The sequence below is a fragment of the Thermodesulfobacteriota bacterium genome, assembly GCA_035325995.1.
Classification (GTDB): Bacteria; Desulfobacterota_D; UBA1144; order Nemesobacterales; family UBA2774; genus JADLGH01.
Genome location: DAOKYU010000001.1, coordinates 230,687 through 288,357, shown reverse-complemented (window position 1 = coordinate 288,357; position 57,671 = coordinate 230,687). Strand labels below are relative to the sequence as shown.

Below are 57,671 nucleotides of genomic sequence, written 5' to 3'. Positions count from 1 at the left end.
GAAGTACTTCTTGAGGTCGGAAAGAAGCGTCAGCCCGTCGGCGCCGGGGAGCTGAACGTCCGTCACCACCACGTCCACGTCGCTTCTGCCAAGGGTTCTTAGGGCCGACGCGCCGTCGTCCGCAAAGACGAAAGCGAGCTCGTTCTCCCTTATCTCCCTTCTGAATTTCTGGCTGACGAGTAATTTAAGCCCGGGATCGCCGGCAACGACCAGAACTGTCGCCCGTGGCGCGCCGGTCTCTGGGCCATCGGTTTCGGGTACGCTGGTTTCCATGTCCGCCGCATCCCCGTCAGGCCAGTCCCCTGAGAGCTTCGCGGGCGCTTTCGAGGTCGTGCTCGATGGGCATCACCTTGTCGAACCCGGCCGTCCTGAGGACGTCCTCGACGTCCGGATGAGGGTTTAAAAGCACCATTTTCGCGCCGAACTTGTCGAGGGCCTTCGCGGCAGTGATAAGCATCCTGAGGCCGATGGACGCCATGTAATCGACGTCCGACATATCGACGACGGCGTCCTTCCTCCGCGTGACGGTTTGCCTCGTGAATTCGCAGTCGAGGTCGCCTATGGTATCGAGATCCACCCTCCCCCGCAGCTTTATGTGCGTGAGCTCGTCGTCGGCGTTTATGACGATCATGTCCATCTTTAAGCCTCCGGGCGGGGCGGGGTGGAACCCTGCCTGCCGCGCTCTCATGGTTATAAACCGAAAGCGGACGCCAGTCAAAAAAGTTAACCCCGGCTTAACACTACAGGCTTTAAATGGACTCCGCCCGTTGCCCGGACATTTCGGAGATGCTCGCCCCCTAAGAGAATCCCCCCCGGGGCCGTTATTCGGATTCCCGGGCGCAGACGACGCAGCGGTCGGTATACGGCAGGGCTTCGAGCCTGCCTATGGGTATGGGGTCGCCGCACATGACGCAGACGCCGTACTCGCCCCTGTCCACCATCGAAAGCGCGGCGTTGATCTGGTCGAGCTCGGTCCTTATGTTCTCGTCGAGGAACTCAACGACCTCTTCGCCCTCACGCTCCAGGGCCTGCTCGTCCCAGTCCCTGTCGTGGGTCTTTCTGAGAGAGGTTTCTATCCTCCCGAGCCTGTTTTCGAGCTCGATTTTCTTGGCCTTGAGATTTTCGATTATTTCAGTGTAAGCGTCCATGTCCAATACTCCGCAAGCGGGTATATCGCAAGCGTCAAACCCCCTTGAATTCTGATTCTAGAATAACAAATCGTCCCGGCAAAGTAAAATCTGCAAACCCGTATCCGCGTGCCGGGCCGTCACATCCAAAACACAATAAAAATCCCTCCGCCCGACGTCGGCGGTGTATAACTGCTTCTTCGATTGTTTCGTTTACCGTATCAGAAAACTTCCAGAATTGTCTTTCTGAAGAGCGGGTTGAGGTCGTCCATGGAGGTATCTCTTATCATCCAGCAGTCGATCTCGTCGCTGTCGCGGGTGAGCACAAGATTGTATCCGTTCTCCTTTCCCCACTTCATCTGCCGGGAAAGGCTCGTATACTGCTCCTGCTCCTTTTCACTCAGGTCGTCTACAGGCTTGTCGAGAGTGGTTTTCTTGATCTGCCCGAGGTAGATGCTGCGCGAGAACTTCGTTCCCGTATGGCTAAGATTTTCAGTGTTGATCATAAAAAATTCACCCCATGCCTTAAACGTTTATCACAAATAGCATAAGCACTAATTCCCGCTTTTCAAGGGCCGATCCGGCGATTTTGAATTTTTATCTCAAAATTCAGCCGGTTTTAAAGGGCAGGCTCGTAAAAAGCGCCGGAGACTCGCTTACGCCTGCATTAATAGATCATCTCCCGAGATATTGCTCCAGCCGCGCCGCGCACCTCTCCACCTCGCTGACGAACCCCTGGAGCGTCACCGGATACACCGTCTCCGGGCTTCCGGGCCGGTTCCCGTCCAGCTGCGGGTCGAGCGGGGAATATATATAGCCCAGGTGGCTTTCCTCGAAGTACGCCCCCGCGAGAGGGAGGCTCCTCCCGTTCGGCGAGACGAGGCTCATCTCGCTCCCGGGCTTCTGGTAACCGGTCCCGGGCGAGTAATCGAAAGAGATTCCTATCGACATGCCGCCCCCTGTGTGGACGCCGGCCTGTGTGTTGTAGTGATACCCGCTTTCAGAGCCTATGCAGTCGAAAACGAGCCCTCCGGCCCGCGGCTCGCTGCGCCCGCTAACGACCTTCCTGAACGCCTCCCTGAACCTCCTCTCCCCGGCCGTCATCCCGCGCGGTAAAGATCCCGTGACAGGCTCGCCGGTCTCCATCTCTTTTAAGACGCGCGACACCGCACGCTGACTCCCTATCCAGTACATGTCCAGGCCGTAATGGATCTCGCCCCCCGCTATCTTGTAAAGCTTGGGAATGGATATGTGCGAAGAGAGGATGAAGTCCACGCCCTCGCCCTCGTTCTTCGTGAACTCGGTGAGCGATTCCAGGACCTCCTCGAAGTACACCCTTTTCGCAAGGTCCTGCCTCATCTCGCGTATCTTTCCGACAGCCTTTTCGGCAGGGCCCGAATAGGAGACGGCAAGCTCTTTGTTGAGGACGACCGTCTTGAGCTGCCCGGGGATTACTTCGTCATCGATCGAGGCTGAATCGGAGATCATCGAATCCGAAAGGATACAAATACGACCTCCGAACTGCATTGCCATAACTAAAGACATAAAAACCCGCTAATATTGCGACTGAAAACTGCCTATGCCATGGTTCGGTCACGCGGAGCGGCTTTAACAGGGGCTTCCGCGTTTGCACGACTCGACGCAATTGCCGCTCGTGTTGGTCCTGCAGCACTGCGCTCCGGTCTCGGTGTTGAGGCAACAGCACTGGTCGGCGGAACAGGTATCGTTCCCGCAGCTCGACTGCGCGATCTCGATGACGGAGCCCGCCGTGAAATCGGAGAATGGGTAGATGTCCTGTCCGAGTTCGGATGTTATGTAGGAAAATTCCTGCGGCTGCTGCGATTCCGCCTGCTCACCGCCTGCAAAAAAGATTCCGACTGCTATCAGGATTGCGAGTAAAGCCATTAAGGAAAGCGTTCTCATGCGTCTCATCGTTTTGCCCCCCGCTGTATTTTAAAAGGATTAACCAAAACGGTTTCGTTTTCAAGCGCTATTTTGAGTTGGTAATTGATTGCACACACATAGCGTGCTTTTACCGGCGTGGCGGACGACGAGATACTGTCTCCGGCGGTGCGAACGGCGGGTGTAAGGGGCCTCGTGCCGAATAGTGTGAGAATGCCGCGTACAGCCGGGACGATACAAACATTCCATTAAGCGATCCGGGAGAATTTGACGTGGAGACCCACGTCAGCGATCGAAGCAGCCCGGCTGCTCCGCCCCGCACCCGGCGGCGCCTAGTTGTAAACCTGCACTTCGTTATAAAGGGCGTCGCGCTCGACGGGAATGAAGCCCGCGTTCTTTATCATGTTCACCATGAAGTCGCGCGTGTGCCCGAGCTCGGAAGGCGCGCCCGCGTCGTGGATTATCTTCTCTTTCATGATGGTGCCGTCCGCGTCCGAGCACCCGTAATGGAGCGCGACCTGCGCCATCTTCTCCCCGAGCGTGATCCAGTAGGACTTTATGTGCGGGAAGTTGTCGAGGTATAGCCTCGCAAGGGCGTGGACCTTAAGGTCGTAAGAAGCCGGGAAGAACTTCACCTGCTTCTTTAGCCCGGTGTTTTCGGGCTGGAAGAGCACGGGAATGAATGCGAAGAATCCCGGGGAATCGTCTTCTATGTTCCTCAGCCTGTCCAGGTGATCGACGACGTGAAACGGCTCTTCGATGTGGCCGTAAAGAATCGTCGCGTTCGTCGGAATACCCATGGCGTGGGCGAGCCTGTGTATCTCCTCCCACCGGGTGGCTATAGTCTTCGGCGCGCATATCTTCTTCCTGACGTCGGGGTGGAGTATCTCCGCGCCGCCGCCGGTGAGCGCGTCGACCCCGGCCTCCCTCAGGGTTTCGAGGACGTACTCGAGCCCCTTGCCCGTGATCTCGGTGAACCAGTCTATCTCCACCGCCGTGAACGCCTTCACGTGCGTCTTCGGGTAATTGTTCTTCACGAGTCTAATAATGTCGAGGTAATGATCGAAGTTCCAGTCGGGATGGAGCCCGCCTACTATGTGCACTTCCCTGATGTCGTCGTTAAGGAGGGAAAGAATCTGCTCGTGGCTCATCTCGTAGGCGCTGGCCGATTTCTTGGTCGTGCCGAACGCGCAGAACCTGCACGAAATGGCGCATATGTTCGACGGGTTTACGTGCCTGTTTACGACGAAGTAAACCTTGTCCCCCACCCTCTTCCGCTTGACGTAATCTGCAAGCATCCCGACAGTGTTGATGTCGAGGCTGTCCATCACGGTAAGCCCGTCGCCGAAGCTCAGGCGCTCCCCGTTCGCCACCTTTTCGATTATTGGGAGAAGGTTCTTGTCGAAACAGAGTTTTTCTACATCTTCCAGTATTCTTTCCATCTTTCGGTTACCGCCTCTTTAACGTCCTCTGACATTTCTATCACAGCAGGATACCAGTTTTTTATAGTCGCATCTATACCCATACGGCCGCCATAAACGACAGCCGGCCCCCTGAGCTCGGTCCTCTCGAACACGAGGTCCAGATACGGGTCGAACCGCGTGAAAATCCCCCATATAAGCTCAGTGTTATCGTGCACGTCGATGTCCGGGCTGACGGCGGCGATTATACGCACATCCTCGTACCCCGGCGTCTCGAAGAGCTTTTTTAACATCTCCTTGGGGCTCCTGTCAATCTTTACAGCTAAAATGCCGCCCTTTAGCAGCCTCCAGTCGAGGATCTCGGGATGCTTCGCCCTCGGATCGGGCGCCTTGTCCGGCAGCTTCCGGGGCTTCCTTCCGGGCGCCTTCCTTACGGCGTTTATGCCCATCTTGCTCCCGACGTTCAGCTTCCCGCTGGTAAAATCCAGCGTATCGAGCGGGGCCCAGGGGATTACGAGGACGTCCTCCTCCGGCTCGTAGTTAAGCCCTATCTCCGTAAGCACTGCGTCCCAGTCGCGCGGGTCCACGTCGCTCGAAACGGTGATCATCACCTTCGTCAAAAGGAGCTGCCCCGTCCCCCAAAGGGACAGCATCGCCTTTATGCCGTTTTTCGGATAGCGCTCGTCCACCGAAACGACCAGGAGATTATGGAACCCGGCCTCCGGATAGGCCCACATGTCCTTCACCTCCGGGTGGATGATGCGCGTAAGGGGCGAGAACATATCCCCCGCCGCCATGCCGAGGAAGACGTCCTCCTTCGGCGGCTTGCCTACGATAGTTGCAGGGTAGATCGCGTTCGCCCTGTGAGTGATCCTGTTAAGGTGAAAGACCGGGAACTCGGCCTCCATCGAATAGTGCCCGAAATGATCGCCGAACGGGCCCTCTACCCTTAGCTCGCTCTGCGGCACGACGCCCTCTATCACGAACTCCGCGTTCGCCGGCACGGTGAGCGACACGCTCTTCCCCTTCACCATCGGTATGGGCTTCCCGCGGAGATAGCTTGCGAACGCTATCTCGTCCATGCCCTCCGGGAGCGGCGCTATCGCGGTGAATATCATCTTCGGATCGCCGCCCAGCACGACAGCGACCTCGAGGTCCCGCCCGAGCTTTCCGGCCTCGTGGTAGTGCGCGGCCCCGCCCTTGTGCGGGTGCCAGTGCATCCCCGTAGTCTTCTCGTCGTAGACCTGCATCCTGTATATGCCGAGATTCCGCTTGTTCGTAACGGGGTCCTGCGTCAGGACGAGCCCGAGGGTTACGAACTTCCCGCCGTCGAGCGGCCAGCACTTTATAACCGGCAGCTTCCCGAGGTTTGGCTCCTCCTCTATCTCCTGCACCGCTCCGCTGCCAACGGACTTCGTCCTCATCGACAGCAGGCTGTACGCCTTCGGGAGTATAGAGAAGAACGACTTAAGCGACGGCGGGTTCACCTTGTGAAAGAGCTCCACCAATTCCTCCCCCACGTCCCTCGGCCTTCTACCGAGGGCGAGCTCGACGCGCTCCTCCGTGCCGAAGAGATTCATCGCCAGCGGGAACGAAGCCCCCCTCACATTTTCGAACAGGAGAGCCGGCCCCTTCTCCTTTATCACCCTGTCGGCGATTTCCGAAGCCTCGAGGTCCGAATCGACCTCGGCCCTGACGCGCTTCAGGTCGCCTATAGCGTCGAGGTAGCTTATAAACTCCTGGAGGTCGAGAAACTGTTTTTTAGCCATTTTAGACACCGATCCGTTACAGCCTGATTAATTATCGCGAAAAATCTGACTTGCCGGAGAGAAACGATACTGCGGAACGGATAAAATACCCGCGAAACTGCGCCCTAGTCGAGCTCCCCCTGCTTCCAGCCGTTGCCCGTCGGGACGCCTATGATGTTAAGCACCTTGTCCACGTACCCCTCGATTAGGCCGCTCACTGTCTCCGCCTTAAGATAATGCGGCGGGCTTATCGGCATTATGATCGCCCCCTCGCGCGACAGCTTGAGCGCGTTTTCGAGCGCTATGGAGCTGAGCGGCGTTTCCCTCAAGGCGATTACGAGCCGCCTCCTCTCCTTCAAGGCCACCTGCGCTATGCGGGTAATGAGCGAATCCCCTATGCCGTTCGCCATCTTGGCGAGCGTTGAAACCGAGCACGGTATGACCACCAGCGAATCGAAGTGGTTACTTCCGGACGAAAACGGGGCCGCGAGGTCCGAATCGCTGTATATGTCCTTCACCCAGGGGCGGAGCTCTTCTATCTTGAGCCCGAGCTCCTCGTTTAAAACGTGCCTCCCCCACTTGCTCGAAATAAGGAACTTGTCGTCGGGGCATCTCCTTAAAAATTCGACCCCGTATGCGACGCCGGATGCGCCGGTAATGCCTACGATTGTTCTCATAATCTAGGGTAAGTATATCCCGGCGAGGACGAAAAGAAAAACGGAAAACCCGACCAGGATGTTGATTTTAAAGAACGCGAGGTCTACGTTCGACGACTTCCTCTGCTCCAGGAAAAGAAGAATCCCGATAGCCGCTACCATGATTCCTGCGGCTATGGTCCTGAACATGAGGAAGTATAAAAAGGCTATCGAGAAGAACGCCGCCTGGTGGAGAAGCCCCGAAATATAAAGGGCCGTCCCCCTTCCGAAGCGCGCCACCATCGAATATATCCCCTGCTCCCTGTCGAATGCCTCGTCCATCGTCGCGTATATGACGTCGAACCCAGAAACCCAGAAAAAAGTAAACAGGGCGAGCAACACGCCCGGATAAATGCTGTGAAACGAGCAGGTTACGGCAATCCATCCCCCGAGAGGGGCCAGAGCCAGCCCGAGCCCCACGCCGAAGTGGCAAAGCCACGTAAAGCGCTTCATGAGCGGATATATAATGAAAACCACGAGCGGTACCGGCGACAGATAAAGGACGAGGTCGCATATCTTATAGGCCGCGGCGAAATAAAGGACGAGCCCCGCGGTCGTGACGACATACGCCTTCCCGAGGCTGAGCTTCCCCGACGGGAGCTCCCTCTCCTTCGTCCGGGGATTCAGGGCGTCTATCCTACGGTCGAGTATCCTGTTTATCGCCAGCGCCGCGGTCCGCGCGCCGGTCCCCGCGAGTATTATGAGCACCAGGAGCTTCAGGTCCGGAAGCCCTCCCCACGCGAGAAAAGCCCCGGCCAGGATCATCGGCAGCGAAAACAGCGTATGCTCGAATTTCACGAAATTGCTGTAATTTCTTATGCTCTTCATATTCTTACGCTATTCATATTAAGGGAACCGGCCCTCCGGTTCGGGCCTAGAGTCTACTTTACTTTTAAGGTTCCTTCTATACACTAAGGCGGTATTCCCGCAGGCAGAGAGAAATTATGCCGAATCCCGAGCTCGCCGAAAGAATAACCAACGACCTCCTCGAAGGAAATATGCAGGATATAAGGGACGTCCTGACGGATGTCCATCCGTCCGAAATAGCCGGGATACTGACGGTGTTCCCGCCCGAGGACTACCAGCGCATACTCGAAGCGCTCGACGCCGAAACGGCCTCCGAAGTCATCCTGGAGCTCGATCCCGAGCACAGGGAGGAGATACTCGGCGAGCTCGACGCCGAGAAGATAGCCGAGATAGTCGAAGAGATGGAATCCGACGACGCAGCCGACCTTATCGGCGAGCTCCCGGAGCAGACGGCCACCTCGGTTCTCTCGAAGATGGACCCCGAGGGCCTCCGGGACGTCGAGCCGCTCCTCAAATACCCCGAAGACTCCGCGGGCGGTATCATGCAGACCGAGCTCGTCAAGGTCGGCAACAATTTCACGGTCCGCGACGCCATAAACTGGATAAGGCTGATAGCCGACGAAATTCCGGACTTTTACCAGATTTTCGTTACGGACGAAAACGACAGGCTCCTCGGCGACATATCCCTCCAGACACTCATTCTGGCGACCCCGGGCTCCGGGGTAACGGACGTCATGGAGCCGCTCGAAGTTACGGTCACACCCTACATGGACCAGGAGGACGTTGCGAATATATTCCAGAAGTTCGACATACTGTCGGTCCCCGTCGTGGACGACGACGGCGTTCTTCTGGGCAGGATCACGGCCGACGACATCCTCGACGTCATAGCCGAAGAGGCCTCCGAGGACATAATGCAGATGGCCGGTGTCGGCGACACCCTTCACCCCATCTACACCCCTATGCGGACGCGCATAAAGCTGAGAATCCCCTGGCTCCTCATGACCCTCGTGGGCGAGCTCTTCATCGCGTTCATAATCGTCCACGCCTTCGAGCCGACGCTCCAGAAGGTGGCCATACTGGCCGCGTTCATGCCCGCGATCATGGCCACGGGGGGCAACGTGGGGCTCCAGACGACGACCATCGTGATCAGGAGCCTCGGGATGGGGACAATCAACATAAAGCAGATACTGAGGATTATTTTTCTGGAGGTAAGAGTCGGAATCACGCTCGGCGTTATATGCGGCGTGCTGGCGGCGGGCATAGGGGCGCTCATAAGCTACCACGAGCCCGAGGTTCTTAAAATCGCTATAGCGGTATTCACGGCGATGCTGTCGGCCACCATGGCCACGTCGTTCATAGGCGTCGCCGGGCCGCTCGTGCTTCACAAGCTCAATTTCGACCCGGCGGCGGCGTCCGGGCCGTTCCTCACGATGTTCAACGACATCTTCGGCTCGGTCTTCTACCTCTTCATAGCGATGCTGATTTTCCACTGACCGAAGCCGCTACCGGGGCGCCCCCGTGTCAGCGCACCTTGGAGACGCGGCGCGGCCCTACTTCGCAAGCTGCGTGCACGCTTCGAGCCCCTTCTGACTACAGAAGAACTGCGTACACGATACGACCATTTCGTAATTATAGGTCATGCCCTCTTTCCAGTCCGCCCTGCACTTTTCGACTATCTCCCTTTCGGGCGTGCCGTCCTCGAAAGACGAGACGAGCACCTCGGCCTTGTCCCTCGCTGCGGTCCTCTTTTCGACGCAGGACTCACGCTCGAAATCGGTCTGGTACCTGCCGCTGCACCAGGAATTGATCTCGTCCTCGGGAAGAGCCTCCTCTTTCAGCTCTTCCGGCGTGAGCGCGGCGGTGTCCATCGACTTCTCGCCCACGGCTTCAGACGCCGCTTCGCCGGGGCCCGGAGGCTGCAGGCCGACTTCTTCGGCTTCTTCGGCAGCCCGAACGGCTTCCTCGACGGCCGCCTGCTCCGCGGGACTCACCGCCCGGCCTGCGGGAGGAACGGCTTCTTCAGCCGCGGCCGGGGCCGGAGCGGCGGCCTCAGGGGACGGGACCGGTTCGGTTTTAGCCGCTTCAGGTTTTTCAGGTGCGGGCGGGGCCTTTGTCGCAACCGGCTCGGGTTCCACGACCGGGGCCGGGGGTACCGTGGGCGGCACCGGCTTTACGGGCTCGGGCGCTTTCACGGCCGGCGGGGCCGCCTCGGGCGCTTCGGCGACGGGAGCGGCCGGGGCTTCGGGTTCCGGCTGCAGGGCCTGTGGCCGAGCGCCCGTGTCCGCTGTCCCCGAAAGCTCCTCGAGAATTTCCTCCCTCGTCTTTTGCGCGGGAGCCGCCGCCCGGGTTCCCTCTTCTACGTACTGCTCCTCCATTTGGGCAGACTCTTCGGAAGGCGCGGTCTCGATAGCCGACTCCGAGAGTTTTTCGGGGGCCGTGCTTCCGGCGGCGGGCTGTGCGGCGGCAACCGCGCCGAGGTCCTCTATATCCTTATAAACCTCGTTTATCTTTGCCACGGACCTGTTCACGCCCGCCCCTGCACGGCTTACGAGCTCTCCCTTCGTACCGAAGTCTTCCTGGGTGCATGCGGCGCTATAGAGGTTAAGTGCGGTCTCGTAATCCGATATGGCCGAAGCCGAATCGGCCTGGACCGACTTGAACCTCGCGGGGGGCGTAATCGTCCCGAGCTGCTTCCCGAGAGAGCTCATTATAGCGAAATAACCCGAAAACTCGCCCGAGCATTTCTCGGGCGGCGCGGACTGAAGCGGGAGAACGTTCGCGCTCACCTGCGAGGCCACCTGTGAATATTCGTATAATATCGGCGTCACGTTCTTAAGATATATCTTTTCCTCCGCGCTGTAACCGTCGGCCGCGCGGGCGGGTGCGCCATATGCCTGCATAAAGATTACGGCGAGCAGCGCCGCCGACAGTATAGAAATAACCTGCCTCTCGAAGAGTATTTTTATTCCGTTCATAGTTCACTCCGGTCCGCCGTATTCCATCATCCCCCAATGATGAACCGACGCACCCAAAACCCGGTACCCGGCTTTATTATAAAATATCGGCCCCTTTTCCACCAGACCGGCGAAAGGATACATTCCCCAAGCCCTCGCGGAGAGGGCGTTCTTTGGTAATAATAACAGTATGATAAACGGGCAGGAGGCATATCTCCTGAGAAAAGCCCCCTACGGCGAAAGAGACTACGTCCTCACGCTTTTCACTAGGGACTCGGGGAAGATAAGCGGGTTTGCGAAGAACGCCCGGACGAGCGGGAAGCGCTTCGGCGGGAGGATAGAGCCGTTCGTCCTCTTCCGCGCGAGGTACAAGGAAAGAAGCGGCGGCCTCAGGTTTGTCGACGACGCCGAAACGGTCAGGGTCTTCCGCCGCCTGATGGAAGACGTCGGGCTCTTCCTCTGGGGCAGCCTCGCCCTCGAAATCGTGGACGTCCTCACGCCTAAAGACGCCCCCAACGAAGAGATGTTCGAGGCGCTTACGGGGCTCTTCACAGAGCTCGACGAGGGCAAAAGCGCTCTCCCGGCCATCCTGGAATTTCAGCTCCGGACGCTCGCCCTTTCGGGGTACGAGCCCAATCTCGAAACCTGCGCCGAGTGCGGGAACGACGCCGGCGACAGGGCTCATTTCAGCATAAGAAGGGGCGGTGTAGTCTGCACGGCGTGCGGCAGCCGGGCCGGGAACGGCGGCCTCGTATCGAGAGAATTTCTCCGCCGTAGGGATTTGATGGAGCTTCACCTTGAGAATGTTGTAAAATACGTAAAACTGTTTCTCAGATTCACCGAATACCACACAGAGAAAAGATTGAATTCGTCCAGGTTCATAGAGGAGCTGACAGTATGATAAAGATTCCCGGTTTCCTGGGGAGCGGTATATCCTGCGGAATCAAAAAAAGGGGCAAGAAGGACCTCGCCCTTTTATTCTCGGAAACCCCCGCGAAAGCGGCGGGAGTATTTACGACGAACGTCGTCAAGGCCCCGCCCGTCGTCCTCGGAATGGAGAGGATAAAGGGCGGATACTGTCAGGCCGTGCTGATAAACAGCGGCATCGCTAACGCGTTCACCGGCCCTGCGGGCATGAAGGCGGCGGTACTCACATCGCGCTACCTCGCCCGGGGTCTCGGCATCGCCGAAGACCTCGTCATACCGTCCTCTACGGGGCTCATCGGCGGCCCGCTCCCGACGGACAAGATCAAGAATGCCGTGCCCCAGCTCGTCTCCGGGCTAAGGGAGGACGGCATGCTCGACGCCGCCGAGGCCATCATGACGACGGACGCGTTCCCGAAATATGCGTCCGTGAATGTCATCATCGGCGGCGGCAAGGGCACGGTCGCCGTCATAGGCAAAGGCGCGGGGATGATAATGCCGAACATGGCGACGATGCTCGCCTACATCATGACGGACGTCAACGTAGGCAAAAGGGCGCTTTCCAGGCTACTCTTCGACTCGAACGGCAGCTCGTTCAACAAGATCATAGTAGACGGCGATACGTCCACGAACGACACGGTGCTCCTGCTCGCCAACGGCAAGCTCGGCAACAGGGCCGTAGACGGCGGCAAGGATTACAAGAAGCTCCTGGACGCAGTCACGGAAGCCGCATCCGAGGTCGCCCACATGATAGTCAAGGACGGCGAAGGGGCGACCAAGGTAGTGAAGATAATCGTCAAGGGCGCGAAGACGGAAAAGGACGCCGAGGCCGTCGCGCGGACTATCGGGACTTCGCTCCTCGTTAAGAGCGCACTCTTCGGCGAAGACCCGAACTGGGGGAGGATAGTCGCCGCGGCGGGACGCGCGGGCGTGGATTTCAACCCGGACAGGCTCGACCTCTTCTTCGCCGGGCACAAGGTCTTAAGCAACTCGAAGGCGGTCATGGACGAGGAAAAGGCCCTCGAAGTCATGAAGCTGCCGACCTTCTCCATAACCCTCGACCTTAAATCGGGCAAGAAAAGCTCCTTCGTCGTAACGAGCGACATCACGTTCGACTACCTCAAGATCAACGCACACTATAGGACTTGAAGAGCTCTGATTTTGGTAGAATAAATTTGGATAGCCCATACCGAAAGTATATATATCATATATAGCATATTATCATTTCTAACGATTCCGAGCGAGCGAGGAATCACCACATTTCTGTCATTCCTGTGCAGACAGGAACCTATTCAGTTAATCCTTTGTCTTATCTTATTCTTTTCTTCCCTCCTTAGGAAAAGGGGGGAGCAAGGGGGGATTTATCTTTTTCGAGTGAGCGAGAAATCACCCCGCTTCTGTCATTCCTGCGGAGGCAGGAACCCATTCAGTTTTCCGTCAGCAATACATCAAGCATCTTTTTTTGTCATCTCGAACTAATGTGAGAGATCTATCTATAATTAGTCATTGCGAGCGAAGCGAAGCAATCTCTCTTCTCTTCCCCTCTTAGAAAAAGGCTCGTCGCGGCAGAGGCCGAGCCGTCCTCGCCCCCAATGTCGGCACCGGACCACTATCGGGATGCCTTCAGTGTAGTTTTGGGATACTCCCCTTCGAACGCGGGTTACAACTGGACTTCACCTCCCCGCATCCACACCCACAATCTCCCCCAAAGACCTCATCCCTTCCCTCTCCATGAACTCCACGAGCCCCTTGTTAATCTTCCCCGCAACGGCAGTCCCCTCCCCCCTTATAGCCGTCACGATCTGCAGCGCCTTCGCCCCGGCCCTTATCTTTTCGAGCGCCGTCTCCGCGTCTTTCACGCCGCCGACGCCGATAATATCCAGCTTGTCCCCCGCCTGCCTGTATATGTAGGCGACCTTCTCCGTCGCCATGCGCCTGTAGTCCGGATCGTCCCCGCTGAGCCCGCCGGGCTGCGTCCTCCACCTCTCCCCGTACTTCGCCTTCATCTCCGGCACGTCCGCCGTGTTCGTCGCGATTATCCCCGTCACCCCGTGGTCTATCGCGACTTCGAGTATATCGTCTATCGCCTTCCAGCCGAGCTCCGGCGCGACCTTCACGAATAGCGGCTTCCGCCCGCCCTTCCCCTCCATGGCCGCTATCACTGCCTTGACGATGTTCGCCGTCCGCCCCTTCTCGTGGAGCTTTCTCAGGCCGGGGGTATTGGGCGAGCTCACGTTTATCGCGAAGTAATCGGCGTATCCGTAAAGCCTCTCCGCGACGACTGCGTGCGCGCGGGGCGAATCGTCGTGCGGGACGTCTTTGTTCATCCCGATGCTGATCCCCAGCTTAAACGGCGGGTTCTTGTAGCGGCTGAGATTCTTCGCGACGACGTCCATCCCCGGGCTGTTGAATCCGAGCCAGTTTATCGCCGTCCCCGGAGCGACCATGAACTGCCTCGGCTTCGGATTACCCGGCTGGCGGTACTCCAGCACCGAGCCCACCTCCACCGCCGCAAATCCGAGCTGCCATAGGGCCATCACGGCCCTCCCCGCCTTGTCCCATCCCGCGCCGACGATGAGCGGATTTTCTAGCTCGACCCCGCCGAGATTTACACGCAGCCTCTCGTCCGTAAAGCGTCTGCCGCCGTCGGCGAATAGTTCTACGAGCTTTAATGTTAGGGGGGTCAGTTCGGCGAGGTGAAGGGATTCCCTCGCCAGGTCGTGAAACGTTTCGGAATCTAGCCTGTCCAGCACAGGCCTTATTATCTCTTTATACATTGAACCTGAAGAGCATTATGTCCCCGTCCCTGACGACGTACTCCTTGCCCTCGGAGCGCATCTTGCCGGCTTCCTTTAGTGCAGCCTCCGAGCCCGCCGCGATGAAGTCGTCGTACGACGCCGTCTCGGCGCGAATGAACCCCCGCTCGAAGTCCGTATGTATGACGCCCGCCGCCTGCGGGGCCTTCCACCCCTTTCTTATCGTCCACGCCCTGACCTCCTTCGGCCCCTGCGTGAAATACGTGATTATTCCCAGCTTATCATATGCAATCCTGACGAGCCTGTCGAGCCCGGAATCCTCGAGCCCGAGCTCGTCCAGAAAGAGCTTCTTCTCGTCGTACGGCAGCTCGGCGATCTCGGCCTCTATCTTCGCCGAAAGGACTATAACCTCCGAGCCCTCCTTCTCCGCGTACTCCCTCACCTTCCCGACCTCTTCGTTCCCGGCGGCGTCCGGTATGTCGTCCTCGCTCACGTTGCAGACGTATATCATCGGGATGTCGGTAAGGAGATACATCTCCTTTACGACCTTCGCCGACTCCTCGTCCAGCGGGAAATTCCGGGCCTTGTTCCCGTTCTCGACGAACTCCTTAAGGCGCGTCACCACTTCGAGCGCATCCTTGATCTTCCTGTCCCCGCCCTTTGCCTGCGACTGGAGCTTCTCCTGCCGCTTTTCGAGGGTTTCGAGGTCCTTCAGCAACAGCTCGTCCTCTATGATATGTATGTCGCGCATCGCGTCCGGGAAGCCCTCGACGTGCACCACGTTATCGTTCTCGAAGCATCGGACCGTGTGGAGAATAAGGTCCACTTCCCTTATGCTGGCGAGAAAGGCGTTCCCCCTGCCCTTCCCCTCGGACGCGCCTTTGACCAGGCCCGCGATGTCTACCACTTCGAGGTATGTCGGCGTAAGCTTCTGCGGCTTCACAAGCTCGGCCAGCTTGTGGAGCCTGTCGTCCGCGACGGCCACGACGCCGACGTTGTCGTCTATCGTGGTGAACGGGAAATTCCCGACTTCCGCCCCTGCGCTCGTAAGGGCATTAAAAAGAGTAGACTTCCCCACGTTGGGAAGCCCTACCAGTCCGCATCTGAGTCCCATAATCCCTTTTTATACCTGTAATGTTGAATTTCTGTCTGCAAGAAAAGTCAGGAGATAACGTACCTCAATGGAAAAAGCAGTCAAGGAACGCACCCGGCGTGCAACGAGGCCCCCCGGGCACGGGGAAATTTGCAAGCGACCACTGTAAAAGTATAATACTTTTCCCGTGTAATTACATTCAACGCAGTCACGGGTTCGAACAAATCGCATTTAGAGACAGGCGGATGACGGGATTTAAAAAGATACTCCTGGTTTACAGCGGAAAGGAGAACGGCCGGGACGCCCTGGAGCGCGCCTTTTCCATAGCCAAACACAACAAATCTGGGCTGACGATCGTCTGGGTGGTAGAAAGAATACCCGAAAGAATGGATGATTTTCTGGAAATGGTTTCTGTCAAAGAGCTCGAAAAGGCCCTCGTCGACGAAAGGCTCTCCGAAATCAAAAACGCGATAAAAAAGTACGAAAGCCGTACGAAGATAAAGGCCGAGGTCAAAGTCCTCACCGGAAAGCCTCAGATAGAAATAATAAGAGAGGTGCTCAGGAACAAGCACGACCTCGTGATAAAAACCGCCGGGGGCAAGGGCAGGGCGAAGGATCCCCTCCTCGGAAGCGTCGATATCGGCCTGCTTCGGAAATGCCCCTCCCCGGTATGGATGCTGAAACCGTCAAGGTCCCGGAAATATTCCCGCATTCTCGCCGCCATCGACCCCGACCCGACGGACCAAAAAACCAACGAGCTGAACGGCTCCATTCTCGAGCTCGCCCTCTCGGTTTCGAAACACGAAAAAAGCGAGCTTCACATAGTCCACGCGTGGAGCCTCTTCGGCGAAAAAGCGCTCAGGGGGCCGCGTTTCGGAAAGAGCGAAGCACAGATAAAGAAGCTTCTCGGCGAAACGAGACGCGCCCACAAAGAATGTGTAGAAACGCTCCTGGCGAAAAACGGTCTGGACGAGTCGGAATACAAGCTCCATCTGCTTAAAGGCGATCCGTCCGTGCTAATTCCCAAATTCGCGGCAAGGGAAAAAATGGATCTCGTCGTCATGGGCACCGTCTGCAGAACGGGATTGCCCGGGTTTATAATAGGGAACACGGCCGAATCCGTCCTGAGCCAGGTGAAATGCTCGTTATTGACCGTAAAACCGGCCGGATTCGTCTCGCCCGTAAAGCTTTAGCATATCCGGACAAAACAAATAAACTCCCGGTCCTTCCGGGGCCATCTCCCCGCAAAGTACGCCCGTCGATCACGGGCAGTTTAACACTATGAACGATAAACCATCACAGACACGAATCTGGCACGCCATGGACCCGGGGGCGGTTATCGAAGCGCTCGACACACGGGAAAACGGGCTCAGCGATTCCGAAGCCGCCGGGCGGCTGGCTCGGTACGGGACCAACTCGCTTCCGCAAAAGCCCCCTGCCCCTTTCTGGAAAACCTTTATATACCAGTTCCGAAGCCCGCTCATGTACATACTGGTCTTCGCCGCCGTCATAGCCTTTGCCATAAAAGAGCCGACGGACGCGGGCTTCATAATCGTGGCGCTGCTCCTGAACGCCATAATCGGCGGCTACCAGGAATGGCGTGCGGAGCAGAGCGCAAAGGCGCTGCAAAAACTGCTGAAGATAAAAGCCACCGTAGAGAGAGACGGCGAAATAGTCGACATCGACGCCGAGAGCATAGTCCCCGGGGACATCGTCTGGCTCGAATCCGGGAACCGGGCCCCGGCTGACATAAGGCTCCTTACGACAAACGGGCTCGAGATAGACGAATCCCTGCTGACGGGCGAATCCCTCCCCGTTCTGAAGGACTGGTCATGGATCGGAAGACCGGGCACGCCGCTCGGCGACACGCTGAACATGGCCTACGCCGGATCGATAGTCACGAGGGGCCGCGCCAAGGGCGTGGTCGCGGCGACAGGGCAAGCGACCCAGGTCGGCCGGCTCGCTCTCGACGTGATGTCCGGGGGCCAGGGCGAGCCGCCCCTCATAGCGAGGATGAAGACGTTCACGCACATAATCGGGTTCGTGGCGCTCATATCCGCTGTCGCCATAGGCCTCCTCGGTCTCGCGCTCGGGAGATACGGCTTTAACGAAATGCTCCACTTCGTCGTGGCCCTCGCCGTCTCGGCCATACCCGAGGGCCTGCCCGTGGCGATGACGGTAGCCCTCGCCGTCGCCATGACCAGAATGGCCCGGAGAGGGGTTATCGTCCGCAGGCTGGTCGCGGTCGAGGGGCTCGGAAGCTGCACGTATATAGCGACCGATAAAACGGGAACCCTCACGCGAAACGAGCTCACGGTAAAAGAGGTGATCCTCCCCGGCGGCGAGGCATTCGAGGTGAGCGGGGTCGGCTTCGCCCCCGAAGGAGAGGTGCTCTCCGGCGGAAAGCCGGTCGCTCGCGGCGGCCGACCCTGGCTCGAGCGACTGGCGATAGCCGCTGTACTGTGCAACGAAGCCGACCTTCACCACAGGGACCACGGATGGGTGTGGCACGGGGACACGGTGGACGTATCGCTCCTCTCGTTCGGCCACAAGCTGGGCTACGAACGCGAGCCGCTCCTCGATTCCTGCCCGCAGGTGAACGAAATACCATTCGAGCCCGAGCGGCAGTTCTCGGCCTCCTATCACAAAACCGGCGGGCACTCGACGACGGTCTTCGTGAAGGGCGCCCCCGAAAGGGTTATCGAAATGTGCGGGATCGAAAAAGAGGAGGACAAGTCCGGTCTCCTCGCGATCGCCGAAGACATGGCCGGCAGGGGCTACCGCGTGCTCGCGCTGGCCGAGGGGGAGATAGCCGGCGAGGTGAGCCCCTCCGAGTTCCCTCCCGAGCCCTCCGGCCTCGGGCTGCTCGGGTTCGCGGGAATGATCGACCCGCTCAGGCACGGCGTGAAGGAGGCGGTAAACAGCTGCAGGCAGGCGGGCATAGAGGTATCGATGGTGACCGGGGACCACCCCGTAACGGCCCTCGCCATAGCGCGCGACCTCGGCATGGCCTCCGATTATTCCCAGGTCGTGACGGGCGCCGAGTTAATGTCGAAGTCGCCCGAAGAGATGGAGAAAATAGTCGAGCGCACGAACGTCTTCGCGAGGGTGAGCCCCAACCAGAAATACCAGATCGTCGAGGCGGTGCAGGGCGCCGGGCATTTCGTGGCCGTAACCGGCGACGGCGTGAACGACGCCCCCGCCCTCAGGACGGCCAACATAGGCATAGCCATGGGAAAGGAGGGCACCGACGTCGCGAGAGAGGTGTCCGAGCTCGTGATCAGCGACGACAACTTCGCGACGATCGTGGCCGGGGTCGAGGAGGGCCGTATTGCGTACGACAACGTCCGGAAGGTGATCTACCTCCTGATTTCGACGAACGCCGCCGAGCTCGTGCTCATTCTCCTGAGCATCATCGCGGGCCTTCCGCTCCCTCTCCTGCCCGTCCAGATACTATGGCTCAACCTGGTCACAAACGGCATACAGGACATAGCCCTTGCCTTCGAGCCGGGCGAGGGAGACTCGCTCCAGAAGAAGCCGAGGTCGCCCAGGGAGCGCATATTCAACAAGATAATGATCGAGCGGACGCTCGCGGCAACCCTTACCATGGGCATTCTGGGCTTCGGCTTTTTCTATGTTCTCATCCACAGCGGGTGGAACGAGGCCGCGGCCCGTAACGCGCTCCTCCTCCTGATGGTGCTATTCGAAAACGTCCACATAGGCAACTGCCGCTCGGAGACGAAATCCGCGCTCATACTCTCTCCCTTCCGGAGCCCGATCCTTCTGACCGGCGCCGTCGCGGCACTTCTGGTTCACGTGGCGGCGATGTACCTGCCGATCGGGCAGAGTATACTCGGGACGGAGCCCGTATCCCTTGAGATGTGGGGAGTAGTGGGCGCCCTTGCGCTCACGATCTTCATAACCATGGAGATTCACAAGCTGACGTGGTGGTTCAGGAACAGACCGGCCGGCCGTTAGACGTCGGGGTATGAATAGCCGGAATGGAAACCGTCCGACGCCGACAAAAGCGGTATCTATGCGGCCGTGACGCCGCGGAAGAAAATCCGGGGAAATCTAGGGAAACACCGCAAATCTCAACTGCCCGGCGGCGGTTTCAGGGCAGGGGCTCTCTTCTATATCGAACCATATGCTCCGGTGATTGCCGTCGCCGTCACCCGTCAGGAAGAACAGAATGTAGTGTATTTCCTCGTGCCTTAAGGCCATAAGAAAGGTAGTGTGATCGAGCCCGCTCTGAAACGCTATCTCGTCCCTCGACTGGCAGGCTACCAGGCTGTCGGGCGGTGCATCGCCGCACGTGAGATCGTTCCTTACCGTGATCTCGCTCACTATCGGCACCTCCGTGGCGTCGAGGTCCTGTATGTCGTCTCTCGACTTGCTCTCCGTCTCCATGCACTCCGCCTGGTCGATCCACACGGCCGTCTCCTCGTCCGTCAGCGCCCTCTCTTCGACGACCTCTCCGCCTATCGGGTCCGAGCCCGAATCCCCGATCTCCACACAGCCCGCGAAGAGCACCGGCACAATCAAAATAATCATACACAAATATTTCACGCTCCGACCTCCGGAAAAGGTTTGATAAAAACACGGCAGACGCCGTTTTACATCCCGGGCCAAAGATCGGGTCTGCACGGTGCCCGGCTGCTTCCCACGCCGCTCTCTCGAATATAACTTTACCCGGTATAAATGCCCGGGTGATAATAAAAAAAGCTTCCCTGAAAACATGCATCGGAACGCTTTTTCCCGCGGCCGCGGCAGGAGTGCGCCGGGCGTTCCGGGGCATTTTATAATCCCCATTGACGGGGGCTGCGGCCTGCAGCATAATCTCGGAAACGAGGGCCTTCCGGCGGACGGTTCGTCACGAAAACCAGGGGTAAAGGAGAAACAGATGAAGGGTAATATTGTGAATCCGCGACTTATATTTTCAGCCTTATCGTGCTTGGCACTGGCGGCCGCTTTAAGCGCCTTTCCCGCCCTTCCTGCATCCGCCGCCGACGCCGCGGGCGGAACGGCAAAGGGCAAGATACAGTACAAGGATAAAACGGTCGAGCTCAAATATGCCTACCTCATCACCGGGCCCGACATGTTCGACTCCGACCGGACCGAAACGACCGTAATCCTCTCGCCGGCCGACATCTCCGGCCAGATAGCGAAATGCGAATCGCAAAGCTGCGCGGGCGGGCTGACGGAAGGGATGACGCTTTCCACGGAGGACTTCGGCGGCACCGTGAGGGTCGTTTACTGGGTCGTCACCAACGACGGGCTCATGCAGTATTCGGGTAATACCGACACCTCCGCGCTGACCTTGACGACAGACGCGCCCGGGAAAAAGGCCGGCAAGATGTCGGTCGATGCCTCGGCCGCCGGGGGGCCGAAGATCGACGTCGAGTTCGACGCCCCCCTCACCAAGGCGTTTAAGGAATAGGGCCGGAAGGCGCGTGCGCGAGACGGCGCCCCTTCCCTTCGGCAGGCCGCGTAAGGCCGGAAATGCTTTCTCGTAAACGGAAAAACGGCTTACAGTAAATAAAAAAATAGCTTAGAAACTGCGTCACAATCATGTAATTTAGATTTATTAGCAAAACCTGTGCGCCCCCGACCGGGCGTCGGGAACAAGAAGGAGGAATGTCCATGCACCGCACAAATAGGGAGATTGCCGGAATTTTCACGCCGGCGCTTTTACTGCTGGCAGCGTCGATACTGTCGCTGGGGGTTCTCTTGTCCGAGCCCGCCCAAGCGGACACTTTCGACAACCGCGAGAAGATATACCTCAAAGACATAACGCCTATACTCTACGAGCTTTCCGAGGTAGGGAAGTCCGTAAGCGCTAACGCCGTCAGCCTCGTCCACGGAAGCCCCGACAGGTGCTCTTACGAGTTCGGGTACTACCAGGGCATAGTCGAGTCGCTGAAGACGAGGCTTACGACCATCCCGCCTCCGCCGAGAATGGGCGAGGTCCACGCGACGGCCCTTCAGGCCATCGGCGATTATTCGAACGGCCTCACTCAGTACGCGGCCGCGTGCGTCGAGACCGACAACAACATAAAGTCCGAATATGCCGAGAACGCCTGGCAGAACCTCGTTTCCGCCGACAACAAGATAAGGCAGGTTAACAGCCTCATAACGAGCCCCTCGGCTGCCGCCGCGGCTCCGGCGCCCAGGCCCGTCAAGGAAACGTCCGCCCAGAAAATACAGCGCATGTGCATCGCGAGCTGGCCGGCCGACCAGCGCATGCAGGAATACTGCATAAAGAACCAGACGGAATCCCTCGCCACGCTCAACCAGATGCTCCAGCAATACCCCGCGGGCTCGCCCGAAAGGAAGATCATTCAGAGCTGCAGCGCTGTGTGGAAGAAGGGCGAGATCTACGATTACCGCATGACCGTATTCTGCGTGAACAATCAGCTCGGCACGAATTGAGGTATCCTGTTTACAGGAGAGTGCCATGATCGAAATAATCCCCTTCGATGAAGGGAATATAATAGGCTTCCGCGTCACGGGAAAGCTCGAGGATAACGAGTTCGACGAGATCGTCGGGATCATGGAGGAGAGGCTGAAATTCCATAAAAAGCTCAGGGTCTATGCCGAGATGGAAGAATTCAAGGGGATGTCCGTCAACCCCTTCATGAAGGACATCCACTACGGCCTCAAGTACTGGCGGGAGTTCGACAAGGAAGCCGTCGTCTCGGACAAGGGCTGGCTCAGCACGTGGGTCCGGATCGCCGGGAGCATAGTCCCCGGCGTCGAGGTCCGTCACTTTACCTTCGAAGAGAAGGAAGAGGCGAAGGAGTGGATAAGGGAATAAGCACCGTCCTCACTCCCACTCCCCCAACGCCGCGAGATTTCCGCGAGATTTCAATGAACGAGCACGATGTCCTCTACAGGGCCGCCCGGCCAGGCGAGGAGACGGCCGTCTCCAACCTCGTCGCACGGTCTTTCAACGAATTCATCGCCCCTGATTTTTCCGAGGAAGGCATAGACGAGTTCTTTAAATACGCGAACCCCCGATCCCTTAAGAAGCGCTCGGAAGACTCCCACTTCGTCCTCGTCGCCGAAGCCGGCGGCGAAATAGCCGGTATGATAGAGATCCGGGAAATGAAGCACATCTCCATGCTCTTCGTCGACAAGTCCCGCCATAGAAAGGGCATCGGGAAGGGGCTCTTCCGGCTCGCCCTCGACCGCATAAAGTCGGAAGAATCCCCTCCCGAAAGTGTGACGGTCCACTCCTCACGCTTCGCCGTCCCGTTCTACGAAAATCTGGGGTTCGTCAGGACCTCCGAAGAAAAGATCATATACGGCGTCATACACATACCTATGGCGCTCGCGCTGCCCGAGGGTAAAATATTACGTCGTGAAGACTTCGCCCGGCAGGAAATCGACGATAGACGAGATAAGAGCCCGGTTTGACGCCGACGTCGAGAGGTTCTCGAACCTCGAAACAGGCCAGCAGGCCGTCCTGGACGCCCCGCTCATGCTGGAGCTCATATCGCAGGCAGCGGCGCGAATAAACCCCGGTGCCGTAAACCTCCTCGACATAGGCTCGGGCGCTGGCAACAACACCATCGCGATCCTCCGGCTCCTGCCCGGCCTCGACTGCGACCTCGTCGACCTCAGTCTTCCCATGCTCCGCCGCGCCCGCGAGAGGCTGGCCCGGGAGAACGTGGGAGAGGTCAGGGTATTCCACGGGGATTTCAGGGACGCCGACCTTCCCTCCTCACATTACGATATTACGGTGGCGGCCGCCGTGCTTCATCACCTCAGGGACGACGCCGACTGGGAGAGCTGCTTCCGCAAAATTTACGGCCTCATGAAACCGGGCGGCGTGTTCCTCGTAAGCGACATGGTATGGAGCGGAAGCCCCGCCCTTCACGCCATCGAATACGAACGCTACGGGGCCTATCTCGAAAGCCTGGGCGGAGCCGACTACAGAGAGAAAGTCTTCGCCTACATAGACAGGGAAGACACCCCGAGGAGCGTTTCCTATCAGCTCGAACTCATGAAGGAGTGCGGTTTTAAGGAAACGGACGTCCTTCACAAGAACGCATGCTTCGCCGCCTACGCCGGGATTAAATAACCGCGCGGGGCGGCCTCGTGCCCGAGGACTTTCGAAGGAGGCTTGCATGGCGGATGAAAACCTTTTCAGCCGGAGAGAATTCGTCGGGATAGCGGGCCTGGGCCTGCTGTCGGCTGCGGCCGGCGCCTGCGCCCCCAAAGTCACGAAGCCGCCCGTCCGGCCCTACCGGTACTTCCCCCTGGTAAAGGTGTCCGAGCGCAGGGTCCTCCGGCAGGCCGTCGGCCTAAGGCCCTACAGGCCCTCGGGGTTCGTCCTCCGCCGCGAGCGTCTCGGCCCAAAGGACGTCGTCCACAACTACGGCCACGGAGGCGGAGGCCTCACCCTCTCCTGGGGCACCTCCCACATAGCCGTGAAGGAAGCCGCCCCCCTCGGACACAGAACGTGCGCCGTCCTCGGGTGCGGGGCCGTGGGGCTCGCCACGGCGAGGCTGATGCAGATGGAGGGATACGGGGTCACCATATACGCGAAAGACCTCCCCCCTCACACGACGTCCAACGTCGCCGCCGGCCAATGGTCGCCGTTCACGGTATTCGACAAGGACATGATAACGCCCGGCTTTTACCGGCAGTTCATCCGCGCGTCCATCCTTTCCTTCGGTTATTTCAGGAAGATGATAGGCAGCCGCTACGGCGTCGGGGTCGCCGACAACTTTTATTTCGGCGACTACCCAGTCACGCTTCCTGACGTGATTTACGACCTTCCCGAGATCTACGGCAAGCCCAGGATACTCGTCCCGGGCGAGTACCCGTTCGACGAGCCCTCGTGCGCAACCGTAAAAACGATGCTCATCGACACCCCCACGTACCTCGACGCCGTGATGGCTGATTTCAGGGCCGGCGGCGGGAGGATCGTGGTCAGGGAATTCAGGGATATCACGGAGCTCATGTCGCTCGAAGAGCCCCTCATAATGAACTGCACCGGCCTCGGATCGTATTTCCTCTTCAACGACCGCGAGCTCGAGCCCGTAAAGGGACAGCTCACCGTCCTCGAGCCCCAGCCCGAGATCGACTACATCACCCTGATGAGGCGGGAAGGCCTCTACATGATGCCCCGCTCGGACGGCATAATGCTCGGCGGCTCCCACCAGTACGGCGACTGGAGCCTCTCGCCCGACCCTGTCGTAACCGGGCACATATTCACGGGCCAGTCGAGATTCTGGAAAGACCTGCCGGCCGTATGATGCGGCATGACGTTGATGTAAAATATAGCCATGACGGACTTCACGCAGGTTCTCCTCGGGACGATAATCGCGCTCCTGCCGATAGTTAACCCCTTCTCCGTCGCCATCACGTTCATATCGCTCTCTAAGGACATGGACGACTCGAAGAGGAATCGCGAAGCCCTCCTCGCCTCGGTTTACATGACGATAATCCTCGTCATATTCCTCGTCGCCGGCGTCCTCATAATGAAGTTCTTCGGCATATCCCTCCCCGGCATCAGGATAGCGGGCGGTATCATCATACTCAGCATCGGGTTCAAGATGCTTAACCCCGAATACAAAGACCTGAGGGCGATAAACGCCGAGAGCAAAACCGGCAGCGCCGACGACATAGCCTTCAGCCCCCTGGCCGTCCCCATGCTGAGCGGGCCCGGGGCCATCGCCGTAACGATAGGCATGGCGGCCACGGCGGGCTCGCGGCTCGACTACGCCGCCGAGTCCCTCGGCATACTGGCAGTCGCCGCCGTCACGTATATATGCCTCAGGGTTGCGGGCAGCGTGAAGAACCTCCTCGGCGAATACGGCGTCAACGTCCTCACGCGCATACTCGGGTTCATACTCATATGCGTCGGTGTCCAGTTCATAGTCGTCGGAATCTACGACTTCATGCTCAATGAAGAGTTCTCGCGGCCCGTCCTCCGGATGATAAAAGAGGTGTGGAATGAGTGAGGGCGGGAATCCCGTCGGCCTCCGGCCCGGCATCGCCCCTCCTGCCTGCCCGGTCCCGCCGGACGTCACGATAAGGCGCTACAGGCCCGAAGACGCCGAGGCCATATCCGATCTATACAGAAAGTCCGTCACCGAAATAGGCATAGAGCGCTACTCCCGGGCCGAGGTCGAAGCATGGGCGTCCTACGCCGACGAGGTCGAGGAGCTCCGTCACAGGCTCGCCGAGGGCCTCACTCTGATAGCCGAATGCGGCGGCCGTATGGCGGCGTTCGGGCAGCTAAAGCCCGCAAACCGCATAGAATTCCTCTACACGCTCAGGGAATTTTCGAGGATGGGCATAGCCACCCTGATTTACAGGCGCCTCGAGGAGGCGGCGATCGCCTCCGGCTCCGGGGTCCTCCACACCGACGCGAGCAGGATATCGAGGCCCCTTTTCGAGAAGATGGGCTTCACACTGGTCGAGGCCGTGGTCGAGGAGCGAAAAGACGTTAAAATCGAATGCTTCTTTATGAAAAAAGAGCTCCCGCGATGAATCCCCCCGTCGCCGGCTGCGCCCCGGCGCGTCCACGAAAATGACAATTTCCGGCATCGCCGCCCGGACGGGTTGATTATGCCGCCGTTCATTCTATAATACATAGGCTTAAAAGAGGAGACAGACCATGAATAAATCAGACCAGAACTTGGGCGCGTTCCTTTTCGTGTCCGCCATAGTTATTTTCTTTATACTTGCCATTTATCTCTGGCTCAGCTGAGCCCCATTCCCGCTCGGGGCCGTAATATCCACACCGCACTAAAACCGGATAATGGGCGACGGGGGCGTGTAATCCTGCATGCCCCACTTCCCCGTTCTGTCCAAATTTCTGACAATGGACATATCGTACGACTCCGGACACCCGGTATTCACTTAACTGCCCTCTGGCACGGTTATTGCACCTGATTTCGGCGTAGAGTTGAGATCGAGGCGATGACAGATACATCCGCAGTTAAAGAACGGAACGGGGAGGAACCGGCCGAACGCAGGGGCTGCGCCCATTGCGGCGATCCCGCCGACGCCGGGACGGCCGTCGAAGCGGGCGGTCTTCGCTTCTGCTGCACGGGGTGCCGGGCCGTTTACGAGATACTGAACACCCTCGGCCTCGACGATTACTATAAAATCCGCGCCGCCCAGAACATACCGGGGTCCGCCCCGGCTCAAGACCCCGGCTCCGCCGAGGATTACTCCTACCTCGACCAAAAGAGCTTCATCGACATCTATACGACGGAAGAAAGCCCCCTCACCATGAACTTCTACGTCGAGGGCATAGAGTGCGCGGCCTGCCTCTGGCTCATCGAGAAGATTCCCTCGTGCGCCGAAGGGGTCGAGTCCGTCTCGCTCAACATGTCCGACAATACGGCGTCCGTAACGTTCACGCAGGACAAAAAATTCTCTTCTTTCCCCGACGCCGTAAAGAGGTTCGGCTACAGAGCCCACCCCGTAAAGCCGGGCGAGGACACGGACGAGCTCAGGAAAAAGGAGAACAGGCGCTCCCTCATAAGGCTCGCCGTCGCCGCCGTGTGCGCGGGCAATATCATGCTCCTCTCGGCGGCGATCTATTCCGGCGCGGGCGGCGTTTTCGAGGAATATTTCACGCTGGTCAGCTTCATGCTTTCGATACCCGTAGTAACGTACTGCGCCCTCCCCTTTTACAGGAGCGTCGCCGGGGCGTTAAGATCAAGGCGCGTCACGGTGGACATACCGGTAGTCTTCGTCATACTGGCGGGCTTCGGGCTCAGCGCGCACAACCTCTTCGTCGGGAGCAGCGCCGTCTACTTCGATTCGATAACGGCCTTCGTCTTTCTACTCCTGGGCAGCAGATACTTCCTGAAATCCGTAAGGGGCCGCCTGTCCGAAAGGGAGCAGCCCGGCAAAACCTTCTTCTCGCTGAACCGGGTCCTCGTCTGGGACAACAAGGCGCGGCAATTCTTCTACGAACCCCTCGAAAGCCTCGAGCCAGGGAGCAGGATAAAGCTCTCCCGGGGCGAGCGCATCCCGGCCGACGGCGAGCTCGTCTCGCGCACCGCCGAAATAAACCTCGCCGTGCTCACGGGCGAGAACATCCCCCGGACGATAGAAAAGGGAGACCCCGTCTTCGCGGGCTCCATACTCGAATCGGACGAGGCGGTGCTAAAGGTTTCGAGCACCGGCAAATCGACACGCATCGGCAAGATACTCGACGACGTCGAGCGCAGCTACGCCGGCAAAATCAGCCTCTCCGGGGGCGGCGACAGGTACGCGGCCGTTTTCACCCTCGCCGTGGGCGTGATTTCCATAACCGCATTCTTCGCCATTTCGCACCTCTACGGAACGCAGCAAGGCATAGAAAGGGTAATGGCATTCATACTCATAGCCTGCCCGTGCGCGTTCGTCTTCGTTCTCCCGCTCTTTCACAGCATATCGCTCAAGTCGGCGGCGGGCAGGGGAATCCTGATCCGCGCCCCCGGGATATTCGACAAGCTCCCCGGGATTCAAAACATATTTTTCGACAAAACCGGCACTCTCACGAACGGCGTCTTCAGGATACTCAAGTGGGATACCGAGTCCCTCGACGACCGCGACCTCGGCGCGATACTGGCCATAGAAAAAAAGTCCGACCACCCTATCGCGAGGGCCATAGTAAGCCGGCTTTCGGGAATGGATCTCCCAGTCCCCGAAGTCAGTGGCTTCGAGCACCTCTATACCAGGGGCGTTTCCGCAGAAGCGTGGGGCAGCGTCTACACCGTCACCTCGGGCGACATCTCCGCCCCCGCCGCGAATGAAATCAACGAGCTGATAACGTCGACTATCATAGTGCGCAAAGACGGCGAGCCGATATCCGAAATCATGCTCGGCGATTCCCTCAAGGAAGACGCGAAATTCGCCGTCCGCGGGCTCGCCGGGGCCGGCTTCGGCGTCTTCATCGTATCGGGGGACAAGGGAGAGAACGTAAAGCAGGTGGCCGAAAGGATCGACGTCCCCCTGGAGAACGTCTTCTCCGGCGAAACCCCCGAAGGCAAGTCCGAAATAATCGCACGGCACGGCCGCTCCATGATGATAGGCGACGGGCTCAACGACGCCCCCGCCCTCGCATCCGCCGACGTCGGCGTCGCGATCCAAGGCAGCGTCGGCGAAAGCATGAAGGTATCCGACGCCTACATTCTCAACAACGACCTTTTTACCATTCTCGATCTTATCGGCCTCGCCGCCGCCGCCAGGGCCACTGCGAAACGAAACATCGCGCTCTCGATCTCATACAACTCTATCGCGGGTGCATTCGCTCTGGCAGGGTACATCACCCCCCTGGCGGCGGCTGTTTTAATGCCGGCGGTGTCGCTGCTTCTTCTCGGCTCGGCGCTCGCGGGCACATCCGCCCGAGCCGGGGATAAAAGGAGGGCAGCGGCTTGAACATAATTTTTCTTACGCTCGGAGTTTCAATAACGATAGCGGTAATTTTCCTTGCGGCATTCGTATGGGCGACGGGAAAGGGGCAGTACGACGACCTCGAGACCCCGAGCCACAGGATGCTTCTTGACGACTACGAATCCGAAGACTCACACCGGAAACCAAAGGAGGACACCGATAAATGAGCTCTGTAACGGCGGGGAACGCCGCCATGACCGAGAAGATATTTTACGACGACGTCATAGTCAGGAAATTCCTCACGGCCACTATATTCTGGGGAGCGGCCGCCTTCATAGTGGGCCTCCTGGCCGCGCTCCAGCTCGCCTACTGGCCGGCCAACATGGACCTTTCCTGGCTGACGTTCGGCAGGATACGCCCCCTTCACACGAACGCGGCGATATTCGCGTTCGGGGGCAACATCATATTCGCCGGCATGTACCACTCGACCCAACGGCTGCTTAAAACGCGTATGTATTCCGACGCCCTCAGCAACATCCACTTCTGGGGCTGGCAGCTCATAATAGTGGGCGCGCTCATCACGCTCCCCTTGGGATATTCGCACGGAAAGGAATACGCCGAGCTCGAATGGCCGCTCGACGTCGCCATAGCCGTCGTCTGGGTCATCTTCGCCGTAAACTACTTCGGCACGATAGCGATAAGGCGCGTGAAGCACCTCTACGTCGCGATATGGTTCTACATCGCGACGATCATAACGGTCGCCGTCCTTCACATCGTGAACTCGATAGAGATACCGGTAGCTTTTCTGAAGAGCTACCCCGTATACGCCGGCGCGCAGGACGCGCTGGTCCAGTGGTGGTACGGCCACAACGCCGTCGCGTTCTTCCTCACGACACCGTTCCTCGGGCTCATGTACTACTACGTGCCCAAGGCAGCCAACAGGCCGATATACAGCTACAAGCTCTCGATAATTCACTTCTGGTCCCTCGTCTTCATATACATATGGGCCGGCCCGCACCACCTCTTGAACACCTCCCTTCCCGACTGGGCGCAGACGCTCGGCATGATATTCAGTCTCATGCTCTGGGCGCCGAGCTGGGGCGGCATGATAAACGGCCTCCTCACGCTGAGAGGCGCCTGGGACAAGGTCAGGACGGACCCGATCCTGAAATTCCTGGCCGTCGCCGTCACGTTCTACGGTATGTCCACGTTCGAGGGCCCGCTCCTGTCCATTAAATCCGTGAGCTCGCTCGCGCACTACACCGACTGGATCATCGGCCACGTGCACGGCGGGACTCTCGGCTGGAACGGCTTTTTGACTTTCGGCGTCATCTACTACCTCGTGCCCAAGCTCTGGCACAGGGACATGTACAGCGTCCGCCTCATGAACTGGCATTTCTGGATAGGCCTCCTCGGCATCCTGCTCTACTACATTTCGATGTGGGCGAGCGGCATCACCCAGGGGCTCATGTGGATGGCCATAGGCGAAAACGGGCAGCTCGTTTACCCCGACTTCGTCGAGACGGTGATGCGCATAGTGCCCCTCTACTACGTCAGGTTCATAGGCGGGGCCCTTTACCTTACGGGCTTCCTCCTCCTCATCTATAACGTATTGATGACGGTCAAGACCGCGCCGAAGACCGACAAGGCGGCCGCGGCGGCGACAGTCGATACGATGGACCCGAGCGAGATGGGCAAGGGGCACAGGAAGCTCGAAGCCATGAGCGCCATATTCACGGTGCTCATGTTCATAGCCATAGCCGTGGGATCGGTAATCGAGATAATACCCACGCTCTCCATGTACAAATACCTCCCGGCCGCGGAGAAGACCGAGCCCTACACGCCGCTCGAGCTCGCGGGAAGGGACATTTACGTAAGGGAAGGCTGCTACGTGTGCCATTCCCAGATGATAAGGAAGCTTCCCTTCGACGTCCTCAGGTACGGCGACAGCTCGACGCTCGGCGAATCGATGTACGACAGGCCGTTCCAGTGGGGCTCCAAGCGGACGGGGCCCGACCTCGCCCGCGTCGGCGGTAAGTACCCCGACATGTGGCACCTCCGGCACATGATCGACCCGAGGGCCATCACACCGAAATCCATCATGCCGGCCTACCCGTGGCTCGCGTCAAGCAAGCTCGACTACACGATTCTCAGGAAGAAATTCAGCGTCATGAGAATGCTCGGGGTCCCCTACACGGACGACGAGGTAGCCAACGCCGACATCAACGCCGAGAAGCAGGCCGCCGTCATCTACGAAGGCCTTCTGGAGCAGGACGATTCCCTCAAGTCCATAAAAGACACCGAGATGATAGCGCTCATAGCCTATCTCCAGAGCCTCGGCAAAAAAAGTCCCGAGGGGGTGGCATCATCAAACAGATAGCCCTTTCATACTTTCAGGACATATGGATGACGGTCGTCGGCCTGATCATTTTCGTTTCGGTCTTCGCGGCGATCGTATACCGCGCCATGACGACACCCGAGAAAGAAATAGAGGAGATGGAGATGCTGCCCCTCGAAGAGGACAGCATGCTCCGGAAGGAGGACCATAAATGACGGAGAAGGATAAACTCATAAAGGACCACGATTACGACGGCATACACGAGCTCGACAATCCCCTGCCCCGCTGGTGGCTCCTGACGTTTTACATAACGATCGTGTTCGCGGTCATATACTTCGCCTACTACCAGATACTCGGCGGGCCGGATTCCGACCAGCGGCTGGCCGCCGAGATGGGCCGCATCAGGGCCGAGCAGGCGAAGGTCACCGAAGCCGCAAAGGAAGAAATGGCGACCAGGGACTATGCCGCGCTCGCGACCAATCAGGAAGTCCTCGACAAGGGCAAGGCCGAATTCATGCTGAAGTGCATGGCCTGCCACGGGGACAAGGGGCAGGGTCTCATCGGCCCCAACTTCACCGACGACTACTGGATCCACGGGGACGGCACGGTGCCCGCGATCCTCAAGGTCATGAACGACGGCGTTCCCGACAAGGGCATGCCGCCGTGGAAGGGGCTCATACCCCCCGACCTCCAGGAGGACGTCGCCGTGTACATATACAGTCTCCACGGATCGAACCCGCCCGGGGCCAAGGCTCCCCAGGGAGAGAAGGTAGAACGCGGCGGAGATAAAGAAGAGCACGAAGGAGACGAGGAAGGACACGAATGAAGGTAGTAGACCAGAGAAACCTCCCCCAGGAACGCCCGGCGTCGATGGACGAGACGGGAAAGAGGGTCTTCATATTCCCGGCGCAGGTCGAGGGCGTATGGAGGCGGAGAAGGACCATAACGGAAATCTTTCTCGTCATTTTTTTCCTCGTCCTCCCATGGATCAAGATCGGCGGCCACCAGGCGCTCCTTCTGGATATAGCCGAGAGGAGATTCTCCGTATTCGGCCTCACTTTCTGGGCCCACGACGCGCCTCTCGTATTCTTCATACTCGCGTTCCTCACGATCGGGCTCGCGTTCGTCACCGCGGTATGGGGAAGGGTATGGTGCGGCTGGGCGTGCCCCCAGACGGTCTTCATCGACGGGGTCTTCAGGCGTCTCGAATACCTCATAATCGGGAGCCACATCCAGCAGCGTAACCTCGCCAGGGCCCCGTGGGACTTAAAGAAGTTCTTCAAGCTCGGCCTTCTCTGGACGCTCTTTCTCGTTGCGAGCCTTATAATCGCCCACAGCTTCCTCGCCTATTTCGTAGGGGCCGAAAAGCTCGTCGACATGACTCAGCACAACCCGCACGAGAACTGGACGATCTTCGTCGCCATGGCGTTCATAACGGCCGTGCTGCTGTTCGACTTCGGCTGGTTCAGGGAGCAGTTCTGCATAATCATGTGCCCCTACGGCAAATTCCAGTCGACGCTCATGGACGACGACTCCATAACCGTGACATACGACTCCGTGCGCGGCGAGCCGAGGAAAGGGATGGTCAAGCCGGGCGAGAGGGAGGGCGACTGTATAAACTGCTACAAGTGCGTCGCCGTCTGCCCGACGGGTATAGACATAAGGAACGGGCAGCAGCTCGAATGCATAGGATGCACGGCCTGCATCGACGCCTGCGACGAGGTCATGGACAAGATAGAAAAACCCCGCGGCCTCATAAGATACGCAGCCGGCAACGCGCTCAAAGGTATAAAGACCCGCCTCCTGAGGCCGCGCGTCGCCATCTATTCCGTCCTCCTCGTGGCGGTCGTATCGGCGCTCGTATTCTCGGTTTCGAGACGGCAGGACCTGGCCGTTACGGTCCTGAGGGGCAAGGACACACCGTTTCAGGTGATACAGAATCCGGACGGCTCCGAGCAAGTGATAAACCACTTCAAGATGAGCGTAAAGAACCAGACCTTCAACGACGTCACGATAAAGACGGCGCTTCCCGAAGAGCTCAAGGCGAAGGGAGCCGAGCTCGTCACGCAGAGCGACACCATAAACCTCGGGCCGGGCGAGAACCTCACTGTCCACTTCTTCGTCAAGTTCCCCAGGGGCCTCATTGGTAAAGGCGGCACAGGCGCCGCGCCTCTTGAGCTCATCGACCCGGCGAGCGGCGAGGTCAAGGCGAGAGAGGAGCTCCACCTCGTCGGGCCGGGCGCAATCTAGCAGGTGTATAGTGAAAAGCGAGCCAATCTTGCTGCATCCGAGAACGGTAGTCATCGCCGGAGGCCGCGCGAATTTCGCGGCCCCCGCGGCGCACGGCAACAGGCGGGACGGCAACCTGTCTCATGCCCCGGTCATTCGAGCGAGAAGAGCTTCATCTTCCTGTAAAGCGTGTCCCTCGAAATCCCGAGCATCTCCGCGGCCTTCGACTTGTTCCCGCCCGATTCCCTGAGAGCCTGCTCCAGTGCGAACTTCTCCAGCTTGTCGAGCGAGAGGAGCTGGTGCTCAGACGTCCTGGGCTGGCTCCAGAGGAGATGGTTCTTGAGCTCCTTTTCGGATATGAGGGTCTTTGCAGGGGGGATTACGGCGACGATACTCTCTATTAGATTTTCGAGCTCCCTTATATTGCCGGGGAAATCGTAGGAATAAAGGGCCGAATACGCGTCCTCCGAAAACCCGCCTACGCTCTTCCCGTATTTCCTGTTGAACCTCTTTAAGAAGTAATCCAGCAAAAGCGGGATATCCGTCTTCCGCTCCCTGAGTGGCGGAAGCTCTATCACGATGACGGCCAGCCTGAAGAAGAGGTCCTCCCTTAAATACTTCGTCTTCAAATCTTCTATAGAGTGATTGCTTGCCGCAATAACCCTCACGTCGAGCGGTATCTCGTTCGTATAGCCTATGGGCCTCACCTTATATTCCTCCAAGACCCTCAGCATCCTCACCTGGAGGTCCTTCGGCATCTCCCCGATCTCGTCGAGGAATATCGTCCCCTTGTCCGCCGCCAGAAAAAGCCCCTCGTGGTCCCTCACGGCCCCCGTAAAGGCCCCTTTCCGATACCCGAAGAGCTCGGATTCGAGCAGCTCCTTCGGAATCGCCCCGCAGTTGACGGCGATAAACGGCCTCTCCGCCCTCTGGCTCTTGATATGTATGGCCTTCGCCATGAGCTCCTTTCCCGTCCCGGTCTCGCCCACGATGAATACGGGCGCATTGCTGCCAGCGGCGGCCGACGCCTTCTCGAAGACGAGCCTCATTGCCCTCGAGCTGCTGACTATGCTGTCGAAGCCGTACTTGTCCGAAAGAAGCTCCTTCAGGTTATCCACCCTGTCTTCGAGCTCGCGCGTTTTCCTTAGCGCGTCTATCTTGTTCAGGAGAACGTCCTTGTCGAACGGCTTGGTGATGAAATCCTTCGCCCCGAGCTTTATGGCCTCGACGACGTTCTGCACCGTCCCCTGCCCCGTCACCATAATCACCGGGAGCTCCGGCATGAGCTCCCTCAGCTTTTCGAGGAGCGTATAACCGTCCATGAGCGGCATGACGAGGTCCACGAGGGCGAGGTCGATGTCCGGGGCCTCGTGCACCTTTTCGAGCGCTTCCTTCCCGGAATAAGACGGGATCGCCTCGTATCCGCTCCGTTCGAGAAGCTCCCTCAATATGTCGACGAATTCCGCGTCGTCGTCTACGAGCAACACCTTGAATCTGTTTTTGTCCACTATAACTCCTTCTCCCCGTGTATGGGCAGTTTAATAAGCAGCGTGGTCCCCTTCCCTTCCTTGCTTTTGATCGAAACCTCTCCGCCGTGGTCGGTTATGACGCGCTTCGCAACGGAAAGCCCGAGGCCGGTTCCGACGCCGGTCGGCTTCGTGGTGAAAAACGGGTCGAAGACAAACGGTATAACCTCCCTCGGTATGCCGGTGCCCGTATCCTCTATACGCACCACGGCGAATCCCGGGACTTCTTCCCCGTTCGCCGTAATAGTGAGCTTCCCGCCCCCGGGCATGGCGTCGACGGCGTTCATCACGGCATCGCTGAAAACGAGATGGAGGAGATTCGGATCAGACAGAATCACGAGACCGGGGTCCGTATCCGTTTCAGCCGTTATACCGTGCTTTCGTAAAAGCGGCCGCACCATATCGAGCGATTCGGTCAGAATCTCCGAGAGGTTCTCGGGGGCCTTTTCGCTCCGGGGGTTGCTGACGAACCGTAAAAGCCTCTGTATCACCTTCTGGCCGTAGAGTATCTGCCTTTCTATCGAATCCAGCTTCTCACCGATTTCTCCGCACTCGGGAATCTCCTTCATGTCGTCTTTCAGCATCTGAACACGGAGCAGCATCGACGCGAGCGGGGTGCCCATGTGATGGGCGAACCCCTCGGCCATCCTGCCGACTATCTGCGCCTTTTCGAGCTCGACGATTTTGTTCCTCATAGCGATCCTGGCGGATATGTCCCTGACGGTTTCGATGAACCTCCCCCCGCCCTGCTCCATGTATACGAGGCTTATGCTCACGGGCACGCGCCCCCCGCTCTTTTTCAACATCTCCGTTTCGTGGTCCACTATAGCGGCGCCTTCCCTGACACGCTCGAGAAGATTAGCAAAACGCTGTCTTCTCTCCGGGGTTATAATTTCCCAGATTTCATTTATCTGGCCGCCATCGCCCGCAAAGAGCTCGAGACCGGCCCTGTTCGTCGTCTCCACCCTTCCCGACGAATCGAACACCAGCACCGCGTCGGACGTATTATCCAACACCCGGCGGAACTTCTCGTCCCCTTCCCTTACCAGCTTCTCGACAAGCTTCCTGTCGGTAATGTCCACGATGGTGCTGAGAACGACCATTCCCGTTTTCGTCTGCACGGGATTGAGCCCGATCTCGACGGGGAACTCCGTCCCGTCTTTCCGGCAGGCGAAAAGCTCCCTCCCCCTGCCCATCGGACGGGTGCTCGGAGATGCCTGGTACGAATACCTGAACTCGGTGTGTATCCTCCTGAAGCGCTCGGGAACGAGCACTTCTATGGTCTCGCCGACCAGCTCCCCGGGCTCGTACCCGAACATCTTGTTTACGAGGGAATTTACGAACAGTATCTTTCCCCTGTGGTTCGTCATAACGATGCCGCTCGGCACCGATTCCACTATCAGGCTGTAATTCTTCTCCAGGAGCTCTTCGTCGGTCCCCGTGCCCCCGTCCGCCGGCTGCGCCTTCCCCTCCTGCCCCGCGATCGCGGATACAGGCTCCTTTTTCACCTTTTTTACGCTTGCGCTCATTGTCGAAGCTGCCCCGGAGGTATTTCTATACGGATACGATAACCGAATTTACAGGATAGCACCGCACGATTCCGCTTACAATCTCCCGTAGACGGGGCGGGAAGCGGGGTGCGGTTAGATATAGGTATAGTACTCGAATCTCCTCTCCCACGTCTGAAGATCGTAGGATGCAACGACAAGGTCCTTCTGATCGCTGGTGTCCTCGTCGACCACGTAATAGTTGAGGACGGATTCGGGCTCGAACCCGTAATGGTTGAGGATTTTTATGAAGCTCGTATTATCGTGAAGGTATCTTACGATTATTTTCTGAAATTGCCTTTTCAGGCCCTCGTAAAGGAGGATGTTGAACATAAGCGAGCCGAGGCCCTTGCCTCGGAATTCGGGGTCCACCACGAGCTTCACCTCGGCCGCGTGGGGCCAAAACAGCCCCTCGGTGTTGAGTGTGCCCTTGGCAATTACCTCGCCGTCCCTGATTGCGACCAGGTCTTCGACCTTCCTGTAGCTCTGACTGAGAAACCAGTTTTCGAGAGGCTCGCGCCTGGTGACGTCGTCCTTGTACATGAGCAGGTCCGATTTCGGTATCCTGGAAAAGAGTCTCCTTACGGCGTCTGCGTCCTCTTCCCGGATCCGCCTCACAACGACGGTCGTCTTATCCCTTAGAACCAGTTCTTTTGGATACCCTTTCATTCCTCCTGTTAGCTTGCAAGAGTCGTACCAGTTGGGCGGCATAATACAAAATCGAGTAATCTGCGGAAGTTCAGCGCTAAAGCCCGCGCCGAGCATGAAGATTTATATATGGAACAAGCGATACCTGCAGATGAAGCGGACTGCCGGAAAGCAGAGCGGCAGGCTATTTCCGTACTGCCGACGCCCGCTCAATGTCTTAATTTAAGACACACGACAGATACACACGGGGCACGCCACTATTTTGCTTCGTGGTTATTCCCGGCAGTCGGCCGAGACGATTCCCCGGCATTCCTCCTTGCCGCCCCCGCACCCTTAAGATACTCGATGACCTCTTCGCTGTTCTCGCCGGCCCATTCCCACTCGAAGATTTCTATTTCATTCAGGCTCGTGAGATCGTCTCCGAAGAGAAAAACCGCACGGTATCCGTCCGTCCACCATGGCTGCTTCATGAAATTCCAGTGCGGGTCGTCGGGTGTGGACGGCCTTATCCCCTTTACGTAACCGAACTTCTTCACACCGCCCGAAAAGAGAAGATCCTGCTCCAGATAGGTCCTGGCCTCGTCGAGGTCGGGGTCTATGGCGTGTGCCGATAACCACGGAGTCCTGAACGTCATGTAAGACCCTACATCCCTGCTCACGGAGCCTGCCCATACGTCCATGCCCCTGTATCTTACGGGCATGAGCCAGAGCCTGAGATGGTTCCGCTCGTGTATGCTCGAGCGCGCCTTCTGGAGCCCTATGTCCTGTGCGCGCTTGAATACATATACGCTGCTCATGGGGGAAGTCCTGTACCTCGCACCGCTGAAATACGCCTTGAACGCTTTCCAGCCGGAGCCGGCGGTTATCGGCTCCGTAACGTCCCAGCCGCGCCTTATGAACGACGCCACTATATCGTCCGTATCACCGACGACGAAGAAATTGATCGCGTCGTTTTCGCCCGTGCCGTCCTTTCTTGTCGCGCAACATGGAAAGCTTTCGAGAGCTTGTCTCAGCTCCTCTTCCGTCTCGTAGTTCACGTACTCGTTTTTCTTATAAATTTTATCCCAGTCCACGCGTTGGTAATCCAGCTTGATACCGGGAATTTCGAAATAGAACATGAAATTGTGGTAGCGGTTTTCGCCGTAAACACTGACGTTCACATATTTAACGCCCGGATCCCACTCGGCGTAAAAGAAGCCTGTAATCTCTCCGCCGGGAGGTATTTCTCTGCTCGAGCTCTGATAGTTGAAATACTCCGTGATTTCCTCATTCGCAGGATTCGCGAAACCGTGATTCGTATAGGCCGCCTCGTTAGGCGAGAAATATTCGGGGTCCATGGCTACATAAACCAGGGTAACCGGCTTGTCGGTATCGTTCCTGACCTCGATCCACACCGGCTGAATCCCTTTTCCTCCGAGGTCGAACCCGAAAATCTGCTCGTTCTCCTGATCGCTTGGCACTGCCGCGGTAACCGTAATGCCGTCCTCGGACTGCGTCTCGCCCCTTGTAATAAAAGGAACTTCCCTAAGCGGATCGCCGGAAGGCGAATACACCTTGCAGCCCTTGGCCGCCGGGGCGCCGAAAACCGACTCGTCGTCCGGCTGAGTGCCGCAGTATGGCGAGCACCCGGCGATTATCGCAGGCAGCGAAAGGGTGAGAATGGCAAGAAATATCTTCACTGCTCTCATCGCGCTCAATACTCCGCGTCCTCCCATGGTAGTATCACCATTTCGTCGAGCTGAACCGGCTCGTCTGTGAAGAAGAGCACCGCCCTCTTCCCGTCGGACCACCACGGGAGACCCGAAAGATTAGTGTGGGGATCGTCTTCGGTCGCAGGAGGAATACCCTTTATGAATCCTAGCTCGTAGACGTTGCCGGAAAGCACCATATCCTCCACTATATAGTCCCGCGTCTCGTCGATGTTTGGATCTATCTCCTGGGCGACGAACCAGTATTTTCTAACTCTCAAATCGGAACCTATGTCGCGGCTTACCGCGCCGGCCCATACGGTCATCCCCTTGTAGCGTATGGGGGTGAGCCACACCCTGAGGGTGTTACGCTGGCGGTACGTTGAGCCCGTTTTCGCTCGCGACTTCTGGAGGCTGAAGTCCTGCCTCCGTCCGTATGTATAGAGGCTCGACATCGGGAAAGTCCTGTATCTGGCCGTCGAGAACACCTTGTTCAAATCCATGCTGAATTTCTTTTTCTCGACCTCCGCAACGTCCCACCTTCGCTTGATAGTAGCCGCCGTTATGTCGCTCGGCTTCCCGACAAAAATAACGTTTATCGGATCGCCCTGTCCCGTACCGTCCTCACTCGCGGTGCAGCACGGGAGCGCGGCGAGCGCTTCCCGGAGCTCTTCCTCCGTCTCCACGTGTATAATCTCCTCGTCCGTGTAGAGAGACGAAAAATCCACGTGCTCGTTATCCGGAGTTACCCCGGGCACCTCGAAGTAGAAAAAGAAATTTTCCGTATTCTCCACCTCGTAAAGCGTAACGTTGACGAATTTCACGCCGGGGTCGAGGTTCGTGTACACGAATCCCTTACGCCTGTGGCCGGGCAGTATGAATTCCAGCTCGATAGCGTTCTCGTCGAACACGGCGTCCATTTTCTTGTTCGCCGAGCGGCCGAACCTGAAATGGTTCATCCACGAAACCTCGTTCGGCGAGAAATAGCCGGGGTCGAGGGCTACGGGCATGAACATGTACGGCACGCTCGATTTGTTTTCAATATCTATCCATACGGGCTGCACGCCTTTGGCGGCGAGGTCGACGCCGAATATTTCCTCGCTCTCGTCACGGCTCAATACCGCCGTCGTTACGGTAAGACCGTCCCGGCTCTTCGTCTGCGCCCTTTCGAGGAAAGTCGATTCCCCGAGCGGCTGGGGGTCGTATGACGCGGCGCACCCGGAAAGAACGAGCAGCGTTATGAATATTAAGGCAGCACGGAAAGTACTCAGCATGATCGAAGATTAACTCACAACGGCGATATAGCGCCGACTCGCCGCGATGCAGACAAATCTGCAAGGTTCCGGCTAGCCACGATATCCCGCTGTGTTTATTTGCCAGTAATTTTATTACTTCGAGCGGGATTATTCAATACGATCTGGATACAGTGATTTCACCCCTTTACGGAACACGCAATGGGTTTAGTTGCCGCTTCCCGAAAGTTCGTTTAGAAGTTTTTCGACCGCAGGATCATCGGGCGAGAGTTTGTGAAGTTTTTCGGCATACCTTCTTGCCGCTCCGAGGTCGCCGGAGTTGGCGTTGAATAAAGTAAGGGCGTAGAGTGTTTCCCGGTCATTCGGATTGCGCGAATTGGCCTCTTCGAGAACCGTCAGCGCATCGTCCGGCTTGCCGGTTTCGTTGAGCGCCACCGCATAAACATAGCTGTAGCGGGCGTTCTCCGGGTTAAGCCTTACGGCTTCTGAGAGGGCATTCATCGCCTCGGGCACATTCTTCCGTCTGATTAGAAGAAGCCCGAGCGCATGGTAGGCGTCGGCATTCTCAGGCGAAATATCGATCGCTTTCCTGAGGAGCCCCTCCCCCTCTGCGTCGCGGCCCTCCATCCTGTAAAGGTCGGCAAGGTTAACATAAGCAGGTGCAAATGACGGAGAAAGCCTCATGGCGGTTTTATAGGATTCCTCTGCTTCGGCGAATTGTCCGAGCTCCGTATAGGCAAGCCCGAGATTTATGTGCGACTCCGGCCGGTCGGCACTAACCATCTGCGATTTTACGAATTCACTAAAACCGTCGCTCAGCGTCCGAACCTGTGCGGGAGTCATATTTCCCTTGGGGACCCCGGCAAGAACTGATGCAGCCTTGATCCTCACGCCGAGTACGGGATCCTTGAGTAAGGGAAGCGCCAGCGCTAGCCTCGTTTCGGGCGGCGCGTGATAAAGCGCATCGAGTGCAGCCCCGCGCATCAGCGAGTCGCCGCTTTTTAGGCCTTCTCCAATGACGCCGAGCGACGAAGGGCTCAGGTACCCCCCTAGATTCTTGAGCGCGGTCGCCCTTGCAATCGAAGGCGCGCTTTCGTTCCCGGCGAGATCCCCCAGGAGCCCTTCCGCTCCAGCTTCGCCGGTCCGGCCGGCATGAAGAGCCTCTGCATAATCCTGATGACCCGTGTCGCTGCTTCCTTTCCATCCCGATATCTCCGACGCGGCCCATTCCGGAGAGCGGTCCGCGTGGCACTTGCCGCACGCGTTGGGAACACCGATCTTAACGGTGAGGTCGGGCCTCGGCATCCTGATACTATGATCGCGGCGGCCGTCGATCTGCATGTACATCGTTTCGGACATGTGGCATGCGGCGCAGTTTGCGCCCGCAGAGCCCATCTCGTGATTGTGATGCATCGGCGTGTCGTACTTTGCCGCCGAATGACACCCCCCGCATAACGCATTCCCCTCAGCCCTCAGCTCGAGGCTGTGAGGATTATGACAGTCGCTGCAGGTTACCCCCTCGTGATACATCTTGCTCTGAACAAACGAGCCGTACTCGTAATCCTCAGCCTGTATCTGCCCGTCCGGATAGTAGACCCCTTCGTCCAATAGTGAAGGCATGTAGCTGTCGAGAAAGCTCTCACCGTGGAAATAATCTTCAGCTATCGCACTTCTCCTCGAATGACACTGCGCGCAGACGTCCACCTCCTTATGCCCGCCGATCGGACGGCTCCTGATGGCGTTCCCCGATATAGCATCGATATTCCAGACTACCCCTTTTCTTTCGCCGAGATTAACGACGAGCCCGTTGCCGGGAGCCTCGCCGGAGTTTTTTGACTCGGCCCATTTCACGTGCTCCGACCCCGGGCCATGACACGCTTCACAGGAAACATCTATTTCGGACCAGGATGTTTTATAGGTATTCGTTTCGAGGTCGTAATTCTTCCTGAGGTCGGTAGAGTGGCACTCGGCGCACATGTGGTTCCAGTTCTGGTCTATCCCGGTCCAGTGAAGCGTATCGGTATGAACGATCTCCCGATCCGGGTAGAGATGAAACCAGCGCTGGCCGCCGTCGCCCGCGGGCCTGCTGTCCCACGCAATGCCGAGGGTCTGGAGCCGCCCGCCGGGGAATTCGACGAGATATTGCTGCAGCGGATACACGCCAAACGTGTACTTTATTTCGTACTCGTCGGGCTTACCGTCGGGCCCGTCCGTCTCGACCATGAACTTGTCGTCCTGCATGTAAAACCGGGTCTTCCGGCCGTAGTAATCGAATTCCGCCCCGCCGAAATCCCCGAGAACGGTCCCACCCTCCGCCTCCTGCATGGCAAGGTCGTGGTGTGAGCCGAGCCATTGGTCGTACTCGCTTTGATGACACCGTGCGCAAACCTTGCCGCCGGTAAACTGCGGCTCGGGAGCCGGGCTCTTCGTATATACAGACGAAGTTGCGGGATGTTTTACCTCATCGGCCCCAAAATAAGACGGGCCCTTTACCGCCAGAAATCCGGCGACAAGAACGACAACCAGCACCAGGCCGATAGCCAGTTTCGAATTTCTCAACAGGAGCTGTCACTCTCGATAAAGTTAATTCCCTTGTACCCGCAACTCTTCAGGCAAGAGACATTTATGATGGTTCAATTCCTCCCCACCGTCAAGCAGGCCGAACGGGGACGCTCACTATTAGAATCATGGTCGATTTATAATCCTATGATTCACTTCTCGTATGAACGACACAAAAGCTAGAACTGGAACGCGACGCCTACCTGCGGGCCATGGATCCACGCGTCCCATACGAAGCGGTTGTCGCCGCTCCCGTTCTCGTATTTATCGTAGAGGGCCCTGTAGCCGATTATAGGAGTTATCCGGTACCATGGGAGCTCATAACCGATATATCCGGCGATATTCCACGATATGTCCGACGAAAAGCCGAGACCGAACCCGCCTACATCGCTCCTCAGCTGGATAAAAAATTTGTTTATGGCAAGATTCGCGCGCCCGCCGGCTATGAAATCGAACCAGCTCTGGCTGTCGCTTACGTTAGGGTTCACGCCGAAAGGTCCCTTTATGTCGAGCTCGTTCTTGAGATACCAGTAGCGTCCTCCGCCTATCAGGTCGAACGTCAGGGAAGTGTTTGTTTTGCTTTTATAACTCCCGGCTCCACCCCCCGGCTGCCACGTTCCCAGCCTGTAGAACCCACCGAATTCACCGAGGAAGAATTTCGTTACGAATTTCGCGCTCAGGGTATTATCGAACCTGAGATCGACGTTATCCTTCATCGCTATTTTCGCGTAGCTCGTGTCTATGAAAAACCCGTACCTGTCCTTCCATGTCTCGATATGAACCTCGGCCGCGAAGTCGAGGTTGTCCCATATATCGCCGAAGGAAACATCCAGATTCGCAGTCCTGCCCTTGATCGTGGTTTTCCCGTTTATTCCCATCAGCCAGAGATAGGGGATAATCGCGAACTGCCACTTGTCCGAAGGCGCTTCGATGAATGTTGAACCGGTCGTGGTTTTATCCGCTTGTGCGTAGAACTGTTTGTTCCCTGCGGCGGAGCCGTCCGCCGCGACGAGGAGAATCCCCTCGGCGGTATCGTTATTCATGTCATCTTCCAAAGCAACGTCGAATGACGGCAGAAGCACAGAATCGCCTTTGGTCGATTGACCGTCCGTCCGCTCGTGCGTGCACAGAGCGCCGCATTGGCTATATACATCACCGGCTCCCGAAATCAGAAACAAAACAGCGGCGCCGGCAATAACGAGGCCCCGACTATAGAGATTTAATTTCGACATATATCCCCTTAAGATATTCCGCGAATCATGGAGCGCGTAAGATTTTCATACCGTTTCGGCCGTGCATTCTCGAATAGCCCCTTCGTTTACCCGGCAAGACACACAGCCGAAACGGCAGCAATTCTCTTTATATGACTTGTCAACGCCTGACTGACTACTGATGCGCAGGCTCCGCACCATCGCGCGCCTCGGCCTCCGCTTTTTCGAGCTTCTTGATATCTTCGGGCGAAAGCTTCGGGCGATCGATCCTGATCGTCAGCTTGTCGAGCCCGGCCGTCAGCGGGAACGGCGGCTGATAATCCTCGTCGTTCACGCCTGTGAGCGTGTCGGAGCCGATATCGAAGCTCTCGTCCCACTGCAGTATCATCGGCAGCGTGTGCTCCATTTTGATCGTCTGCACTTCCTTGCCGTCCACCTTCAGCGTGCCTGTGCCGGACTGGCCGACGCCGCTGAAGCTGTTGTACGCAAGCGTGCCGCTGCCGGTGCCGTCATACCTGAAATCGAACTCCAGCGTGTGCTTGCCCGGCGCGAGAGCTTCCTGGCTTTCCCACTTTATCCGCTTCAGGTCGAGAAGGTTCCACAGGAACACCGGCTTGCCTTTGAGGAGGTAGAAGCCGTATCCGGCGAATCGTCCGCCCGAGGTCAGAATCATCCCCTCGGCGCCGTCCTCGGGCACGTCGATATCGGCGGTGATGGTGTACGAGGTGTTCAGGAGAAACGGCGAGTCGCCCTGCGGCAACCCCGTCATAGGCCGCGTGTAAACGAACTCCGTTCGCCCGGCGGTGATGTTCGGACGCGGCGCGACGATTCGGGCCGCCACAGACGCATCCAGCGGGAAGACCTGATATTTCTTCGCTTCCTCGACGAACATCTTCTGCATCTCCTCGACCTTGTCCGGATGCTCCGCAGCTATGTCGTTGGCCTGGTTGAAATCCCCGGTCAGATCGTAGAGCTGGAACACCTGGTTATTCAGAGGATCGGGATTCGCCGGGCCGAAAGCCTGCCACGGCGCGCGGTTAACCTTGGTGCTAAGGAGCCAGCCGTCGTGGTAAAGCGCCCACTGGCCCATCATTTCGAAGTACTGCGTACGGTGCCTCGACGGCGCCTTTGCGTTCTTCACGTCGAATGTATAGAGGAAGCTCGTGCCCTCGATCGGCGCCTGCCTGACCCCATCCAGCACCTTGGGCGTCTGGATTCCGGCCGCTTCGAGTATAGTCGGCATAACGTCGATCACGTGAATGAACTGTTCGCGGAGCGCCCCCTTGTCCTTGATGCGCGCCGGCCACGACACCACCATGTTCTGGTTGACGCCGCCGAGTCTGGACGCATTCTGCTTGAACCAGTCGAACGGCGTGTCGAACGCCCACGACCAGCCGGCGGACATGTGATTGTAGGTCTTTTCAGTGCCCCACGCGTCATAAAATTTCATCTGTACGTCGACCGGCACGGTGACGCCGTTAAAGAACGCGACTTCGTTCGGCGTGCCGAGCGGCCCTCCCTCGGCGCTGGTGCCGTTATCGCCGTTTATGTAGATGATGAGCGTGTTGTCGAGCCGCCCGAGCTCTTCGAAGGCCTGTATCACGCGCCCTATCTCGTGGTCGTTATAGGCGGCGAATGCGGCAAAGACTTCGACCTGGCGAATGAAGAGCTTCTTTTCCTCCGGGCTGAGCTCGTCCCAGGGCTTAAGGATTTCCTTCGGCCAGGGCGTGAGCTTCGCATCCTGGGGGATCACGCCGAGCCGCTTCTGGTTCTCGAAGATGCGCTCCCGGAGCTTCTCGTACCCGTCGTCGAAAAGATGCATCTCGTGGATCTTGTCTATCCACTCCCGTGTCGGGTGGTGAGGCGCGTGTGTGGCGCCCGGGGCGTACTTTATGAAGAGAGGCTTCGAGGGGTCGGTCTGGTGCATGCGCGTCATCCAGTCGATGGCGTCATCGGCCATTGCCGTGACGAGGTTCCACGACCCTTCCTGTCCCTTGAAAGGATAAATTTGCGTCGTGTTTCGGAATAGATTCGGCTCCCACTGGTTGGCGTCCCCGCCGACAAAGCCGTAGAAGTATTCGAAGCCCATTCCGGTAGGCCACTGGTCGAACGGCCCCACCTGGCTGGCCGCGAAGGCCGGCGTGTTGTGGTCCTTGCCGAACCACGACGTGGCGTAACCGTTGTCGAGCAGGACGCGCCCAATCGTGGCCTTGTCCGGTTCTATGATGCTGTTATAGCCGGGGAATCCGGTGGACTGCTCGGATATAACGCCGAATCCCGCCGAGTGGTGATTGCGCCCGGTGATGAGCGCGGCGCGCGTCGGCGAGCACAGTGCTGTAGAGAAGACACGGTTATAACGGAGGCCTTCACTTGCGACCCCGTCCATCGTAGGCGTTGGAATGACTCCGCCGAATGTGCTCGGCACGCCGAATCCGGCGTCGTCGGTTATTATCAAGAGAACATTCGGCGCACCCTCGGGCGGTGTGATTCGCGGCGCCCACCACGGGGTCGACTGCAGCGCGTCGTCCTTGATAACCCCGCCGAACGGAAGCTCGGGGGCCGGCAATACCTTACCGCCGATCGTCATCGTAGCATCGGGCGAGCCAAGAGTGCCGGTTACCTCATCGGCCGCCGCCCGAAGAGATGCCGCCAGAATCAAGACACATAAAACACATAAAAAAGTAATTACTGCAAACCCTGCAATCCTCGATTGAATTTTCATTATATCCTCCGGATTGTTGATTCTCTGACTTTTGCAATAACAAAAAATCAAGACATAGAGCAGTTATTGCCACCCCGCACCTAGACCACGCTCTAATAACAAAGAACCACAGTTTTTCAATGCTCTCCTTATAATTCTTTGTTTAATCTGTCATTTTCAGCCCTGTGCCGCCGCATCGGCACCTAACTCAAAAACGACTAATTCACTTTTTCCACCGCCGGCGGCGTCCAGGTTCCGTTAAGGATCGATGGATCCCCGGGCTTCGGCCAGTACATGCGCAGCATCGCTATGAAATCGCCTTTCGGAGCGGGCAGCCAGTTCGATTCCTTGTCGGGGCCGGGCGACTCGTTCTGGAAGTACAGCGTCACCGATACAATTACGAGAACGGCCAGGAACAAAATCGATGTAGCATTCGACATATTTCCTCACTCACTTAACAAGCTCGATCTCAGTCGGCCTCCACTTCTTTGTAAAGAAGGGTTCGAGCGGGCTGTAGAGACGCAGAATCACGAACCAATCCTTGCCGGGCATGGTCTGGATCCAGTTGCCGGGCTTGACCCCCTCGGGCTGTTCAGAACTGAAGTAGATCGTCGTCGAGCCGTCCTTGCTTGGCTCGGCGGCAGGTGACGGATAGCTCTGACTGCCGGCGCGCGGATATTTCTGCGGCGTCTGCAGCATCGAGCGGGTCTGGCTGTCGTATACCGTGAGCGACCAGAATTTGGCCGCGGGAATGTCCTTCGGCAGTGTTACCTTGTACGTCTTGGCGCCGTCGAAGGGATTCTTCCCCCCGTCCAGGAATGTCATGAGATATTGGGAGCCGACGTCCGGGATCCGCATGATCATACCCGGGGAGTCCAGGGTATAGGCATAGTAAAACGCCGTCCGCGAATCGAGCGTGCGTGCGCCGGTCGGCGGGAATGGCTTGAACATGCCGTCTTCGAAGAGCGGCGGCGGCGTTTCGAAGAAGGCACCGCCTTGCCACAGCATGGTGCCCCACTGCGAGTTGGGATAGTAGGCCCAATCGGGATGCACCTCGCTGAAACGCCAGTTGAGCACCCGTCCGAAAGCATTCCCCACCGCGGCTGCGTCGGTGAGAATCTTCTTCATCCGTTCATCAGGCTTGAACTCCTTGCCTTTCACGATGCCGATGGCGGCCATTTGCCCCGCGAGCTCCACATCATAGCTGTCAGCCGGCTCCTGCTGGACGTTGGCGTTGATCATCTCGAAGAACGAGTAATCGTTGGGAGGAATCGTGTTAAAGGCTTTCCCGCTCGCCTCGACGAACTTCGTCTCCGGGACAGGCGGATTGGCCGCAAGCTCGACCTCGCCTTCAAGCGCCGTGGCTATGCTCGTGCCATAGCCGCCAGGTGTGTACGGATAGATCTTGAGGTTCTTCTTGATGTTATCGACGGTCGGCTTGGGATCGTTATCAGTAAGGAATGCGCGAACAGCATACAGAGCCCGGTTCGTGCTCGACCGCGCGATGTAAAAGCCGCCTTCAGGGAGCGGCCCGTCGTAGCCTGGCGGCACGAGCAGGTATTTTCCACCGCGGCCTCGATCGGGGCCGGGAAAACCGACGTCGATAATCCACGAAAACCACATGTCGTTGATGGTGCCAAGCCCCAGCGGTGGCTGTTCGACCACCATCGGCCCTTTCGTCAGGTCGACGAATGCAATGTAATAGACCGTGTCGGCGTTGCCCGTCAGGAACAGCGAGTTCGAATCCAGCAGTTCGGAAAAGACAACGACCATGTTGTCTTGCGCACCGATGCTGAGGAAGCCTTCCCGGATCGCGTAAGCAGATGCGCCCCGGAAGCTGTTGTTGAACACGTTCAAGGCGCGGGTAAAGTCCACGGTGTCGTAGACCTTCTGCGCGGTTTCCGCGCTCGGCGCGCCGTCCTTGAACTCGAGCGTACCGATCCTTGTCTCGACCGTGTCGGGCGTCGTAATCGACTCTGGGATTCCCGGAGTCGTCTGTCCCGAAGCTATCCGGGGCAGCACAAGCACGACGCAGGCCACGGTGGTCAGAAGGACTGAAGATATCTTCATTGTCTCTTCCTCCTCGTTTATTATATTCGATACACTCTAATCATTTCCATTTCTTTCCTGCTATTTTTCATTCCATTTCGGTTTTAATAACTAAACCAACCTTATCAAACAACTATTGCGCACGACTAATAACCGGCGGCCACCAGGTGCCATCCAGAACGGAAGGCGGATTCTCCTTCGGCCAGTATAAACGGAACATGGGAATGAATGGCCCATCCGGAGCTGGCAGCCAGTTCGATTCCTTGTTGGGGCCGGGGTTATCCTTCTGGAGATACAGACTGATTTTTTCACGTCATACCTCCATTCCGTTTTTCCGAAATACGATTACGCACAACTCTTCGACCAGGATTTTTGCATTCTTCAATATGTATTCAAATCGCTGTCGAGCCAGTACTTCGACGCGCTGAAATTCGCCCGGAGCGCGATCCCGGATTCCGTGATCTGATAAACCAGGACAGCCGAATCCAGGGGAACTTCTCCCGATGCCGCCGCGCCGCTGCCCTGGTACTTTGCCGCTGCCTGTCCCTGCGCTCCGAAATTCCAGCCTTCGGTTACGAAATTGCTGTAAACGCCTTCATCGTTGAAGATTATTACCTCGCGGAAGTCGGTGAGCGCGACGCCGAGCCCTGCGCTCGCCTCGCCCATTCTCATGTACGTTTTGAATCCGTCCGAGTTGTCGGTGACCACTCCATACCCGTTTCCCGTGCCGAAATACAGGAGCTGTGTGTTTATATCGCTGAATACCGCGTAGCCTACCGCCCTTTCGACCAACTGCCCGGCCTCGGGATTATTCGCGTAAAGCTCCTCCAGTGTTTCATTCGCCATGTTGAGGACATATTCCCTCTTTTGCTCCGGTGTATCTCCCTGTGGCCGGGCGCATCCCGCAAGCAAAAATAAACATGAAAGTAATACGAGAAATACTGATCTGCTATTCATAAAGCCTCCGTTTTTATCACTGTTTCGGGTTAGGGACAATCCTGTATATAACGCTCCCGCCGCTGTAGTAGGGCTGATAATACGCCCCGCCAAAGGAATAATAGGTGACGCCGTTCACCGTTTCCGAGACGGCGCCGTTCGGAAGCGTGTTGACAGTCGCACCTATGGGTGGTGAAATGACCTGGTAGCCTTGACTTACCTGCGAGTAATAAGCGCCACCGCAGTTGTAATAAGCCGTTTCGCCGGAATATATAGCAGTGCAGCTCGATGGGAGTGTAGTTATAACGGCACCCATAGGCGGAGGGACGACTACGTATTGCGAGCCCTGGGGCATGTAATACACGCCGCCCGAATAATAAAAGGGATTCCCCTGTACGTAAACGGTAGTCGAGCTCGGGGGCACGCTTGCAATCGCCGCCCCGACGGCTACGCCCGCCGCGGCCCCGAGAGCAAGACCCGAATAATATCCCGACCATCCGTGGTAATAATCACCGCCGTACCAGTAATTGTTCCAGTGGTCGTTATAATAGTTATGATTGTAGGTGTTGTTCCAGGTATTCTGCCTGTCCTGCTGGTTTTGTCCGCTCCAGTCCTGCCTGCTCTGCTGGTTTTGACTGCTCCAATCCTGCCTCTGCTGCTGGTTCTCACCCGTCGTGCTCTGTATGCTGCTCTGTCTCTGCTGCTGACGCTGGCTCATCGAGCCATCGCCCGACTGAAAGCTCTGCCTGTTGGCCGAGAAATTCCCGGACCTGTCGGCATTTTCCATGCTCCCGTTCCAGTTGCCCGCGCCGCCGAAGCTGTGGTCGGATGCGTTTATACTCCCGAACCCCCTGCTGCGGAAGAAGCCCTCGCGGAAGCGCGGTCCCGAGTAGCCCCCGCCCCCGAACCCCCCGCCGCTGAATCCTCCCCCCCCGCCCCCTCGAAAACCTCCGCCGCCGAACCTCGCTAGCGCAGGGTCCGCAAACAGCACCGACGAGGTACATGCCAACAGCAGAACGATCAAAAAAGTAACGGCTGTTTTAAGATGATTCCTGTACGAAGAGCGTTCCAACATCAGCGTCCTCCTTTTATACTGACGTTTTTCAAAATCACCATATCTATCTCTTTGGCGCCCTCGGGAATTTTGGGCTCGAAAAACGAATCGGCTAACGATTTATTAAATTTCCAATCCGAAAATACCGCCGTATACTGCGGAGACTCGGGGACCGTTTTATAAGTAATTACAACCTTTCTGACCAGCGGCTTATCCCCCGCCTCTATCCATATCTGCCAGTCTATATACTTCTCGACGAAAGCCAGATGGTAGCATTCCGTTCCATTTACGTCCCCCGGGCCGACATAAAAACCGGATAGCACGTTTTCCATGAGCGTTTTGTATGGATCGCTGTAGAGGAAATCGCTGAGAGCCGGGGTATAGCCGTACTTGTTGATGATTTCCTGAAGCGTGCCGTCTATAGTCGGCTCGGCCTTCACGGTCGAGTATAAATTTTTGGTCAGGTCCAATAAGGTAAAGCTCTTCCCGTCGTACCAGAACTCCCTGGATTCGACGTCGCTCTGGTATTTGGTAAACACCTTGTCCGGTCTTTTTACATCCATATCCTGAGCGGCCGCAAATTGTATCTTTTGCCCGGATGGAAGAATATCGTCGTATAAAATCTCGGCATGGAAGCTGAATTGCTTCGAGTTCTTGATCACGTCACCCATTTTTTGAAGGAGCTCCCTGACCTTGGGATCGATTACAGGAGAAGAAGGCGAGCCCGGGGCCCCTGGAGAATCCTGCGAAAAGGCCGTCGGCGCAGTTAGAAGAAATGCCAGGACAAAATAGAAAACTGCTGCTTTTTTAAGATTCAAGATAGCCCCCCATACTGTCTTAATGTCGAAATTGCACTACAATATCTCTTAATGTTATTCCAATCAGGATCAGGTATCGCGGTCTTCAAACATCGGTAATACCCACAGAAAGATATATATTTCTCCTTATTGCCGGACACCTGTGAATTCGATTATACTTTCGTGATAACTTACCGTCTATCCGAATATTGCAATTAACAAAATGCAAACAATGGGGATGCGCCGGTGCCTGATGCAGGTTGTCTGAACAGAATCGAAACCGCTGAGCTCGAAGAATTGGCTCTGCATATAAAACATGCCGACATCGAGCTTATTCAGATCCGTCCTACACAATCATCGTCGAGTCTGATAAGACTTTCCCTCGACAACATCAACCTCCAGATCGGGAGCTACGGATCGGGTTGTATATCAAACGCCACCAGCGACAGGGAAAGATACGGACTGCTCTACAAGATCGACAGGGAAACTCCGACAAAATGTAACGGACACCAGCTGGATAACAGGAAATTCCTCGTATACGGGAACAATACGGAGCACTTCGCATTTAACGAAGGGCCCTGCACGTGGTCTTATATAACGATAAGCCCTTCTTACTTTGAAGAATGCATCCTCGACCCTATCAAAGGAAAGCTGAAAACGAGTACCGGCGCAGCGTCATGCCTTACCTGCGGGAACCTGCTATCGATCGATAGTTTTCGCGCCACGGTCAGGGAGATTGCGAGGCTCGCGGAAGGAAATGCCCCATTATTCGAGAACCGCGACATTAGAAAAGGTATCGAGCACTCGGTGCTGGAAATCCAGCTTGCCGTTCTCAGTCGAACGCTCGACGCGCCCGCTGCCCGTAACAAAAGAGGCTCAATATCTCACGAGTTTATTATCAAGCGCTCTATCGATTTCCTTAAAGCCAATTCCTATGAGCCTCTGCACCTGCTCGATCTCTGCTCCGCGCTCGGCGTAAAAATGCGGACACTATACTACGCCTTTCAGGAATTCTACGGCATAAGCCCGATCAAATATCTTCGCCTGGTGAGATATGCGGGGGTCCGGAGAGATCTGATAAATGCGGACCCTAAAAGAACTACCGTGACCGAAATAGCCGTAAGATGGCATTTCTGGCACTTCGGCAGATTCTCGGTGGAATACAAGAGCCTTTACGACGAGTCACCTTCCGCAACCCTGAGCAAAGCCGGTCCCCGATGAAGAACCGGCTCATCCATCTGGATATCAGCTATAATCAGCCAGATATGGCTTTATGCACGAACCTTTTTCCTAATCCTCGTCGGCTGGAGGCACGGCGGCTTCGAGCTTAATGGTTACGCCCGATACGCCGGCGCTAAGATCGACCCCTTCCATCGTGGAATGGAGCTTCAGGAGAACGCCGTTTTCGTTTTTCAATACGACTCCGCCGGCTCCGCCGCCGAGCGCGATGCCGTAATCTCCCGCGACGTACGTACCGGGAAACTGGCCGAGGTTGGAGAGATTATAAACCTCTCCGGCGGCCGATATTTTTGCAACGCCGACTCCCCCAACCTTTATCCCGCTCGTCTTGAAGATGTACTCCGAGCCCTGGTAGTTAAGGATACCGCTTCCCTCGCTGCCGCCTATAATCAGCCCGAACTGCGTCTCGTCTATCGATATCGTCCCCGAGGGAACGTTATCCGCAAGGGCCGAACCTGCATAAGCGAGACAAACAACTACCGCTAAAATCAAAGCCTTCGAAATTTTCATTTCGCCTCTCCTTCGCATATATTTAATCTGCCCCGGATTACCTCCCCGAAAAATATTACATTAATCCGGAGAGAAATAATATCTACCCGATCCCTGCAAGTGTGGGCCAAAATTCCGGCAAGGCGAACGCGGTCACTGCCCGCGGGTGTCGCATAGGGCGGAAGACCAATACGGGACGCCGAGTATAAATACGGAACGCCGAATCGGTATTACTGAACCCTGCTCCAGACGATGGTCTTGGAGACGATCCCCGCTTTTACCTTCATCGTGAACGAGGCGTTGTCGGTCATCTTGATTTCGACATCGTAATCTTTTTTCTTTTTGACCGAGTACACCTGGCCTTTCCAAATTCCTTTCTCGCTGTCATACACGAGGTCTTTGAAAATTTTCGTGGATACTCCGTCAGGATGCTGCGCATCTTCGACAATAGCGCCTTCGTAATAGCCGCCTTTATTCTCTATCTGCACTACCGCGCCCTCGTCCGGGTCCTTCCATTTCCCGACTAAACTGTCCGAAGTTATGTCCTGTGCCGATGCCGTTGCCGGCCCTCCGATCAATACGAACGCCAGGATCAATGCCGCCGCCGAAAAACCGAATAGTATTTTCATAGTCATCTCCATGTTACTTCCTCTCTACGCTCCGAATATTATATTCATCATATTATATTCAGCCGAAAATCCGCTCTCTTCACAAATCGCAGCGGACATCCAGGGGCGACTCGTCGTGTACGCTCCACTCGGCGCAGCTACCGTCCTCGTTAACCTCGTCACAGGAACAGAAGCAGCTGTTGAGCCTCGGCACGTCGCCGTCCAATAGAAGACAGGATAAGATGGCCGGGGTCCCTGCAGCCGATCCGACCGGAACATTTTCCTGAATCCCTATAAAGCCTGCGGGATTCGACGTTTCGCACTGTGCATTCGTCAATCGGGCCGCATCGCACTTGAGGCACGCGTTCGGATCGCAACCGCCGGCGGCGCTGTCGTACGGGCCGCCCATCTGGTGGCCTTCCGGGCTGGCGTCCGACCCCTCGCAGCTCGTGGTTATCGGGCACGAGCATACAAGCTCTTTCTTGCCGAGCTTATCGAGACCGGGGAAATTCCTGCCCTTGGTGCTCACGAAGCAGAGCCCGCCGTCGCACTGCGCGTACGAACCGGACGCGGCCGCAACGCCGCCGTATTTACCCTTGTTGAGCTCTCCCGGGCATGTATACAGGGCGTAGTCGCCTTCAGGAAACACGCTTCTCTTCGGAACGCTGTATGTGCTGACCCTGTAGCCGTTCCCCCTGCCGTCCTGGTTTACCGTGCATACGTTCTCCCCGTCGCCGAAGTCGAAAGGAAGGCTAATGCTGTCTCCTTTCAAGAGATCGCATCCACAGTAGGCAACCTGGTTAAAGGTGATACAAGTGGCATTTGCGCAGAGCGCGTATTGCTGATTTTTCAGAATCAGAAATTCCTCCGCCGGCTCGCACTTATCCGGATTTGCCGCCAACGCCGCCCCGCTAGCGAGAGCAGTAATTAGCAAGCTCGCAAAAATAAAGAAAATTTCTTTACGCTCATCACTCGACACGCTCCTCAACAGATGTTCTCCGAAACCGTTAAAAAATTCATTTGTCCGTAAATATATGTCTTTTCCAGGAATTATGTGCTTTTAATTTCACGTTCGCGGCGCGGCGGCGGATCGGCAAAAAATATTTTGATTTGGATCGATGTGGCATTAAATTTAGCGGATGTAAATTCGATAACGGGAGCTCAGGTGTCAAAGCAGGTAAAAGTCGGCGAATATCTCATAAATAAACTCTACGAGCGCGGCGTCCGTCACGTATTCGGTGTCCCGGGCGACTACGCCCTCGGCTTCTTCAAGGAGCTCGAGAAAAGCAGGCTGGAGCTGATTAACACCAGCGACGAACAGGGCGCCGGGTTTGCGGCCGATGCCTACGCGAGAGTAAAAGGACTCGGCGTTGTCTGTATAACGTACGGCGTCGGCGGACTCAAGGTGGCGAATACGACGGCACAGGCATTCGCGGAGAAATCCCCCGTGGTCGTCATAAGCGGGGCACCGGGCCTTAAGGAGCGTACAAAAAACCCCCTCCTTCATCATAAAGTCAGGGAGTTCGACACACAATACAAGGTTTTCCGGGAGCTGACCATGGATTCCGCACTCATCGACGACCCCGAAACCGCCGCCCCCGAAATCGACAGGGTCCTCGACTCCGCTGTAAAGTACAAGAGACCCGTGTACATAGAGATCCCGCGCGACATGGTATCACTTCCGGTAAAGCCCTATAAGGCCAGGCGGCCCGAGGCCGCCGGCAGCGAGACCGAAACCCTGGAAGAGGCCATAGGGGAAGTGGTCGCGATCATAAACAAATCGAGGAAACCGGTAATAATCGCAGGCGTCGAAATACACAGGTTCGGCCTTCAGGACAGGCTTCTCGAGCTCCTCGGCAAAACGAACATCCCTCTCGCGACGACGATACTGGGCAAGTCGGTTATAAGCGAGACCCACCCGCTTTGCATGGGCGTCTACGAAGGGGCGATGGGGAGGGAGGCCGTCCGTCAATACGTGGAGTCGAGCGACTGCATGATCCTCCTCGGCACATTTATGACCGACGTCAACCTCGGGATTTATACGGCGAACATCGACAGAGCCCACTCGATCTGCGCCACGAGCGAGGGGATAGCGATCAGACATCACGCATATGAAGAAGTAAGCATTCACGACTTCATGGACGGCCTTTTAAAGGGAGGCATAAAGCGGAGGAAAAATGCGAGGATACCGAATCCTCCCTTGCCGAAACGCCCGAAGCCGGTGAAGGGAAAGAAAATAAGCGTGAGCTACCTGTTCAAAACACTCAATTCCTGTCTCGGCGAAAAGACGGTCGTAATAGCCGACCCGGGCGACGCCATGCTCGGGGCCCTGGACATGGTCATCCAGATGGAGACGGAATTTTTGTGCCCCGCTTATTACTGCTCGCTCGGTTTCGCCGTGCCGGCGAGCCTCGGAGTGCAGATGGCGAGGCCCGACCTCCGGCCGCTCGTTCTCGTCGGCGACGGCGCCTTTCAGATGACCGGCATGGAGCTTTCGACAATAGCCAGGTTCGGCCAGAACCCGATTGTCGTCGTGTTCAACAATGAAGGCTACGGCACCGAGCGGCCCATGCTGGACGGTACATTCAACGACATACACCCCTGGAGACACAGCCGTATACCCGGCGTTCTGAATAAGGGCGTCGGCTTCGACGTACACACCGAGGACGAGCTTCAGGAAGCGCTCGCCACGGCCATTAAGGACACTAAAAATTTCTACATACTCGACGTTCATTTGGATAAAGCGGACAGGTCCGAGGCCCACAAGCGGCTTACTACCGCGCTTTCCGAGAGGGTGAGGTAACCGGACGGCGACGCGGATATCGGGATAATCCTTCCACCCTACCCGACAGAAAGGTACGGCATCAGTTTTTACCCGGGTTTAGTCACCTCGACGCTGTTATATATCAGTAAGCCGTTCCGTCTTTATGAACGAATTTCCATTTGCCCTCCACGAGCAGCGCCTGGAGATCGTCGTCCGGGTAGCGCACCTCATCCCCGGGGGCTCTGTCGCCGATTTCGAGGTAGAACACATCCTCGCCGGTTTCGTTGACGAGGTGATGGCCGTTACCGTCGCCTGCCTCGAATCCGGCGCACATTCCCGGGGAGAGAACGGTGCGGCCTTCGTCGGTGTGCAGCGTCGGAGCTCCGCCCAGCACGTATATAAACTCGTCCTGCTTCGAATGGCAGTGCCGTATCGACGACATCGCCCCCGGCTTCAGCCGCGTCAGGTTGACGCCGAAATTGGTAATCCCGAAGAGATCGCCCAGCGGGCGCTTCTCCCTGCCCGCCATACGCGAAGCGAACGGCTCGGGATAGTTGGTCGGCTTTATACGGAGCGGCGCATCGTGCGCATCGATTGCGGCCGGCTTTTTTTCCTGCGACATATGATCCTCCATAACGGTCATGCAACCTGCCGTGACCGGATTTCCCGTTTTAGTATGCCTGATTGATAGTAATGATAACTGGACGTAATAATCCTGGAGAAACTGTTTTTAATCGTGGTTCATTGCATTAGCCCCAGAGGCAGGCGGAATTTCCGTGCCGTTCACGCACATCGAGGTGCGATTACTTTGTTCATAAATCCTCGAAACGACCCCCGGCTCATTTCTAAAAATGCCTATAATATTTTTCCGATGCCTAATATGTGGGCATTACAGCCCTCTCAAAAGATATCTACTACTATAATCACGGTGGCTTATAACCAGACATTCTGGCACGCAAATTGCACAATTTGTATATAAGGGATTCTCTATTTCGAAGGCGGAACAGATGGTTGAGAATACAAAAGCATCGCTCGAGCTGACAACGATATATGAAATCGGCAAGATACTGACGTCCACCCTCAATCTGCATCATTCTCTCAATTCCGTAATTAACGTACTGGATAAATTCCTGGGCATGAGGAACGGCACTATCGTCCTTTACGACAAGCATTCGAACGAGCTCTACACGGCGGTGTCTCTCGGTGTGGACGTCAAAAACCAGACAAGGTTCAAATCCGGCGAGGGTATCGTAGGTAA

At 57.1% G+C, this 57,671-nt stretch carries 52 protein-coding genes and 2 pseudogenes (2 of these 54 running past the window's edge); 22 read left to right on the top strand and 32 right to left on the bottom strand.

Annotated features, from left to right (window positions below):
- The 10 genes from PKC29_01275 to PKC29_01230 all read right to left on the bottom strand — a co-directional run.
- A protein-coding gene (locus PKC29_01275) for a SpoIIE family protein phosphatase (protein HML94041.1) crosses the window boundary here: on the bottom strand, positions 1 to 273 show its 5' portion. Its footprint begins 930 nt before the window's first position; only the first 273 of its 1,203 coding nucleotides appear in the window; the start codon lies at positions 271 to 273; the stop codon falls past the left edge of the window.
- A 16-nt stretch (positions 274 to 289) separates the two neighbouring features.
- Positions 290 to 637 carry an STAS domain-containing protein gene (locus tag PKC29_01270; protein ID HML94040.1) on the bottom strand — a complete coding sequence of 116 codons (348 nt, stop codon included), beginning with the start codon at positions 635 to 637 and terminating at the stop codon, positions 290 to 292.
- 184 nt (positions 638 to 821) lie between these two features.
- The gene (locus tag PKC29_01265; GenBank protein ID HML94039.1) at positions 822 to 1,148 is read right to left on the bottom strand and encodes a TraR/DksA C4-type zinc finger protein; all 327 of its coding nucleotides are present in this window, start codon (positions 1,146 to 1,148) and stop codon (positions 822 to 824) included.
- 200 nt (positions 1,149 to 1,348) lie between these two features.
- Positions 1,349 to 1,633, bottom strand: a complete 285-nt coding sequence (locus PKC29_01260; protein ID HML94038.1) for a hypothetical protein — start codon at positions 1,631 to 1,633, stop codon at positions 1,349 to 1,351.
- A gap of 169 nt (positions 1,634 to 1,802) precedes the next feature.
- Positions 1,803 to 2,615, bottom strand: coding sequence for a hypothetical protein (locus tag PKC29_01255; protein HML94037.1), 813 nt, complete (start codon positions 2,613 to 2,615; stop codon positions 1,803 to 1,805).
- 120 nt (positions 2,616 to 2,735) lie between these two features.
- Positions 2,736 to 3,032, bottom strand: coding sequence for a hypothetical protein (locus PKC29_01250; protein ID HML94036.1), 297 nt, complete (start codon positions 3,030 to 3,032; stop codon positions 2,736 to 2,738).
- 329 nt (positions 3,033 to 3,361) lie between these two features.
- Positions 3,362 to 4,471: an aminofutalosine synthase MqnE gene (gene mqnE / locus PKC29_01245; protein ID HML94035.1), complete on the bottom strand. Its 1,110-nt coding sequence runs from the start codon at positions 4,469 to 4,471 to the stop codon at positions 3,362 to 3,364.
- Positions 4,447 to 6,219, bottom strand: a complete 1,773-nt coding sequence (locus PKC29_01240; GenBank protein ID HML94034.1) for a menaquinone biosynthesis decarboxylase — start codon at positions 6,217 to 6,219, stop codon at positions 4,447 to 4,449. The genes mqnE and PKC29_01240 overlap by 25 nt, the downstream gene beginning before the upstream one ends.
- Before the next feature lie 104 nt (positions 6,220 to 6,323).
- On the bottom strand, positions 6,324 to 6,875 hold the full coding sequence (locus tag PKC29_01235) for a UbiX family flavin prenyltransferase (GenBank protein ID HML94033.1): 552 nt from the start codon (positions 6,873 to 6,875) through the stop codon (positions 6,324 to 6,326).
- Positions 6,876 to 6,878: 3 nt separating this feature from the next.
- Positions 6,879 to 7,721 carry a 4-hydroxybenzoate octaprenyltransferase gene (locus PKC29_01230; protein HML94032.1) on the bottom strand — a complete coding sequence of 281 codons (843 nt, stop codon included), beginning with the start codon at positions 7,719 to 7,721 and terminating at the stop codon, positions 6,879 to 6,881.
- 116 nt (positions 7,722 to 7,837) lie between these two features.
- On the opposite strand from PKC29_01230, the gene mgtE reads away from it, so the two are divergent.
- A complete protein-coding gene (gene mgtE / locus PKC29_01225) occupies positions 7,838 to 9,193 on the top strand; it encodes a magnesium transporter (GenBank protein HML94031.1) in 1,356 nt (451 codons plus the stop codon).
- A gap of 57 nt (positions 9,194 to 9,250) precedes the next feature.
- On the opposite strand, the gene PKC29_01220 is transcribed toward mgtE, so the two are convergent.
- Positions 9,251 to 10,675 (bottom strand): hypothetical protein, encoded by a 1,425-nt coding sequence (locus tag PKC29_01220; GenBank protein HML94030.1) that lies wholly within the window; start codon positions 10,673 to 10,675, stop codon positions 9,251 to 9,253.
- 169 nt (positions 10,676 to 10,844) lie between these two features.
- Here PKC29_01220 and recO point away from each other — a divergent pair, with 169 nt between their 5' ends.
- Positions 10,845 to 11,555 (top strand): DNA repair protein RecO, encoded by a 711-nt coding sequence (gene recO / locus PKC29_01215; GenBank protein HML94029.1) that lies wholly within the window; start codon positions 10,845 to 10,847, stop codon positions 11,553 to 11,555.
- On the top strand, positions 11,552 to 12,727 hold the full coding sequence (gene argJ, locus PKC29_01210; protein ID HML94028.1) for a bifunctional glutamate N-acetyltransferase/amino-acid acetyltransferase ArgJ: 1,176 nt from the start codon (positions 11,552 to 11,554) through the stop codon (positions 12,725 to 12,727). Before recO ends, argJ begins: the two co-directional genes overlap by 4 nt.
- A gap of 524 nt (positions 12,728 to 13,251) precedes the next feature.
- Here argJ and PKC29_01205 read toward each other — a convergent pair.
- The gene (locus PKC29_01205; protein ID HML94027.1) at positions 13,252 to 14,355 is read right to left on the bottom strand and encodes a quinone-dependent dihydroorotate dehydrogenase; all 1,104 of its coding nucleotides are present in this window, start codon (positions 14,353 to 14,355) and stop codon (positions 13,252 to 13,254) included.
- Positions 14,348 to 15,448 (bottom strand): redox-regulated ATPase YchF, encoded by a 1,101-nt coding sequence (ychF, locus tag PKC29_01200; GenBank protein ID HML94026.1) that lies wholly within the window; start codon positions 15,446 to 15,448, stop codon positions 14,348 to 14,350. Before ychF ends, PKC29_01205 begins: the two co-directional genes overlap by 8 nt.
- 224 nt (positions 15,449 to 15,672) lie before the next feature.
- Between ychF and PKC29_01195 the strand changes: the two genes are divergently transcribed.
- Both PKC29_01195 and PKC29_01190 read left to right on the top strand, forming a co-directional pair.
- Positions 15,673 to 16,620, top strand: a complete 948-nt coding sequence (locus PKC29_01195; GenBank protein HML94025.1) for a universal stress protein — start codon at positions 15,673 to 15,675, stop codon at positions 16,618 to 16,620.
- A gap of 88 nt (positions 16,621 to 16,708) precedes the next feature.
- Complete coding sequence (locus tag PKC29_01190; GenBank protein HML94024.1) at positions 16,709 to 19,405, top strand: HAD-IC family P-type ATPase; 2,697 nt, start codon at positions 16,709 to 16,711, stop codon at positions 19,403 to 19,405.
- A 96-nt stretch (positions 19,406 to 19,501) separates the two neighbouring features.
- Here the strand turns inward: PKC29_01190 and PKC29_01185 are convergent, their stop codons facing one another.
- Entirely contained in the window at positions 19,502 to 19,981 is a 480-nt protein-coding gene (locus PKC29_01185; protein HML94023.1) for a hypothetical protein, read from the bottom strand.
- Between the two features lie 349 nt (positions 19,982 to 20,330).
- Here PKC29_01185 and PKC29_01180 point away from each other — a divergent pair, with 349 nt between their 5' ends.
- The 14 genes from PKC29_01180 (at position 20,331) to ccoG (ending at position 33,365) form a co-directional block, all read left to right on the top strand.
- Complete coding sequence (locus PKC29_01180) at positions 20,331 to 20,867, top strand: hypothetical protein (GenBank protein ID HML94022.1); 537 nt, start codon at positions 20,331 to 20,333, stop codon at positions 20,865 to 20,867.
- A gap of 203 nt (positions 20,868 to 21,070) precedes the next feature.
- Positions 21,071 to 21,859 carry a hypothetical protein gene (locus PKC29_01175; GenBank protein ID HML94021.1) on the top strand — a complete coding sequence of 263 codons (789 nt, stop codon included), beginning with the start codon at positions 21,071 to 21,073 and terminating at the stop codon, positions 21,857 to 21,859.
- 25 nt (positions 21,860 to 21,884) lie between these two features.
- On the top strand, positions 21,885 to 22,244 hold the full coding sequence (locus PKC29_01170) for an STAS/SEC14 domain-containing protein (GenBank protein HML94020.1): 360 nt from the start codon (positions 21,885 to 21,887) through the stop codon (positions 22,242 to 22,244).
- A 53-nt stretch (positions 22,245 to 22,297) separates the two neighbouring features.
- Positions 22,298 to 22,846, top strand: a complete 549-nt coding sequence (locus PKC29_01165; GenBank protein ID HML94019.1) for a GNAT family N-acetyltransferase — start codon at positions 22,298 to 22,300, stop codon at positions 22,844 to 22,846.
- Complete coding sequence (locus PKC29_01160; GenBank protein HML94018.1) at positions 22,791 to 23,513, top strand: methyltransferase domain-containing protein; 723 nt, start codon at positions 22,791 to 22,793, stop codon at positions 23,511 to 23,513. Before PKC29_01165 ends, PKC29_01160 begins: the two co-directional genes overlap by 56 nt.
- Before the next feature lie 46 nt (positions 23,514 to 23,559).
- Positions 23,560 to 24,693 (top strand): FAD-dependent oxidoreductase, encoded by a 1,134-nt coding sequence (locus tag PKC29_01155; GenBank protein HML94017.1) that lies wholly within the window; start codon positions 23,560 to 23,562, stop codon positions 24,691 to 24,693.
- 30 nt (positions 24,694 to 24,723) lie between these two features.
- On the top strand, positions 24,724 to 25,401 hold the full coding sequence (locus tag PKC29_01150) for a MarC family NAAT transporter (GenBank protein ID HML94016.1): 678 nt from the start codon (positions 24,724 to 24,726) through the stop codon (positions 25,399 to 25,401).
- Entirely contained in the window at positions 25,394 to 25,933 is a 540-nt protein-coding gene (locus tag PKC29_01145) for a GNAT family N-acetyltransferase (protein HML94015.1), read from the top strand. Before PKC29_01150 ends, PKC29_01145 begins: the two co-directional genes overlap by 8 nt.
- Before the next feature lie 432 nt (positions 25,934 to 26,365).
- On the top strand, positions 26,366 to 28,822 hold the full coding sequence (locus PKC29_01140) for a heavy metal translocating P-type ATPase (GenBank protein HML94014.1): 2,457 nt from the start codon (positions 26,366 to 26,368) through the stop codon (positions 28,820 to 28,822).
- Positions 28,819 to 29,004: a cbb3-type cytochrome oxidase assembly protein CcoS gene (gene ccoS, locus PKC29_01135; protein ID HML94013.1), complete on the top strand. Its 186-nt coding sequence runs from the start codon at positions 28,819 to 28,821 to the stop codon at positions 29,002 to 29,004. The genes PKC29_01140 and ccoS overlap by 4 nt, the downstream gene beginning before the upstream one ends.
- Positions 29,001 to 31,157: a cytochrome-c oxidase, cbb3-type subunit I gene (gene ccoN / locus PKC29_01130; GenBank protein HML94012.1), complete on the top strand. Its 2,157-nt coding sequence runs from the start codon at positions 29,001 to 29,003 to the stop codon at positions 31,155 to 31,157. The genes ccoS and ccoN overlap by 4 nt, the downstream gene beginning before the upstream one ends.
- Before the next feature lie 26 nt (positions 31,158 to 31,183).
- Positions 31,184 to 31,330, top strand: coding sequence for a hypothetical protein (locus PKC29_01125; GenBank protein HML94011.1), 147 nt, complete (start codon positions 31,184 to 31,186; stop codon positions 31,328 to 31,330).
- Positions 31,327 to 31,941 carry a cbb3-type cytochrome c oxidase N-terminal domain-containing protein gene (locus tag PKC29_01120; GenBank protein HML94010.1) on the top strand — a complete coding sequence of 205 codons (615 nt, stop codon included), beginning with the start codon at positions 31,327 to 31,329 and terminating at the stop codon, positions 31,939 to 31,941. The genes PKC29_01125 and PKC29_01120 overlap by 4 nt, the downstream gene beginning before the upstream one ends.
- Positions 31,938 to 33,365, top strand: a complete 1,428-nt coding sequence (ccoG, locus tag PKC29_01115; protein HML94009.1) for a cytochrome c oxidase accessory protein CcoG — start codon at positions 31,938 to 31,940, stop codon at positions 33,363 to 33,365. Before PKC29_01120 ends, ccoG begins: the two co-directional genes overlap by 4 nt.
- A 131-nt stretch (positions 33,366 to 33,496) precedes the next feature.
- Here the strand turns inward: ccoG and PKC29_01110 are convergent, their stop codons facing one another.
- The 14 genes and pseudogenes from PKC29_01110 to PKC29_01045 all read right to left on the bottom strand — a co-directional run bounded on the left by PKC29_01110 (position 33,497) and on the right by PKC29_01045 (position 51,334).
- Entirely contained in the window at positions 33,497 to 34,852 is a 1,356-nt protein-coding gene (locus tag PKC29_01110) for a sigma-54 dependent transcriptional regulator (GenBank protein ID HML94008.1), read from the bottom strand.
- Positions 34,852 to 36,399: a PAS domain S-box protein gene (locus PKC29_01105; GenBank protein ID HML94007.1), complete on the bottom strand. Its 1,548-nt coding sequence runs from the start codon at positions 36,397 to 36,399 to the stop codon at positions 34,852 to 34,854. Before PKC29_01105 ends, PKC29_01110 begins: the two co-directional genes overlap by 1 nt.
- 114 nt (positions 36,400 to 36,513) lie before the next feature.
- The gene (locus PKC29_01100) at positions 36,514 to 37,086 is read right to left on the bottom strand and encodes a GNAT family N-acetyltransferase (protein HML94006.1); all 573 of its coding nucleotides are present in this window, start codon (positions 37,084 to 37,086) and stop codon (positions 36,514 to 36,516) included.
- A 236-nt stretch (positions 37,087 to 37,322) separates the two neighbouring features.
- Positions 37,323 to 38,753 (bottom strand): LssY C-terminal domain-containing protein, encoded by a 1,431-nt coding sequence (locus tag PKC29_01095; protein HML94005.1) that lies wholly within the window; start codon positions 38,751 to 38,753, stop codon positions 37,323 to 37,325.
- Between the two features lie 5 nt (positions 38,754 to 38,758).
- Positions 38,759 to 40,027, bottom strand: a complete 1,269-nt coding sequence (locus PKC29_01090) for an LssY C-terminal domain-containing protein (GenBank protein HML94004.1) — start codon at positions 40,025 to 40,027, stop codon at positions 38,759 to 38,761.
- 186 nt (positions 40,028 to 40,213) lie between these two features.
- Positions 40,214 to 42,565, bottom strand: coding sequence for a tetratricopeptide repeat protein (locus PKC29_01085; protein HML94003.1), 2,352 nt, complete (start codon positions 42,563 to 42,565; stop codon positions 40,214 to 40,216).
- Between the two features lie 179 nt (positions 42,566 to 42,744).
- Positions 42,745 to 43,608 (bottom strand): hypothetical protein, encoded by an 864-nt coding sequence (locus PKC29_01080; GenBank protein ID HML94002.1) that lies wholly within the window; start codon positions 43,606 to 43,608, stop codon positions 42,745 to 42,747.
- A 343-nt stretch (positions 43,609 to 43,951) separates the two neighbouring features.
- Positions 43,952 to 46,498, bottom strand: coding sequence for an arylsulfatase (locus tag PKC29_01075; protein ID HML94001.1), 2,547 nt, complete (start codon positions 46,496 to 46,498; stop codon positions 43,952 to 43,954).
- 197 nt (positions 46,499 to 46,695) lie between these two features.
- Positions 46,696 to 46,869: pseudogene (locus PKC29_01070) on the bottom strand (DUF1214 domain-containing protein).
- Between the two features lie 58 nt (positions 46,870 to 46,927).
- A complete protein-coding gene (locus PKC29_01065; GenBank protein ID HML94000.1) occupies positions 46,928 to 48,547 on the bottom strand; it encodes a DUF1254 domain-containing protein in 1,620 nt (539 codons plus the stop codon).
- A gap of 112 nt (positions 48,548 to 48,659) precedes the next feature.
- A pseudogene (locus PKC29_01060) lies at positions 48,660 to 48,830 on the bottom strand (DUF1214 domain-containing protein).
- Between the two features lie 77 nt (positions 48,831 to 48,907).
- Complete coding sequence (locus PKC29_01055) at positions 48,908 to 49,372, bottom strand: hypothetical protein (protein ID HML93999.1); 465 nt, start codon at positions 49,370 to 49,372, stop codon at positions 48,908 to 48,910.
- Between the two features lie 127 nt (positions 49,373 to 49,499).
- A complete protein-coding gene (locus PKC29_01050) occupies positions 49,500 to 50,537 on the bottom strand; it encodes a DUF6515 family protein (protein ID HML93998.1) in 1,038 nt (345 codons plus the stop codon).
- Entirely contained in the window at positions 50,537 to 51,334 is a 798-nt protein-coding gene (locus PKC29_01045) for a DUF2092 domain-containing protein (GenBank protein HML93997.1), read from the bottom strand. Before PKC29_01045 ends, PKC29_01050 begins: the two co-directional genes overlap by 1 nt.
- Positions 51,335 to 51,559: 225 nt before the next feature.
- Here PKC29_01045 and PKC29_01040 point away from each other — a divergent pair, with 225 nt between their 5' ends.
- On the top strand, positions 51,560 to 52,534 hold the full coding sequence (locus PKC29_01040; protein HML93996.1) for a helix-turn-helix domain-containing protein: 975 nt from the start codon (positions 51,560 to 51,562) through the stop codon (positions 52,532 to 52,534).
- Positions 52,535 to 52,603: 69 nt separating this feature from the next.
- Here PKC29_01040 and PKC29_01035 read toward each other — a convergent pair whose 3' ends face one another.
- The 3 genes from PKC29_01035 to PKC29_01025 form a co-directional block, all read right to left on the bottom strand.
- Complete coding sequence (locus tag PKC29_01035) at positions 52,604 to 53,062, bottom strand: DUF1134 domain-containing protein (protein HML93995.1); 459 nt, start codon at positions 53,060 to 53,062, stop codon at positions 52,604 to 52,606.
- A 209-nt stretch (positions 53,063 to 53,271) separates the two neighbouring features.
- Positions 53,272 to 53,670, bottom strand: coding sequence for a DUF2147 domain-containing protein (locus PKC29_01030; GenBank protein HML93994.1), 399 nt, complete (start codon positions 53,668 to 53,670; stop codon positions 53,272 to 53,274).
- 79 nt (positions 53,671 to 53,749) lie between these two features.
- On the bottom strand, positions 53,750 to 54,421 hold the full coding sequence (locus PKC29_01025) for a hypothetical protein (protein HML93993.1): 672 nt from the start codon (positions 54,419 to 54,421) through the stop codon (positions 53,750 to 53,752).
- 393 nt (positions 54,422 to 54,814) lie between these two features.
- On the opposite strand from PKC29_01025, the gene PKC29_01020 reads away from it, so the two are divergent.
- Positions 54,815 to 56,452 (top strand): thiamine pyrophosphate-binding protein, encoded by a 1,638-nt coding sequence (locus tag PKC29_01020; GenBank protein ID HML93992.1) that lies wholly within the window; start codon positions 54,815 to 54,817, stop codon positions 56,450 to 56,452.
- 103 nt (positions 56,453 to 56,555) lie between these two features.
- On the opposite strand, the gene PKC29_01015 is transcribed toward PKC29_01020, so the two are convergent.
- Positions 56,556 to 57,035: a cupin domain-containing protein gene (locus tag PKC29_01015; protein ID HML93991.1), complete on the bottom strand. Its 480-nt coding sequence runs from the start codon at positions 57,033 to 57,035 to the stop codon at positions 56,556 to 56,558.
- 385 nt (positions 57,036 to 57,420) lie between these two features.
- Between PKC29_01015 and nifA the strand changes: the two genes are divergently transcribed.
- Positions 57,421 to 57,671: the start of a nif-specific transcriptional activator NifA gene (gene nifA / locus PKC29_01010; GenBank protein ID HML93990.1), read on the top strand. The gene runs 1,333 nt beyond the window's last position; the window shows 251 of its 1,584 coding nt (coding positions 1-251); it begins with the start codon at positions 57,421 to 57,423; its stop codon lies beyond the right edge, outside the window.

Excerpts from the sequence above, each read along its gene's own strand:
- PKC29_01260 (HML94038.1), bottom strand. The coding sequence starts at position 1,633 with ATGATCAACACTGAAAATCTTAGCCATACGGGAACGAAGTTCTCGCGC.
- PKC29_01175 (HML94021.1), top strand. The coding sequence starts at position 21,071 with ATGCACCGCACAAATAGGGAGATTGCCGGAATTTTCACGCCGGCGCTT.
- ccoN (HML94012.1), top strand. The coding sequence starts at position 29,001 with ATGAGCTCTGTAACGGCGGGGAACGCCGCCATGACCGAGAAGATATTT.
- PKC29_01270 (HML94040.1), bottom strand. The coding sequence starts at position 637 with ATGGACATGATCGTCATAAACGCCGACGACGAGCTCACGCACATAAAG.
- argJ (HML94028.1), top strand. The coding sequence starts at position 11,552 with ATGATAAAGATTCCCGGTTTCCTGGGGAGCGGTATATCCTGCGGAATC.
- PKC29_01265 (HML94039.1), bottom strand. The coding sequence starts at position 1,148 with ATGGACGCTTACACTGAAATAATCGAAAATCTCAAGGCCAAGAAAATC.
- PKC29_01125 (HML94011.1), top strand. The coding sequence starts at position 31,184 with ATGACGGTCGTCGGCCTGATCATTTTCGTTTCGGTCTTCGCGGCGATC.
- PKC29_01090 (HML94004.1), bottom strand. The coding sequence starts at position 40,027 with ATGCTGAGTACTTTCCGTGCTGCCTTAATATTCATAACGCTGCTCGTT.
- PKC29_01065 (HML94000.1), bottom strand. The coding sequence starts at position 48,547 with ATGAAGATATCTTCAGTCCTTCTGACCACCGTGGCCTGCGTCGTGCTT.
- PKC29_01075 (HML94001.1), bottom strand. The coding sequence starts at position 46,498 with ATGAAAATTCAATCGAGGATTGCAGGGTTTGCAGTAATTACTTTTTTA.
- PKC29_01095 (HML94005.1), bottom strand. The coding sequence starts at position 38,753 with ATGAGAGCAGTGAAGATATTTCTTGCCATTCTCACCCTTTCGCTGCCT.
- PKC29_01255 (HML94037.1), bottom strand. The coding sequence starts at position 2,615 with ATGATCTCCGATTCAGCCTCGATCGATGACGAAGTAATCCCCGGGCAG.
- PKC29_01035 (HML93995.1), bottom strand. The coding sequence starts at position 53,062 with ATGAAAATTTCGAAGGCTTTGATTTTAGCGGTAGTTGTTTGTCTCGCT.
- PKC29_01080 (HML94002.1), bottom strand. The coding sequence starts at position 43,608 with ATGAATAACGATACCGCCGAGGGGATTCTCCTCGTCGCGGCGGACGGC.
- PKC29_01140 (HML94014.1), top strand. The coding sequence starts at position 26,366 with ATGACAGATACATCCGCAGTTAAAGAACGGAACGGGGAGGAACCGGCC.
- PKC29_01055 (HML93999.1), bottom strand. The coding sequence starts at position 49,372 with ATGGCGAATGAAACACTGGAGGAGCTTTACGCGAATAATCCCGAGGCC.
- PKC29_01235 (HML94033.1), bottom strand. The coding sequence starts at position 6,875 with ATGAGAACAATCGTAGGCATTACCGGCGCATCCGGCGTCGCATACGGG.
- PKC29_01030 (HML93994.1), bottom strand. The coding sequence starts at position 53,670 with ATGAAAATACTATTCGGTTTTTCGGCGGCGGCATTGATCCTGGCGTTC.
- PKC29_01170 (HML94020.1), top strand. The coding sequence starts at position 21,885 with ATGATCGAAATAATCCCCTTCGATGAAGGGAATATAATAGGCTTCCGC.
- mgtE (HML94031.1), top strand. The coding sequence starts at position 7,838 with ATGCCGAATCCCGAGCTCGCCGAAAGAATAACCAACGACCTCCTCGAA.
- PKC29_01205 (HML94027.1), bottom strand. The coding sequence starts at position 14,355 with ATGTATAAAGAGATAATAAGGCCTGTGCTGGACAGGCTAGATTCCGAA.
- PKC29_01220 (HML94030.1), bottom strand. The coding sequence starts at position 10,675 with ATGAACGGAATAAAAATACTCTTCGAGAGGCAGGTTATTTCTATACTG.
- PKC29_01240 (HML94034.1), bottom strand. The coding sequence starts at position 6,219 with ATGGCTAAAAAACAGTTTCTCGACCTCCAGGAGTTTATAAGCTACCTC.
- PKC29_01015 (HML93991.1), bottom strand. The coding sequence starts at position 57,035 with ATGTCGCAGGAAAAAAAGCCGGCCGCAATCGATGCGCACGATGCGCCG.
- PKC29_01150 (HML94016.1), top strand. The coding sequence starts at position 24,724 with ATGACGGACTTCACGCAGGTTCTCCTCGGGACGATAATCGCGCTCCTG.
- PKC29_01165 (HML94019.1), top strand. The coding sequence starts at position 22,298 with ATGAACGAGCACGATGTCCTCTACAGGGCCGCCCGGCCAGGCGAGGAG.
- PKC29_01120 (HML94010.1), top strand. The coding sequence starts at position 31,327 with ATGACGGAGAAGGATAAACTCATAAAGGACCACGATTACGACGGCATA.
- PKC29_01145 (HML94015.1), top strand. The coding sequence starts at position 25,394 with ATGAGTGAGGGCGGGAATCCCGTCGGCCTCCGGCCCGGCATCGCCCCT.
- PKC29_01100 (HML94006.1), bottom strand. The coding sequence starts at position 37,086 with ATGAAAGGGTATCCAAAAGAACTGGTTCTAAGGGATAAGACGACCGTC.
- PKC29_01180 (HML94022.1), top strand. The coding sequence starts at position 20,331 with ATGAAGGGTAATATTGTGAATCCGCGACTTATATTTTCAGCCTTATCG.
- PKC29_01190 (HML94024.1), top strand. The coding sequence starts at position 16,709 with ATGAACGATAAACCATCACAGACACGAATCTGGCACGCCATGGACCCG.
- PKC29_01105 (HML94007.1), bottom strand. The coding sequence starts at position 36,399 with ATGAGCGCAAGCGTAAAAAAGGTGAAAAAGGAGCCTGTATCCGCGATC.
- recO (HML94029.1), top strand. The coding sequence starts at position 10,845 with ATGATAAACGGGCAGGAGGCATATCTCCTGAGAAAAGCCCCCTACGGC.
- PKC29_01050 (HML93998.1), bottom strand. The coding sequence starts at position 50,537 with ATGTTGGAACGCTCTTCGTACAGGAATCATCTTAAAACAGCCGTTACT.
- PKC29_01195 (HML94025.1), top strand. The coding sequence starts at position 15,673 with ATGACGGGATTTAAAAAGATACTCCTGGTTTACAGCGGAAAGGAGAAC.
- mqnE (HML94035.1), bottom strand. The coding sequence starts at position 4,471 with ATGGAAAGAATACTGGAAGATGTAGAAAAACTCTGTTTCGACAAGAAC.
- PKC29_01250 (HML94036.1), bottom strand. The coding sequence starts at position 3,032 with ATGGCTTTACTCGCAATCCTGATAGCAGTCGGAATCTTTTTTGCAGGC.
- ccoG (HML94009.1), top strand. The coding sequence starts at position 31,938 with ATGAAGGTAGTAGACCAGAGAAACCTCCCCCAGGAACGCCCGGCGTCG.
- PKC29_01155 (HML94017.1), top strand. The coding sequence starts at position 23,560 with ATGGCGGATGAAAACCTTTTCAGCCGGAGAGAATTCGTCGGGATAGCG.
- ychF (HML94026.1), bottom strand. The coding sequence starts at position 15,448 with ATGGGACTCAGATGCGGACTGGTAGGGCTTCCCAACGTGGGGAAGTCT.
- PKC29_01185 (HML94023.1), bottom strand. The coding sequence starts at position 19,981 with ATGATTATTTTGATTGTGCCGGTGCTCTTCGCGGGCTGTGTGGAGATC.
- PKC29_01230 (HML94032.1), bottom strand. The coding sequence starts at position 7,721 with ATGAAGAGCATAAGAAATTACAGCAATTTCGTGAAATTCGAGCATACG.